This is a genomic window from Rhodococcus sp. 14-2483-1-1, from assembly GCF_002259335.1.
GTDB lineage: Bacteria > Actinomycetota > Actinomycetes > Mycobacteriales > Mycobacteriaceae > Rhodococcoides.
Genome location: NZ_NPFX01000022.1, coordinates 1 through 57,671, shown reverse-complemented (window position 1 = coordinate 57,671; position 57,671 = coordinate 1). Strand labels below are relative to the sequence as shown.

The 57,671-nt window shown below is 63.2% G+C and carries 52 protein-coding genes, 1 tRNA gene, 1 rRNA gene and 1 pseudogene (1 of these 55 running past the window's edge); 21 read left to right on the top strand and 34 right to left on the bottom strand.

Translation table 11 applies throughout. From position 1 onward, the window contains the following. From CH294_RS21345 to CH294_RS27900, 10 genes and pseudogenes are all read left to right on the top strand, one after another. A protein-coding gene (locus CH294_RS21345) for a LacI family DNA-binding transcriptional regulator (RefSeq protein WP_094739030.1) crosses the window boundary here: on the top strand, positions 1-3 show its 3' end. 1,023 nt of this gene lie to the left of the window's left edge; 3 of the gene's 1,026 nt are visible here — the last part of the coding sequence; the start codon falls outside the window, past its left edge; it ends in the stop codon at positions 1-3. Between the two features lie 18 nt (positions 4-21). Further along, the gene (locus tag CH294_RS21340) at positions 22-888 is read left to right on the top strand and encodes a transporter substrate-binding domain-containing protein (protein WP_094739029.1); all 867 of its coding nucleotides are present in this window, start codon (positions 22-24) and stop codon (positions 886-888) included. A 34-nt stretch (positions 889-922) separates the two neighbouring features. After that, a complete protein-coding gene (locus CH294_RS21335) occupies positions 923-1,570 on the top strand; it encodes an amino acid ABC transporter permease (RefSeq protein ID WP_094739028.1) in 648 nt (215 codons plus the stop codon). Further along, the gene (locus CH294_RS21330) at positions 1,570-2,367 is read left to right on the top strand and encodes an amino acid ABC transporter permease (RefSeq protein ID WP_094739027.1); all 798 of its coding nucleotides are present in this window, start codon (positions 1,570-1,572) and stop codon (positions 2,365-2,367) included. Before CH294_RS21335 ends, CH294_RS21330 begins: the two co-directional genes overlap by 1 nt. A 68-nt stretch (positions 2,368-2,435) precedes the next feature. Continuing rightward, positions 2,436-3,158: an amino acid ABC transporter ATP-binding protein gene (locus CH294_RS21325; RefSeq protein ID WP_094739158.1), complete on the top strand. Its 723-nt coding sequence runs from the start codon at positions 2,436-2,438 to the stop codon at positions 3,156-3,158. 38 nt (positions 3,159-3,196) lie between these two features. Further along, on the top strand, positions 3,197-4,414 hold the full coding sequence (gene manD, locus CH294_RS21320; protein WP_094739026.1) for a D-mannonate dehydratase ManD: 1,218 nt from the start codon (positions 3,197-3,199) through the stop codon (positions 4,412-4,414). After that, complete coding sequence (locus CH294_RS21315) at positions 4,411-5,910, top strand: mannitol dehydrogenase family protein (protein ID WP_249305432.1); 1,500 nt, start codon at positions 4,411-4,413, stop codon at positions 5,908-5,910. Before manD ends, CH294_RS21315 begins: the two co-directional genes overlap by 4 nt. Next, a complete protein-coding gene (locus CH294_RS21310; RefSeq protein ID WP_094739025.1) occupies positions 5,907-6,554 on the top strand; it encodes a bifunctional 4-hydroxy-2-oxoglutarate aldolase/2-dehydro-3-deoxy-phosphogluconate aldolase in 648 nt (215 codons plus the stop codon). The genes CH294_RS21315 and CH294_RS21310 overlap by 4 nt, the downstream gene beginning before the upstream one ends. Beyond that, complete coding sequence (locus tag CH294_RS21305; protein ID WP_249305431.1) at positions 6,551-7,519, top strand: sugar kinase; 969 nt, start codon at positions 6,551-6,553, stop codon at positions 7,517-7,519. The genes CH294_RS21310 and CH294_RS21305 overlap by 4 nt, the downstream gene beginning before the upstream one ends. 19 nt (positions 7,520-7,538) lie before the next feature. Continuing rightward, positions 7,539-7,808, top strand: a pseudogene (locus CH294_RS27900) (hypothetical protein); the annotation flags it as partial. Between the two features lie 97 nt (positions 7,809-7,905). On the opposite strand, the gene CH294_RS21295 reads toward CH294_RS27900, so the two are convergent. The 5 genes from CH294_RS21295 to CH294_RS21270 all read right to left on the bottom strand — a co-directional run bounded on the left by CH294_RS21295 (position 7,906) and on the right by CH294_RS21270 (position 14,470). Next, complete coding sequence (locus CH294_RS21295; protein ID WP_032403499.1) at positions 7,906-8,688, bottom strand: class II aldolase/adducin family protein; 783 nt, start codon at positions 8,686-8,688, stop codon at positions 7,906-7,908. A 1,369-nt stretch (positions 8,689-10,057) separates the two neighbouring features. Continuing rightward, positions 10,058-11,272 carry an acetyl-CoA C-acetyltransferase gene (locus CH294_RS21285; protein ID WP_094739023.1) on the bottom strand — a complete coding sequence of 405 codons (1,215 nt, stop codon included), beginning with the start codon at positions 11,270-11,272 and terminating at the stop codon, positions 10,058-10,060. Between the two features lie 48 nt (positions 11,273-11,320). Beyond that, complete coding sequence (gene fabG / locus CH294_RS21280; RefSeq protein WP_094739022.1) at positions 11,321-12,049, bottom strand: 3-oxoacyl-ACP reductase FabG; 729 nt, start codon at positions 12,047-12,049, stop codon at positions 11,321-11,323. A 31-nt stretch (positions 12,050-12,080) separates the two neighbouring features. Next, complete coding sequence (locus CH294_RS21275; RefSeq protein WP_094739021.1) at positions 12,081-13,295, bottom strand: CaiB/BaiF CoA-transferase family protein; 1,215 nt, start codon at positions 13,293-13,295, stop codon at positions 12,081-12,083. After that, complete coding sequence (locus CH294_RS21270) at positions 13,292-14,470, bottom strand: acyl-CoA dehydrogenase family protein (RefSeq protein WP_094739020.1); 1,179 nt, start codon at positions 14,468-14,470, stop codon at positions 13,292-13,294. Before CH294_RS21270 ends, CH294_RS21275 begins: the two co-directional genes overlap by 4 nt. An 87-nt stretch (positions 14,471-14,557) precedes the next feature. Here CH294_RS21270 and CH294_RS21265 point away from each other — a divergent pair, with 87 nt between their 5' ends. After that, positions 14,558-15,454 (top strand): LysR substrate-binding domain-containing protein, encoded by an 897-nt coding sequence (locus CH294_RS21265; RefSeq protein ID WP_037150315.1) that lies wholly within the window; start codon positions 14,558-14,560, stop codon positions 15,452-15,454. A gap of 7 nt (positions 15,455-15,461) precedes the next feature. Here the strand turns inward: CH294_RS21265 and CH294_RS21260 are convergent, their stop codons facing one another. Beyond that, positions 15,462-17,186, bottom strand: coding sequence for a helix-turn-helix domain-containing protein (locus CH294_RS21260; RefSeq protein WP_094704850.1), 1,725 nt, complete (start codon positions 17,184-17,186; stop codon positions 15,462-15,464). Positions 17,187-17,407: 221 nt separating this feature from the next. Here CH294_RS21260 and CH294_RS21255 point away from each other — a divergent pair, with 221 nt between their 5' ends. From CH294_RS21255 to CH294_RS21235, 5 genes are all read left to right on the top strand, one after another. Beyond that, positions 17,408-19,039 (top strand): NAD(P)/FAD-dependent oxidoreductase, encoded by a 1,632-nt coding sequence (locus CH294_RS21255; RefSeq protein WP_037150310.1) that lies wholly within the window; start codon positions 17,408-17,410, stop codon positions 19,037-19,039. A gap of 89 nt (positions 19,040-19,128) precedes the next feature. Next, entirely contained in the window at positions 19,129-20,499 is a 1,371-nt protein-coding gene (locus CH294_RS21250) for an NAD-dependent succinate-semialdehyde dehydrogenase (protein ID WP_094610402.1), read from the top strand. A gap of 37 nt (positions 20,500-20,536) precedes the next feature. After that, a complete protein-coding gene (locus tag CH294_RS21245) occupies positions 20,537-21,586 on the top strand; it encodes a 2,3-butanediol dehydrogenase (RefSeq protein ID WP_094739019.1) in 1,050 nt (349 codons plus the stop codon). Between the two features lie 45 nt (positions 21,587-21,631). Further along, a complete protein-coding gene (locus tag CH294_RS21240; RefSeq protein ID WP_094641632.1) occupies positions 21,632-22,405 on the top strand; it encodes an SDR family oxidoreductase in 774 nt (257 codons plus the stop codon). Between the two features lie 28 nt (positions 22,406-22,433). Then, positions 22,434-23,477 (top strand): LLM class flavin-dependent oxidoreductase, encoded by a 1,044-nt coding sequence (locus CH294_RS21235; protein WP_094642332.1) that lies wholly within the window; start codon positions 22,434-22,436, stop codon positions 23,475-23,477. Here the strand turns inward: CH294_RS21235 and CH294_RS21230 are convergent, their stop codons facing one another. Together CH294_RS21230 and CH294_RS21225 are read right to left on the bottom strand one after the other, a co-directional pair. Further along, a complete protein-coding gene (locus CH294_RS21230) occupies positions 23,478-24,458 on the bottom strand; it encodes an NADPH:quinone reductase (protein ID WP_094739018.1) in 981 nt (326 codons plus the stop codon). It lies immediately after the preceding gene. Then, positions 24,455-25,066, bottom strand: coding sequence for an isochorismatase family cysteine hydrolase (locus tag CH294_RS21225; protein ID WP_094739017.1), 612 nt, complete (start codon positions 25,064-25,066; stop codon positions 24,455-24,457). The genes CH294_RS21230 and CH294_RS21225 overlap by 4 nt, the downstream gene beginning before the upstream one ends. 102 nt (positions 25,067-25,168) lie before the next feature. Between CH294_RS21225 and CH294_RS21220 the strand changes: the two genes are divergently transcribed. Beyond that, positions 25,169-25,696, top strand: coding sequence for a PadR family transcriptional regulator (locus tag CH294_RS21220; protein WP_094704846.1), 528 nt, complete (start codon positions 25,169-25,171; stop codon positions 25,694-25,696). Between the two features lie 9 nt (positions 25,697-25,705). Here the strand turns inward: CH294_RS21220 and CH294_RS21215 are convergent, their stop codons facing one another. The 7 genes from CH294_RS21215 to CH294_RS21185 form a co-directional block, all read right to left on the bottom strand. Continuing rightward, entirely contained in the window at positions 25,706-26,422 is a 717-nt protein-coding gene (locus tag CH294_RS21215; protein WP_094739016.1) for a maleylpyruvate isomerase family mycothiol-dependent enzyme, read from the bottom strand. Positions 26,423-26,434: 12 nt separating this feature from the next. Next, positions 26,435-27,262 carry a fumarylacetoacetate hydrolase family protein gene (locus tag CH294_RS21210; protein ID WP_094739015.1) on the bottom strand — a complete coding sequence of 276 codons (828 nt, stop codon included), beginning with the start codon at positions 27,260-27,262 and terminating at the stop codon, positions 26,435-26,437. Positions 27,263-27,267: 5 nt separating this feature from the next. Next, complete coding sequence (locus CH294_RS21205; protein ID WP_094704844.1) at positions 27,268-28,344, bottom strand: cupin domain-containing protein; 1,077 nt, start codon at positions 28,342-28,344, stop codon at positions 27,268-27,270. Then, positions 28,341-30,026, bottom strand: coding sequence for an AMP-binding protein (locus CH294_RS21200; protein WP_094739014.1), 1,686 nt, complete (start codon positions 30,024-30,026; stop codon positions 28,341-28,343). Before CH294_RS21200 ends, CH294_RS21205 begins: the two co-directional genes overlap by 4 nt. Further along, on the bottom strand, positions 30,026-32,137 hold the full coding sequence (locus tag CH294_RS21195; RefSeq protein ID WP_094739013.1) for an acetate--CoA ligase family protein: 2,112 nt from the start codon (positions 32,135-32,137) through the stop codon (positions 30,026-30,028). The genes CH294_RS21200 and CH294_RS21195 overlap by 1 nt, the downstream gene beginning before the upstream one ends. Further along, positions 32,134-33,831, bottom strand: a complete 1,698-nt coding sequence (locus tag CH294_RS21190) for an FAD-dependent monooxygenase (protein ID WP_094739012.1) — start codon at positions 33,829-33,831, stop codon at positions 32,134-32,136. Before CH294_RS21190 ends, CH294_RS21195 begins: the two co-directional genes overlap by 4 nt. A 105-nt stretch (positions 33,832-33,936) precedes the next feature. Next, the gene (locus CH294_RS21185; RefSeq protein WP_037150285.1) at positions 33,937-34,749 is read right to left on the bottom strand and encodes a PaaX family transcriptional regulator C-terminal domain-containing protein; all 813 of its coding nucleotides are present in this window, start codon (positions 34,747-34,749) and stop codon (positions 33,937-33,939) included. Positions 34,750-35,010: 261 nt separating this feature from the next. Here CH294_RS21185 and CH294_RS21180 point away from each other — a divergent pair, with 261 nt between their 5' ends. The 4 genes from CH294_RS21180 to CH294_RS21165 are packed head-to-tail and all read left to right on the top strand — an operon-like array spanning position 35,011 to position 39,766. Further along, on the top strand, positions 35,011-36,300 hold the full coding sequence (locus tag CH294_RS21180; RefSeq protein ID WP_249305429.1) for an MFS transporter: 1,290 nt from the start codon (positions 35,011-35,013) through the stop codon (positions 36,298-36,300). Continuing rightward, the gene (locus tag CH294_RS21175) at positions 36,297-37,403 is read left to right on the top strand and encodes an NAD(P)-dependent alcohol dehydrogenase (protein ID WP_037150283.1); all 1,107 of its coding nucleotides are present in this window, start codon (positions 36,297-36,299) and stop codon (positions 37,401-37,403) included. The genes CH294_RS21180 and CH294_RS21175 overlap by 4 nt, the downstream gene beginning before the upstream one ends. Before the next feature lie 43 nt (positions 37,404-37,446). Beyond that, positions 37,447-38,892 carry an aldehyde dehydrogenase family protein gene (locus CH294_RS21170; RefSeq protein WP_094739011.1) on the top strand — a complete coding sequence of 482 codons (1,446 nt, stop codon included), beginning with the start codon at positions 37,447-37,449 and terminating at the stop codon, positions 38,890-38,892. Between the two features lie 46 nt (positions 38,893-38,938). Further along, a complete protein-coding gene (locus CH294_RS21165) occupies positions 38,939-39,766 on the top strand; it encodes an alpha/beta hydrolase (protein WP_094739010.1) in 828 nt (275 codons plus the stop codon). Positions 39,767-40,059: 293 nt separating this feature from the next. Here CH294_RS21165 and CH294_RS21160 read toward each other — a convergent pair. The 19 genes from CH294_RS21160 to rrf all read right to left on the bottom strand — a co-directional run. Next, positions 40,060-40,133 (bottom strand) — tRNA-Pro (locus tag CH294_RS21160). A gap of 85 nt (positions 40,134-40,218) precedes the next feature. After that, positions 40,219-41,667: a ribosome biogenesis GTPase Der gene (gene der, locus CH294_RS21155; protein WP_032377998.1), complete on the bottom strand. Its 1,449-nt coding sequence runs from the start codon at positions 41,665-41,667 to the stop codon at positions 40,219-40,221. Next, positions 41,664-42,347, bottom strand: a complete 684-nt coding sequence (gene cmk / locus CH294_RS21150; protein WP_094739009.1) for a (d)CMP kinase — start codon at positions 42,345-42,347, stop codon at positions 41,664-41,666. The genes der and cmk overlap by 4 nt, the downstream gene beginning before the upstream one ends. Next, positions 42,347-43,525, bottom strand: a complete 1,179-nt coding sequence (locus CH294_RS21145) for a pseudouridine synthase (protein WP_094739008.1) — start codon at positions 43,523-43,525, stop codon at positions 42,347-42,349. Before CH294_RS21145 ends, cmk begins: the two co-directional genes overlap by 1 nt. 12 nt (positions 43,526-43,537) lie before the next feature. Next, positions 43,538-44,221 (bottom strand): SMC-Scp complex subunit ScpB, encoded by a 684-nt coding sequence (scpB, locus tag CH294_RS21140; RefSeq protein WP_094739007.1) that lies wholly within the window; start codon positions 44,219-44,221, stop codon positions 43,538-43,540. After that, positions 44,218-45,024, bottom strand: a complete 807-nt coding sequence (locus CH294_RS21135; RefSeq protein WP_230592519.1) for a segregation/condensation protein A — start codon at positions 45,022-45,024, stop codon at positions 44,218-44,220. The genes scpB and CH294_RS21135 overlap by 4 nt, the downstream gene beginning before the upstream one ends. 26 nt (positions 45,025-45,050) lie before the next feature. Then, positions 45,051-46,013 (bottom strand): ParA family protein, encoded by a 963-nt coding sequence (locus CH294_RS21130; RefSeq protein WP_242640164.1) that lies wholly within the window; start codon positions 46,011-46,013, stop codon positions 45,051-45,053. Positions 46,014-46,123: 110 nt separating this feature from the next. Then, complete coding sequence (xerD, locus tag CH294_RS21125; RefSeq protein ID WP_032403531.1) at positions 46,124-47,038, bottom strand: site-specific tyrosine recombinase XerD; 915 nt, start codon at positions 47,036-47,038, stop codon at positions 46,124-46,126. 5 nt (positions 47,039-47,043) lie between these two features. Beyond that, positions 47,044-47,676 (bottom strand): NUDIX hydrolase, encoded by a 633-nt coding sequence (locus tag CH294_RS21120; RefSeq protein WP_094739006.1) that lies wholly within the window; start codon positions 47,674-47,676, stop codon positions 47,044-47,046. Continuing rightward, positions 47,673-49,406, bottom strand: coding sequence for a CTP synthase (locus CH294_RS21115; protein ID WP_094704809.1), 1,734 nt, complete (start codon positions 49,404-49,406; stop codon positions 47,673-47,675). Before CH294_RS21115 ends, CH294_RS21120 begins: the two co-directional genes overlap by 4 nt. 151 nt (positions 49,407-49,557) lie before the next feature. After that, positions 49,558-50,505 (bottom strand): copper transporter, encoded by a 948-nt coding sequence (locus tag CH294_RS21110; protein WP_094739154.1) that lies wholly within the window; start codon positions 50,503-50,505, stop codon positions 49,558-49,560. Then, positions 50,502-51,686, bottom strand: a complete 1,185-nt coding sequence (gene steA, locus CH294_RS21105; RefSeq protein ID WP_032403723.1) for a putative cytokinetic ring protein SteA — start codon at positions 51,684-51,686, stop codon at positions 50,502-50,504. The genes CH294_RS21110 and steA overlap by 4 nt, the downstream gene beginning before the upstream one ends. An 84-nt stretch (positions 51,687-51,770) precedes the next feature. Then, the gene (recN, locus tag CH294_RS21100; protein WP_032378536.1) at positions 51,771-53,540 is read right to left on the bottom strand and encodes a DNA repair protein RecN; all 1,770 of its coding nucleotides are present in this window, start codon (positions 53,538-53,540) and stop codon (positions 51,771-51,773) included. Positions 53,541-53,542: 2 nt separating this feature from the next. Next, positions 53,543-54,508, bottom strand: coding sequence for an NAD kinase (locus tag CH294_RS21095; RefSeq protein ID WP_052058357.1), 966 nt, complete (start codon positions 54,506-54,508; stop codon positions 53,543-53,545). Continuing rightward, a complete protein-coding gene (locus CH294_RS21090; protein ID WP_094739005.1) occupies positions 54,505-55,326 on the bottom strand; it encodes a TlyA family RNA methyltransferase in 822 nt (273 codons plus the stop codon). Before CH294_RS21090 ends, CH294_RS21095 begins: the two co-directional genes overlap by 4 nt. Before the next feature lies 1 nt (position 55,327). After that, the gene (locus CH294_RS21085; protein WP_094739004.1) at positions 55,328-55,570 is read right to left on the bottom strand and encodes a hypothetical protein; all 243 of its coding nucleotides are present in this window, start codon (positions 55,568-55,570) and stop codon (positions 55,328-55,330) included. Positions 55,571-55,632: 62 nt separating this feature from the next. Continuing rightward, positions 55,633-56,622 (bottom strand): HAD-IIA family hydrolase, encoded by a 990-nt coding sequence (locus CH294_RS21080; protein ID WP_094739003.1) that lies wholly within the window; start codon positions 56,620-56,622, stop codon positions 55,633-55,635. Further along, positions 56,619-57,500: a hypothetical protein gene (locus CH294_RS21075; RefSeq protein WP_080737267.1), complete on the bottom strand. Its 882-nt coding sequence runs from the start codon at positions 57,498-57,500 to the stop codon at positions 56,619-56,621. Before CH294_RS21075 ends, CH294_RS21080 begins: the two co-directional genes overlap by 4 nt. Before the next feature lie 74 nt (positions 57,501-57,574). Further along, positions 57,575-57,671, bottom strand: a 5S ribosomal RNA gene (rrf, locus tag CH294_RS21070); the annotation flags it as partial.

Below are 57,671 nucleotides of genomic sequence, written 5' to 3'. Positions count from 1 at the left end.
TGAAGAAAGAGAAGAACAGTCATGTTTCATCGATCGAAGTGTGCCGTTTTCACGGCTGCCATGGTCACGATTCTCGGGATGACCGCCTGCGGCACCGCGACCGTGGACCGTCCCAACGACTTTCCCGAAGGCTCCACCATGGCCGAGTTGGCGTCGGCGCCGAAGATCAAGGTGGGCGCGTCGCCGAACCAGCCTGGTCTGGCCGAGCTGAACCTCGAGCACGAGTGGGAAGGATTCAACATCGATCTGGCTGTGTTGCTCGTCGAATCCTTGGGCGTCTCGAAGGATGACATCGAGTGGGTTCACACGACAGCAGCCAACCGAATCCCCTTCCTGAAGCAAGGGAAGGTCGATCTGTTCGCTACAGCCCTCGCCATCACTCCAGCACGCGAAGAGGCTATTTCGATTTCCGGCCCGTATCTCGATACGGCCCCACAGTTGATGGTCAGAAAAGACGACGCCGAACGGATCGATTCACTCGAGGATGTTCCGGCAGGAACCAAAGTGTGTGTCCTGCAGGGCAGTCAGGGACAACCACGCGTGGCCGAGTTCATCCCGCAGGCGGAAATCTCCGAGTTCAACACTCTGACCAACTGCGTCCGTGCACTCGAACAAGGCACCGTAGATGCCATCGACTCGACCGCACCGCTGCTGGCAGGATTTGTGGTCGCCAAACCGGACGAATTCGCTCTCGCGCCGATGACCTACGGCGACGGTGAACGGTGGGGTATCGGTCTGGCCGACGATCGCGGCGACCTGTGTGAGTACTTCAACGAGCAGCTGGTGCAGGCATTCGACGACGGCACCATCGAGGAGCTCTGGGACCGCCACATGGGTGCCTCCGGCCTGAAGGCCCCGGTCGCCCCCGAATCCATGACCAGTTGCTGATGCCCGGACTGTCTCGGGAAAGGACCTACTCGACATGAACGCAATCATCGACAATATCGACGTCTTCTGGGAAGGGTTCGTCAATACCGTTCTACTGGTGCTGATCGCCGGACTGATGTCGCTGGCAGCCGGTCTGGTGCTCGCGTCGTTCGCTATCTCACCCATACCCCTACTACAGAGAATCACCGCCGTTTACGTCGGAATCATGCGAAACATTCCCGCAGCAGCGCATCTGTTCTTCACCATTTTCATACTCCCGCTGCTCGGCGTACGCCTGTCGTTCTTCGCGCTTGCCACGATCGGCATCACGTTGTACTTCTCGGCCTATTACTGCGACGCAGTCCGTTCCGGTATCAATGCCATCGGCCAGGGACAACTCGAAGCATCACGCGCCATCGGGCTTCGGAAAGCGCAGACGCTTCGGCTGATCGTATTGCCTCAAGGGTTGCGGAACTCCGTTCCGCCACTGATCAATACGACGATCGCACTCGTGAAGGTGACTGCGATTGCCGGCGTCTTCGGCGTCACCGAGCTGTTCGGCGCAATGCTGCAACTCATCAATACCAACGATTCGGCAGTGATCGCGCTGATGCTGTTCACCGCACTGCTGTATTCGGCAATAACAGTTCCGGCCGGACTTCTCGCGGCCGCCGTGGAACGAAAGGTTGCGTTCACTTCCTGATGGCTACAACACTTTTCGAGCAACCAGGACCACGGGAAAGACGCCGTATCCGGGCGTGGACCGCCGGCGGGGCCATCCCCATCGTCGCGGTAGTCGCCCTGGCGGCGATAGTCCTGAACAACGCAGACCTGTTCGACCCCGAGATCTGGTCGGTACTCGGTCGCGCCGACCTCGCCGCAGCGCTGCTCCGCGGTGTACTCGCCACCCTGCAGGTCGCCCTGTTCACAGTGGTGCTGTCATTGGTCTTCGGTCTGCTGCTAGCGCTTGCGCAGATGTCGTCGAATCCGATGGTCAATGTCCCTGCACGCATCTGGGTTCAGACATTGCGCGGACTGCCGGAACTGCTTCTGGTCTTCTTCATCTACCTCGGCGTGCCGGCAACCACCGGTTTCAACATCAGCACCTTCTGGGCGTTGGTCATCGGACTCGTGCTCTGGGAGAGCACGTCCATGGCCGAAGTGTTCCGCGGTGGATTCCACGCCCTCCCTCGCGGCCAGAGCGAAGCTGCGATGGCAGTGGGGCTACGCACCGTCAAGACGCTGCGATTCGTCCTCCTCCCCCAGGTCGTGCGTCAGATTCTGCCCAGTCTCGTCAGCGAGATGGTGCGCGTCACCAAAGCGTCGTCGCTCGGTTTCGTGATCGGCTACACCGATCTGCTGCTCACCGGAGAACTCGCGATCGAATATCTCGGCGGAGAGTATGCAGCACCGGTCTTCGCCGCCGTGGCTGCTCTGTACGTGCTGCTGTGCCTGATTCTGGGTCGACTGTCGAACATATTGAGTGAAAGGCTTCACTGACAATGACTTTCGTAGAACACAAGGGTTCCGATCATGAGCAAGGGGCATCCGTGCGCGACGCCAGAACGATGATTTCGGTCAAAGGAGTTCAGAAGTGGTTCGGCGGCCATCAAGCATTGGCCGATATCGATCTCGACGTCGCGGCCGGTGAGGTCGTCGTCATTCTGGGTCCGTCCGGTTCCGGCAAATCGACTCTGTGTCGCACCATGAATCGATTGGAGCCGATCGATGGTGGCGTCATCGAGATCGACGGTGTGCCGCTACCCGAGGAGAGCGCCGAACTCGCCCGGCTGCGCTCGGAAGTCGGGATGGTTTTTCAACAGTTCAACCTGTTCGCACACATGACGGTACTCGAGAACGTCATGCTCGGTCCGGTCCAAGCGCAAGGCGTCGACGCCGGTGAAGCCCGCACGCGCGCAATGGATCTCCTCACCCGTGTCGGGGTCGAATCTCAAGCCGACAAGCGTCCCGCTCAGCTCTCCGGTGGCCAGCAACAGCGCGTCGCCATAGCGCGCGCTCTCGCGATGAACCCGAAGGTGATGTTGTTCGACGAGCCGACGTCCGCTCTCGATCCCGAGATGATCAAAGAAGTCCTCGACGTCATCGTCGAACTGACCAAGGGGGGTATGACGATGGTGGTGGTCACGCACGAGATGAGATTCGCGCAGACCGCTGCCGATCGGATCATCTTCATGGCCGACGGCAGAATCGTCGAGGAGAGCACGCCCGACGTGTTCTTCACGGACTGCAAGACCGATCGAGCACGAGAGTTTCTCAGCAAAGTGCTCTGACATCTCACCCGTCTCACTGAAATGAGCCTATTCACAATATGACTCGAAAAATAGTCGACGCCCGCGTCATCGTCACCAGTCCTGGACGAAACTACGTCACTCTGAAGTTGACCACCGACGACGGTCTGATCGGATGGGGCGATGCCACGGTCAACGGCCGTGAGCTGGCCGTTGCAAGTTACCTCCGCGATCATCTCGCGCCGTTCTTGATCGGTCGCGACGCCGAGCGCATCGAGGACACGTGGCAGTACCTCTACCGCGGTGCCTACTGGCGTCGAGGACCGGTCACGATGGCAGCCATCGGGGCGGTCGATCTGGCGCTGTGGGACATCAAGGGAAAAGCTGCCGACATGCCGGTCTACCAACTCCTCGGCGGTGCTGCGCGCGACCGTATTTTGACCTACACCCATGCCACCGGCTGGGACCTACCCGAGCTTCTCGAATCGGTGAGCAAACGTCGGGACGACGGTTTCCGTGCTGTGCGTGTGCAATTCGGCGTTCCCGGTCTGGACAAGGTATACGGCGTCACCCGCGGAGCGGCGAGCTACGAACCCGCCGGACGCGGTGTCGGCCCGGTGGAAGAAGAATGGGACACAGCTGCGTATCTCCGCCACGCACCGGACATGTTGGCGGCGGTTCGGGACGCGGTAGGACCCGAGTTGCACCTGTTGCACGACGTCCACCATCGGTTGAATCCCACCGAGGCCGCGCGGCTCGGCAAAGCCGTCGAACCAGTGAACCTGTTCTGGCTCGAAGACGTGATGCCCGCCGAGAATCAACAGTTGCTCCGCACGGTTCGGGCGCACACGACGGTTCCTCTGGCGATCGGCGAGGTGTTCAACACCGTGTGGGACTGCCAGCAGTTGATCACCGAGCGGCTCATCGATTACATCAGGACTGCGATCGTGCACGCAGGCGGCATTTCACACGTCCGCAAGATCTTCGCGCTCGCAGAGATCTTCCAGGTCATGGGTGCGCCCCACGGTCCGTCGGACGTGTCTCCTGTCAACTTGTCTGCGTCGTTGCACCTGGGTCTGGCCACCACCAACTTCGCGATTCAGGAATTCATGGGTTACCCCGAGCAGGTGTCCGAGGTGTTTCGCCCGAGCTACACCTACGAGGACGGCTACTTGCATCCAGGCACTGCACCCGGCCTCGGCGTCGAGGTGGACGAAGCTGCCGCCGAACGCTTTCCGTACGAACGCGCATATCTGCCGGTTGCACGTAATCTCGACGGTTCGGTGAAGGACTGGTGACGATCATTCGCACTCCGTTGCCCCGTCTGTCGGCTGCCACGGCACCACCGTCGTCCGGGGGCAGGAACCGGCCACCGGAGCAGGGCATCGTCCACCTCGGTCTCGGTAACTTCCACCGCGCGCATCAGGCTGTGTACACCGAGGCGGCACTCGCTCATCAGGACGGCGAGTGGGGCATCCTGGGCGTCTCGAGTAGATCCGGAACGGTAGCCGATGCCCTGCGTGCGCAGGATCTGAGGTATTCGGTGGCGGAAATCTCGCCCGCAGGCGCGACCTACAGTGTCCCTTCTGTCCACACCGGCGCACTCGTGGCTGCTCGGGAACCGGATGACGTCGTCGCTGCGATCTCGGACCGAACTACGAAGATCGTGTCCTTGACTGTCACCGAGAACGGGTACACGTACAGCCCAGCCACCAAGGGCCTGCAACTCGACCACCCGGATATCTCTCATGACCTTGCCGGCGGCGCACCGAGATCCACCATCGGCCTGATCGTCCGTGGATTGCAGGGTCGCGTCCAGCACAACACGCCTGTGACGGTCCTGAGCTGCGACAACCTGAACGACAACGGTGAGCACACTCGAAGACTGGTGCTGGAGTTCGCAGCACAGATGTCGGGCTCCGAATCAGGTGAACTCACAGGGTGGATCGAGCAGAACGTGGCGTTTCCTTCGACGATGGTCGACCGAATCGTCCCCGCTACCACCGACGCTCATCGGTCGAACCTGTCGCGCGACATGGGTTTCGAGGACTCGATACCCGTGGCCGCCGAACCGTTCAGCATGTGGATTCTGGAGGACAACTTTGCAGCCGGTCGGCCGGCATGGGAAGCCGGCGGTGCAGTGTTCTCGGACCAGGTCGGTCGGTACGAACAGCTGAAAGTACGCCTGTTGAACGGAACTCATTCGCTCATAGCCTATTTGGGTGCGCTGTCGAGCGCGGCGACGATACCTGAGTCGGTTGCACAGAGCTTCGTCGAACGGGCCGCGCGCACAGTACTTCGGGACGAGTATCTACCGAGCGTGAACGTACCCGATGGTATCGATCCTGACCTGTACGAGGAACAACTGTTCGTCAGATGGAGCAACACAGCGTTGGGGCACCGCACACAGCAAGTGGGTTCCGACGGATCGGTCAAACTGCGAGAACGTATTCCGGAACCAGCGATGAAGTTTCGTGAGGCCGGGCGGACTCCCCACTTGATGGCGTTGACCACAGCGGCGTACTTGAGCTGCCTGGCCCCGATCGACGGTTTCGATCCAGGACCTCATGCGGCCGCCATGCAAGATCCGGCCCGAGGATGGCTTTCCCAGCTTGCATCGCGCAGCACATCGGGAGCCCACATGGCGAGGGGCGCGCTCACCGACCGGCGGTTGCTCGGTGACGACATCGCCGACTGGGACCCCTTCGTCGAACGAACCGGCGAGTTGATCGATGTCATCGTCGGACACGGAATCGAAGCAGCGACGTCCGAAGCAGTGAAAGGTGATCGATGAACAGCAGGAGCGAACCGTCGGCACTACTTCGCGAGACTCGCGTCGTGGCTGTCCTACGTGCGAAAACCGCCACCGAATACGCGCCGGTCGTGGAAGCACTGATTGCCGGTGGGGTGGTGAGCATCGAACTCACCCTGAGCACCCACGGCGTCATCGAAGAGTTGCCGAAGCTACTGCAACGATTCGGTGCCGATGCCGAACTCGGCGTGGGCACCGTGACCACAACCGATCAGGCGAGCGAGGCCATCGACGCAGGTGCCGCGTACCTGGTCACACCGATCACCGAGACGTCGATCATCGACATCGCGGTAGATCGCGGCGTGCCGGTGTTTCCAGGCGGGTTGACTCCGACCGAACTACATCGCGGTTGGACGGCAGGTGCCACCGCAGTGAAGGTCTTCCCGGCATCGAAGGTCGGTGCGAGCTATGTCGCCGACCTGCGTGGCCCCTTTCCCGATATCGAAGTCATTCCCTCGGGAGGAGTGGGCATCGCCGAAGCGGCCGCCTGGATTCGAGCAGGCGCGGTGGCGGTCAGCATGGGCGGGCCACTACTGGGCGACGCTTTCTCAGGTGGAAATCTTCATGAATTGACCAGGCGCGCAACGGAAATACGCCGAGTCGTGGATGAGGCGGCGACCCTGTGAGGTCTCGATTGTCCACTCCCTACGTCGTGACGTTCGGCGAAACGATGGCGCTGTTCCGCAGCGAACATCCAGGACCGTTCGCCCATGCCGGAAACGTGGCAGTGGGAATCGGCGGGGCCGAGTCGAACGTCGCGATCGGACTGCAACGGCTGGGTACTTCGGCAGTCTGGTGCAGCAGGCTCGGCTCCGACGCACCGGGTGAGTTGGTGCGCAGAGAGATCAGAGCCGAGGGTGTCTACGTCGTCGCGCCCGATGACTGCGCTGCTCCCACAGGCGTCATGGTGAAAGAACTCAGAACGCCGACCATGCAGCGGGTGACCTACTATCGCGCACACAGCGCTGCCTCACAGATGACCCCCGACGACGTCGACTCCGACATCGTGTCGGGCGCAGCCCTCTTACACGTCACCGGAATAACTCCTGCGCTGTCGGAGCAAGCCGCTGCGACCTGGCGTCAGGTGATCGCTCGGACTCGCGACAGCGGAGTGCGCGTGTCTTTCGATGTCAACTACCGCAGTGCTCTCTGGTCGAGCGACGCTGCTGCACAGGTATATCGAGAAATACTCCCCTTCGTCGACGTCGTGTTCGCAGGCGAGGACGAAGCGGCTCTCGTTCTCGGGCCCGATCACGCCGACGACCCGGAGTCTCTTGCCCGAGGGCTCGCCGAATTCGGCCCCTCTCAGGTGATCATCAAACGCGGTGCCGACGGTGCCTACGCGATCATCGATGACGAGACCTACCGACAGGATGCGATCTCGATCGACCCCGTCGACACAGTAGGAGCAGGCGATGCATTCGTCGCGGGCTACCTCGCCGAGTTGGTCGACGGCCACGATCCCGCACAGCGGCTACACACCGCCGTGCGCACCGGAGCCTTCGCATGCCTGTCCCGTGGGGACTGGGAGGGGCTACCGCGACGTCGTGAGCTCGAGCTGCTCGAAGGGTGCGAGCCTGTCATCCGATGAGTTACGGACAGTTCCAGCCACGGGCCGATTCATCGCCGTCGGGCTGATGGTCGCAGGCATCGCGCTGCTCGGAGTCGTCACGGCAACCTTGGCGTCGTGGCTCGTCCAGAAGGTCGCCGAACAGGACGACGCGAACCAGGCTGCAACTCGGCAGCAGGTGGCCGAACTGACCTTCCACATCGCCTCACTGCGAACCGAACTTGCGTTGCGACCCGACAGGCGATGTTCGGCGGCGTCGTCGGCACCCGAAGGCACAGTGTCGTCACAAACGTCGTCACAAAACCGCTGATCGAAGAACGTCGAGCTGCAGTCGTCGCAAAGCCTCGAAGCCGCTCCGCTGAGCGGAGTTTCGGCGGCTCAAACAGAGACAAAGTGGCCGATGTCGTTCAGTCCATCAACTCTGGGTACTGCGCGACGATTCGGTCGTACATCGGCTGAAACTGGAACCACCCTGCGTACTCGAGACCCACCTGGTTGTACGTCAGCTTCGCCGTCACGTCATCCAACGGTTTCGGTTCACCCGCCGCCATGGCGATGAGTTGCGCCTGACTGGATCGCTCCATTGTGATGAACCACCACGCCGCGGAGTCCACGGTCCGACCAACCGTGAGCAGACCGTGGTTCGACAGCACAATCGCCTTGCGCTGACCGAGTGCTTCACCAATTTTTCTGCCCTCCTCCAACTCGGCAACGACACCCGTGTAATCGTCGAACACGGCGTGGTCGTCGTAAAACGCGCAGGCGTCCTGAGTCAGAGGTGCAAGCCCCATCCGCAGGCTCGACAGCGCTTTGCCGTACAACGAATGTGCGTGTGCGGCAGCAACCACGTCCGGTCTAGCCGCGTGCACCTGGGAGTGGATGACGAAAGCAGCACGGTTCACCGGACGATTACCTTCGACGATCTGACCCTCGTGATCGACCAGGATCAGATCGCTCGACTTGATCATGCTGAAATGCATACCGAAGGGGTTGACCCAGAAGTGGTCGGTCTTCTCTGGGTCACGAGCGGTGATATGCCCCGCCACCCCTTCGTCGAAGCCGCATTGACTGAAGAGCCGGAAAGCGGCCGCAAGTCGTTGCTTTCGGTGCTGCCGTTCGTCGTCGACCGACTCGAAAACCGGCGGAGCGGGTACGTCGATTCCTGGGCGGGTCTGAGCCAGTTCGGACATCGTGTTCCTTCGAGTCGCAAGTGTCGTTTCCGCGCACGACCTCGGGGCATGGTCGACGGGTAGCGGACGGTCCGCATGACGAGCCTCGCAGCGAAACATCACTGTTCGGTCATGGTTCAGTTCTACACCCGCGAGTCGCACCTTGAATCGCGAAAGCCCGTATGCAATGCGATGTGCCTCGTGCTGTCGCCGGAGTGATGGCATTCGCGACGGCTCGTAGCTTTCAGTCGCTGTGTCGCCGGCGACGTCCGGTCAGCGCTTGGCAATCGACCGATGACATCAGCCAGATACCGTCACGAGGTGTTGCCACTGTTCCGCCTGTGCACCAACAGTTTTGCCGGAACCGACCTAGAGTTTTTCACCACCTCCGGGACGGAGTGGAACCACCGGCACCACAATCAGCAGGCCGCAGGGTCAACGGCCGTCCACCACGCGGAGCTGTCCGAACGGTTCGTTGCACCACCTGCAGCTCGCGTTAACGTAGTCGTGGCCGTCTTCACGTTCGCACTCATCCACTGCGCATCCGCTGCCGCATGAGAGCATCTGTCCACATCGGCACCGCTCGCCGTCACACCCCGGGTGGTGAAGCGCTCCCGGCGGGGTGCCACAGTCGTGACACTTTCTCCTTCCGTTCGGTATTCGACTGGGTCGCCAAGTGCAACCCACCGAATCGAGCATTTCCAGATCGCACGCCATGCAGATCGCCATGCCGTGCAGAGTCGCACAGGGCACCGACAGCAAGGGATTCTCGCGCTCGAAATTCTCGACGTCTCGGCATAGCTCACACCCGCCGAGTTGCAGAGGAATCATCCAGACCGAGCGGTGACAGTCGCGCGTTACGCAGACGAAAAAGGCGGCCCCGGATCTCTCCGAAACCGCCTTTGACCTGCAATTATCGGTCGGGCTGACAGGTATTTAACCTGCGACCCCTTGACCCCCAGCTAGATCGACCGACTTTCGATGGTCCCACCGGGACCCACCGCACATCCCCTGAGCAGCGTTTTCCGTACACGCTCGTACATCCAGGTTCACCCTTGGTTGCACCGAGTAGTGACACGCTCGCGGCACTGTCGACTAGCCGAGAACACCGCGGGGAACTACTGGCAACGGTGGAACCGGCACCTCGGGCAATGACGCACGATTCAGTACCCAGAGCAAGTGAGACGAGTTCACTCAGTGGCAGTTGCTCACTGTTCGCGACCACGCTCACCCGTTCCCCGTTCTGACCGACGCCGATCCGCGCGAAACTCGAAGCTCGGGATGATTATCCGCTGGATTGCGTACATGACTTCGAGTTCGGCGACCTGTCCGGACGCGGCCAGGGCCCGCAGAGGACCGGGTCGGCACTCATATCCGGCGACTCCGGCACCTACCGACTGACGTTCTCGAAGACAGCAGCAAGACCCTGTCCGCCACCTATGCACATCGTTTCCAGTCCATACCGGGAACCACGCCGCCGCATTTCGCGAAGGAGGGTCGCGAGAATCCGGCCTCCTGTGGCACCGACCGGGTGGCCGAGTGAAATGCCCGAGCCGTTCGGGTTCAGCCGATGATCGTCCGGCTCGATTCCCCACGTTCGCAGGACTGCCAAAGTTTGTGCGGCAAAGGCTTCGTTCAACTCGATGACATCCATATCGGCCATGGTCAACCCTGCGCGCCCGAGAGCCTTCTCGGACGCCGGGACCGGTCCGATTCCCATCGTCCGTGGCGCTACACCGGCAACGGACCAACTGACCAACCGCGCGATCGGACGTAGCCCGAGCTCGGCTGCGCGCTCCGGAGTCGTCACGATCGCGAGCGCAGCACCGTCGTTTTGACCGCTGGCATTACCTGCTGTGACGGTCGAGGCCGGATCGATCTTCCCGCGGATCGGACGTAGCTTCGCCAGACTCTCGGCAGTGGTGTCGGCACGCGGATGTTCGTCGGTGTCAGCCACAATCGGATCACCGCGGCGCTGCGGAACCGGCACTCCCACAATCTCTTCGGCGAACACTCCGTTCTTCTGCGCGGCAACTGCGCGCTGATGCGACTGGACGGCGAGCTCGTCCTGGTCCTCACGGCTGATCGAAAACTCTGCTCGCAAATTCTCGGCGGTTTCGATCATTCCGCCGGGAACAGGAAAGTTTGTCCCGCCTGCAGTGACACGGGCTCGGGCCAGTCGATCGCTCAGCGCCACCGATTCGGCCTTGATCCCCCATCGCATTCCGGTTGCGTAGAACTCGGCCTGACTCATACTTTCCGCACCACCGGCGAGCACCAGATCGCTACCGCCCGTTTGTACTTGCATGCACGCCTGCAGGACGGCCTGCAGTCCGGATCCGCACCGACGGTCGACCTGTAGACCTGGAACCTCGATACCGAGGCCTGCATCGAGTGCGGCGACCCGTCCGATTGCAGGTGCTTCGCCGTTCGGCGAGGCCTGTCCCAGGATGACGTCGTCTATGGCACCGCCCTCCAGTCCGGTACGCGCGCACAGTTCTTTGATCACCACGGCGGCGAGCTGCTGCGGTGACACATCGCGGAGCACTCCCCCTAATCCACCGACAGGTGTGCGTAGCGGTTCACAAATGACAGCGTCGGGCATGAAGTTCCTTATCAGGGCGGGATGGGATTACGAGGGGACGATCGATCGCTACATGTAGCGCCCGCCGGTAACCTCGGAGACGGTGCCGGTCATGTAGGACGACAGGTCGGACGCGTAGAACAGAGCTACCGATGCCACTTCCCGCGGATCCCCGGCACGCTGCATCGGTATTTCCGCCATCTTCTGGTCCCACGCCTTCTGCGGCATGGCCTCGGTCATCGCCGTCTTGATCAGTCCCGGCTGAATGACATTGACCCGAACACCCAGGTGTGCAACTTCTTTCGCTGCCGCTTTGGAGAGTCCCACAATTCCGGCCTTGGCCGCCGAGTAGTTGCTCTGCCCTACGAAGCCGACCTTGGCCGAGATCGACGACAGGTTGATGATCGATCCACCGCCGTTCTCACGCATGAAGCCTGCTGCGATTCTCGTGCCGTTCCAGCAACCCTTGAGATGCACATCGATCACCTGATCGAACTGCTCCTCTGTCATTTTCCGCATGGTCGCGTCGCGAGTGATTCCCGCGTTGTTGACCATGATGTCGATAGACCCGAACGATGTGACGGCAGTGTCCACCAGGGCCTGTACGTCGGAGGCGGACGTGACATTGCAGCGAACGCCGACTGCAGGGGTGGGTAGAGCGTCTGCGGCTTCCTTGGCCTTGGACTCGTCGAGATCACCGATGACGATGTTCGCGCCGTTCTCGGCGAACATCGTGGCGACGGCCAAACCGATGCCCTGAGCGCCACCGGTGATGACGGCTGTACGACCTGAAATCATGAAATGTCCTGTTCTGTGGTGGTGCCGACGGTCATCGTGCGAAGTCCGCATCGAAGGCTGCGTTCTGCACGGCAATACCCTGGCGCAGAATGCCGTCCGCTTCGTCGGGGCCGCAACCGGATTCGATCAGCAGTGCGCGGGTGTGTTGACCCAGTGCTGGAACATCGCCCATCGGAGCTTCGTGATCGGCGAATGTAGCCGGAGGCAGCAGCGCCTGCGCTGTGGCGTGTTCGGTACCGACCGTGCGCCAACGGTCACGTTCGACGAGTTGAGGATGGGCAATGACCTGATCCATCTGTTTGACCTGGGCCGCAGGAATACCGGCCGACGCCAGTTTCGCGTCCAGCTCGACTGTCGTGAAGAGCGATGTGCGGGCGGCGACGACAGCGTCGCATTCGGTGCGGTTCTGTACGCGCAGCACGTTCGTCGCGAATCGAACATCGTCCACCAACTCGGGGACGCCCAGTACCTCCGAGACGAGCGTGTACCAGCCACGGTCGTTCTGTACACCGATCAAGATTTGACCGTCGCTCGTCGGATAGGCGTCGTACGGCGCGATGGAACTGTGGCTCACACCCATACGCTGCGGTTGCGTGCCGGTGTACATCTGTGTGTACATCGCGTGGCCCATCCACTCCACGGTCGAATCGAGCATGGACACGTCGATGGTCGCGCCTTCGCCGGTTCGTCCGCGCCGCAGCAACGCCGCGAGAACCGATTGTGCGCAATACATTCCGGTGGCGATGTCAGCGGTGGGTATTCCGGTCTTGGCCGGCTCGTCCGGTGTTCCGGTGATGGAGATCAAGCCCGACTCGGCCTGGATCAGCATGTCGTAGGACTTACGATCCTGCATGGGACCACCCCTGCCGAACCCGGACATGTTGACGACGACCAAGTGCGGATTCGCTGTGCGCAACTCGTCGGCACCGAAGCCGAGACGCTCTGCCGCACCAGGAGCAAGGTTCTGCACGAACACGTCGGCTCGGTCGATGAGTTCTCGAACGATGTGGCGTCCCTGCACCGACTTCAGATCGACCGCAAGCGATTCCTTGCCCCGGTTGAGCCACACGAAATGCGCTCCGGTGCCGTGGACGGCGTGGTCGTAACCCCGCGCCAGGTCTCCGCCGTCGGTGCGTTCGATCTTGATGACACGAGCACCCAGATCGGCGAGATTCCTGGTGGCGAGCGGAGCTGCGACGGCCTGCTCTATCGCGACGACTCTGAAGCCTTCGAGTGGTGCGTTCACGAGTTGCGTTTCTGTTCGGCTCTGATCAGGCCGCCGCCGACGATGAGTCGCTGAATTTCGCTGGTGCCCTCGTACAGTCGGAGCAGTCGTACATCACGGTAGATGCGTTCGACCGGAACCTCACGCATGTATCCGGCACCACCGTGAATCTGGACTGCCAGATCGGCGACCGTGCCGACCATCTCGGTGCAGAACAACTTCACTGCGGACGGCGCGATACGGCGATCGGTCTCCTGCACCCAGGCCCGCGCGGCCTCACGCACCATCGCCCGGCCCGCCATGACACCGACCTGCTGATCGGCGATCATCGCCTGCACCAGCTGAAAATTCCCGATCGGCTCACCGCCCTGAGTGGACGCCGCGGCATACGACACCGACTCGTCCAACGCACGCTGCGCCTGCCCGACTGCGAGCGCGGCAATGTGCACCCGCCCCCGCGCCAGCGACGTCATCGCCGCCTTGTACCCGATGTCCCCGTTGCCGCCGACCAACGCGTCGGCCTCGACGCGTACGTCGGTGAAGTTCACATCGGCAGTGCCGGAGCCCTGCTGCCCCATCTTCGCGTCCTTGACGCCCACCTCGATCCCGGCGGTGTCGGCAGGAACCAGGAATACTGCAATACCGTTGCCGCTCTGCGGTTTCGGGTCCAATTTCGCGAAGACGACGAACATGTTCGCGATCGGTGCATTGGTGATGTACCGCTTGCTGCCGTTGATGACCCACCCGGTGCCGTCGACTGTTGCCGTCGTCCTCAGACCCGCTGGATTGGACCCTGCCCCGTCCTCGGTCAGCGCGAAGGACGCCACGATGTCGCCGGATGCCATGCCCGGCAACCACTTCGACTTCTGCTCCTCGGTACCGAAGCCAACGAGCACCTGCCCGGCGATCCCGTTGTTGGTACCGAACATCGAGCGCAGCGACAGCGAGGTGTAGCCGAGCTCCATCGCGAACTCGACGTCCTGAATCAGGTTCAGGCCCAGCCCACCCCACTCCTGCGGAAGCGCGTAGCCGAACAGTCCCATCTCCGCGGACTGCTTGCGCAGATCGTCGGGAATCGAATCGGTGTTCATGATCTCGAGTTCACGCGGCACCACACGTGAGCGCACGAAGTGGGAGATCTGCTTCAACACGTCCGCGAAGACGTCGTCCGGTACATCGGGATTCAGCGTATCCATGGGACAACTATCGGTTACTGCATTACCATCAGTCCAATACTTAATTGGTACTTCTGTTTTGATAATTTCGGCAATAAAGGAGGGTAGGTGGACGTCGAGCAGCTCCGCGCGTTCCTCGCCGTAGCCGAGGAGCTGCACTTCGGCCGTGCCGCCGCGCGCTTGCATGTCGCGCAGCCGCCCTTGAGTCGCACGATCAAGCAACTCGAGAAGCACCTCGGTGCCACCCTGTTCGACCGAAACACCCGCTCGGTGAAATTGACTGCCAGCGGTCAGGCCCTGATAGACCCCGCCCGCGCAGTGCTCGAAGCGATGCGCACCGCCGAGAACGCCGTCCTATCGGCCGACGGCGGCGAGACCGGACTCGTCCGCATCGCGTTCGCGGGTGTGTCGACGCATCGCATGGTCGCGAGACTCGCTCGACTCGTTCGGTCTCAGCACCCGGGTATCGAACTCGAACTTTCCAGCCAGAACTTCGCCCAGCCGGCCATGAAACGGCTTCTGGGTGGAGACACCGACATTGCACTCGGCAGATGGGACGTCATACCGTCCACCGTCGAGTCCCAGGTCGTGATGCCAGATCATCTCGTCGTCGCAATCGCCGACACACATCCGCTGGCCGACGCACGGCACGTCGGAATCGGGCAGCTGGCACAGGAACACTTCGTATCCCTGCCACTGCACGAAGGATCGGTACTCCCCGATCGACTCCGCCGATTGGCGGACGCGCACGGCTTCGTCCCCGACGTCGTTCAGATCGCTCCCGACACTCAGACTGCCCTCGCCCTGGTATCCGCCGAGGTGGGATGCCACCTGACCCTGGCCTCGGTGGCCAGCAACGTCACCGACCCGCACGTCGTGTTCGTCCCCCTGGACGACACCACAGCAGATGTGGACATGAGAGCCGCGTGGCGCCGAGACAACACCAACCCAGCGCTGCGCGTGGTACTCGACAAGGTCGTCGCTCTCGACGAGAGCGGCTCGTGAGCGGCACCTACAGCGACGCCTCACCGTCGTCCAGACCGAGCTGACGTAAACGGCGGTAGAGGGTAGTTCGACCGATCCCGAGGAGCTCTGCTGCCATCGACTTGTTCCCACCAGCGCGGTCCAATGCCTCGACGATGGCATCACGCTCGGCCGATTCCATCATCGTCATCTTCCGACGTGACGGCGCTCGTTGTAGGTGTTCGGGCAGGTGGTGGCGCTCGATCACCGACGCAGTCACACTCGACGCAAGGGTGGTCACGGTCGCCGTCAACTCTGCGATATTGCCGGGCCATTCCCACTGCATCAACGACTGCAGAGCTGTCGGAGACATCGAATGCCGCCGCGTTGTATCCACCTGATCGAGAATGCTACGGACGAGCCCCGGAATGCGATCCGGCGCGGCGGAGAGAGCTTCCGTTCTGGCGTCGATACCCCAATGATCGACCAGTGCAGCGACTTCCGGTGAGGATGCCTCGGCACAGCTGGTGATCAACAGTTGATTCCGCCGACCGGCTGCAACAGCGGCGCGGTGTTCCCGAACCAGGGTCGCGACCACCACCGCTTCGTGGTCATGCACCGACTCCAGTCTTCGTACCAGGACATCTCGGCCGCCCTCGAGCAGGTCTGCCACCGCAGACCAGGGCGTTGCGGTGTCTGTCGACAGAACGACCACCTCGAGTTCTCCGCCTTCTCCTCGACCGGCGCGTGCATCCAACGCCCGCGACGCACGACCGGATCCACGAGGACCGTCGATCACCGTCACCGCCGCCTGTGCCGCCTCTCGCGAAGCACTGTCTCCGTGTGCACTGGGACCGATGGGAGCGGCCGTCGGCACCTCGTCTCGAGGAACGGGAGCGAAGTGCAGCACGTAGTAGTCGCGGGCTCCTTCGACGACTCGCCGAGCTGTCACCGCCACCGCGCCTGACTCGATATCCCAGCGGGCCGTGCTCGCGACCGCCCAGTTGTGTGCGCTGAGGCGATCCCACAGAAGCACGTGCGAGTCGACGCTCACATAGGGCAGTCCGGGTGTATTCGCCAGCAGCGACTCACGATCCATGATGACCGTGGGACGACGAGAGTTGGCGTAACGCATGAACGACATCGCCAACGCGAGGTCCTGCGGTCGTGCTGCCGCCTTCAATCGTTCTTCGATTTGCTGACCGATTTCCTTGGTGAGGGTGACCATCAAAGAATTCGCGATGGCCAACGGTCCCCCGAGCGAGACCGATCCGATCACCAGGCCCGACGGCGTGTAGACCGGAACGGCGGCACACGCCAGCACGGACAGCGACTCGTTGAAGTGCTGGCTGCCTTCGATGTACACCGCTCGGCCTTCGACCATCGACGTACCGAGACCGTTGGTCCCGATCGAGTCTTCCGAATAGTCGAACCCTTCGGCCGCGTTCACTCGGTCCAGTTTTCGCTGCAATCCTCGATCGCTAGCGCGCCTCGCCACGATGCTGCCTGCGCGGTCGCTGAGAAACAATGTCGTGCCGGTGTCCACCAGCTGGTCCTGCCATCGGTCGAGTACCGGATCTGCTGCGCGGCGCAGAATCGAGTCGGTATCGATCTCGTCGAACTTCTGCGATGGCAGCGTGCTGTCCGCGCTGTTGCCTATCGAGCGACGCCAGCTGCGCAAGATCAGGTCCGGAACAACCCCCTCGTCGGGAGCACCGGACAGCAGGCCTGCGCGCATCAGGTGCCGCTTCGCCTCGCGCACCGCATCACTCATAGGTTCTCGCCCTCTAACCAGTTGTTCGTCCGCCACCTGAACACTCACAGGTCGCAACAATCACTACGCCATTACTGCCATACGCGCATAACTGCAGTTCAGCACCGTCATATCCGAGTGTTCCAGATTGGTACACACCAGACACCTGTGCTCCACCTCACCATTGTGTCCAGAGGAAGTGAACTACACCACACAGGTCGCAAGACCGGAGGAGCAATCACATGGCGTCACACGAACCCGATCAGATCCGTGAGATCGACGCGCTTGTCGTCGGATGCGGCTTCGGCGGGATCTACATGCTTTACAAGCTACGGCGTGAACTCGGACTGACCGCCATCGCTATCGACAAGGCCGCCGGTGTCGGCGGTACCTGGTTCTGGAACAAGTACCCGGGGGCCCTGTCGGACTCGGAGAGCTTCGTCTACCAGTACTCGTTCGACCGCGATCTGTACGACCAAACCACCTGGAACACGAAGTTCGTTCGCCAGCCCCAGATCCTGGAGTACCTCAACGGCGTCGTCGACCGCTACTCGCTGCGCGAAGACATCGCGCTCGAGACCACCATGACCGCGGCCCGATTCGACGAGGTTGCCGGAACCTGGACCGTGTCCACCGACCGTGGAATCACCTACAAGGCCAAGTATCTCGTCAACGGCCTCGGCCTCCTGTCGGCGACGAACGTGCCGAATTTCCCGGGCATCGAGAACTTCGCGGGCCGGTTGGTGCACACCGGCGCATGGCCCGAGGATTTGGATCTGACCGGCAAGCGAGTCGGAGTCATCGGCAACGGGTCCACCGGAGGTCAGGTGATCACCGCGGTCGCGCCGATCGCCGGGCATCTCACGTCGTTCCAGCGCACCCCTCAGTACAGCGTTCCTGCGGGCAACCGCGTGTTGTCCAACGAGGAATTGGCACGGCAGAAAGAGAACTTCGAGGCCAACTGGGACCAGGTCCGCAATTCAAGCGTCGCAATGGGATTCGTCGAAAGTGAGATCGAGACGTTCAGCGTCTCTGCCGAGGAACGCCAGCAGATCTTCCAGCGGACGTGGGACGAGGGCGGCGGGTTCCGCTTCATGTTCGAGACGTTCTGCGACATCGCTACCAATCCCGAAGCGAACGAGGAAGCGGCGAAATTCATCCGTTCCAAGATCGCCGAGATCGTCGAGGATCCGGAGACACGACGCAAGTTGACGCCCACCGATCTCTACGCCCGCCGACCACTGTGTGATTCGGGCCTGTACGAAACGTTCAACCGGGACAACGTCTCTCTGGTTCACGTCGGCGAGAACCCCATCCGCGAACTGACAGCCGAAGGCATCGTTACCGAAGATGGGGAACTGCACAAGATCGACGTACTGATTTGCGCCACCGGCTTCGACGCCGTCGACGGCAACTACGTCAAGGTCGACATCCGCGGACGCAACGACGAAAGCCTCAAGGAACACTGGCAGGACGGGCCGACCAGTTACCTCGGAATGGCCACCACCGGGTTCCCGAACATGTTCATGATCCTCGGACCGAACGGACCCTTCACGAACCTGCCGCCGTCGATCGAGACACAGGTCGAGTGGATCTCGGACACCATCGGGGCCATCGAGAACAACTCCATGGGCTGGATCGAGGCCAAGCCGGACATCGAAACAGAATGGACCGATATTTGCGCCGACATCGCCGACCAGACGTTGTTCCCGAAAGCTGCGTCGTGGATCTTCGGTGCCAACATCCCCGGTAAGAAGCGCACGGTCATGTTCTACCTCGGCGGCATCAAGGAGTATCGCTCGGTGCTCGACAACGAGAAGGCATCCGGCTACCCGAGCTTCCTGACGCAATCGGACGCGCTCGAGCCTGCCTGACCCTTCACTCGAGGACACTGCATCGACCACGCCGGCCGGGTGACCCATACCGGTCGCCCGGCCGGCGTCCTGCAACGAAAGACATGCCGATGAGCAAGTACGCAAGCACCGATCCCACTACAGGCACCATCGTGGCGAAGTTCGAGACCGAGTCCGACGAGCAGGTGATGGCATCGCTCTCCGCCGCCGACGCCGCGTACCGAACATGGCGGACCGCCGAAGTGGCCGAACGCGCTTCGGTTCTCCAGCGGGTCGCCGATCTGCATCGCGAACGCGAAACCGAACTCGCCGAGTTGATGACGCTCGAGATGGGCAAACCGATCGCACAGGCCCGAGGCGAAGTAAAACTCTCCGCGTCGATCTTCGAGTACTACGCGACCAAGGGTATGGACCTGCTCGCGGACGAGGAACTCGACATTGCCGGTTCCGGACGAGCATTGGTGCGTACGGCACCCATCGGAGCACTCGTCGGCGTCATGCCGTGGAATTTTCCCTACTACCAGGTTGCCCGATTCGTAGCGCCGAACCTGTTGCTGGGCAACACGATTCTACTCAAGCATGCCAGCAATTGCCCGCAGCAGGCATTGGCCGTCGAGGCGATGTTGCGTGATGCAGGAAGCCCCGAGGGTGTGTACCGGAACATTTTTGCCTCCAGCGACCAGATAGCCGATCTCATCGCGGACCCCCGAATTCAGGGGGTCTCGCTCACCGGATCGGAACGCGCGGGCAGCATCATCGGACAGCTCGCCGGCAAGTACATGAAAAAGGCAGTACTCGAACTCGGCGGCTCGGACCCGTTCCTCGTGCTCGCCGGCGCCGACCTCGATGATGCTGTCGCCGCGGCTGTCCCCGGTCGATTCGGCAACGCAGGCCAAGCATGCACCTCGTCCAAGCGGATGATTGTCGACGCCTCGGTGTGGGACGAGTTCCTCGACGGGTTCGTTTCGGCGGCGCAGTCGTGGTCGATGGGTGACCCGACGGATCCCGCTACGCGCCTGGGTCCGATGTCGTCCATCGGCGGACGCGACGAAATCGCGGAGCAGGTGGCGGACGCTGTTTCGAAGGGTGCCACGGTGCACCTCGGTGGAACCGTCCCCGACGGCGACGGCGCCTACTACCCCGCGACCGTGCTTTCCGGTGTCACCCCAGATATGAGGGCATACCGGGAAGAACTGTTCGGACCGGTTGCGGTGCTGCACAAGGTCGACTCGACCGACGCCGCCATCGATCTCGCCAACGATTCCCCGTTCGGTCTCGGCAGTGCCGTGTTCACCACGGACGACAGCGAAGCTGCGTACGTCGCCGACCGGCTCGACGTCGGCATGGTCGGCATCAACACCACCATCAAGAGCGCGCCCGACATGCCGTTCGGCGGAGTCAAGACTTCCGGCATCGGCCGAGAGCTCGGTCGATTCGGGCTCGACGAATTCGCGAACAAGAAGCTCGTTCGCACCCTCTGACTCGTCAACTGCATCAACTCATCTCAGGAGAAGAACCATGCGCGCAGCTGTGTACTACGGCAATCACAAGGTAGAGATCGAAGACGTGCCCGAGCCCGACGCCGGTCCGGGGCAGGTCAAGATCCGCGTGTCCCGTAACGGTATCTGCGGCACCGATCTTCACGAGTTCTACGACGGTCCTATCTTCATCCCGCCGTCCGACCCGCATCCATTGACTCACAAAGCCATGCCGGTGGTTCTCGGGCACGAGTTCTCGGGCATTGTGACCGCTGTCGGAGCGGGCGTCGACGACGTCGCCGAGGGTGACGCGGTCACTATCGAACCCATCTACCGCTGCGGCGAATGCCGCCCGTGTCGCAACGGCCAGTACAACCTGTGCAAGTCGATCGGCTTCCACGGATTGATGGCCGACGGCGGGATGGCCGAGTACACGGTGGTTCCCCGCAACCAGGTTCACAAGCTTCCGGATTCGATTCCGGTCGAGATGGGCGCGCTGGTCGAACCCATGTCGGTGGCCTATCACGCAGCCGTACTGGGCGAGGTCGGCGACCAGAGCCGCGCACTGGTCTACGGCGCCGGCCCCATCGGCATCGGCATCTGGTTTGCGTTGCGCGGCATGGGATTGACCGAGATCGACGTCGTCGAACCGTCGGAGACTCGACGCAAGTCCATCGAAGCACTCGGGGCTCGCACCCTCGATCCGATGTCGGTCGACGTTCCCGCCCTCATCGCCGATCGCACCGACGGAGACGGCGTCGACGCCGCGTTCGACGCAGCCGGCGTAGCTCCCGCAGTCGAGTCGGCACTGGAGTGCGTCGGCGAGCGACGCCCCCTGATCAGTGTGGCGATCTACGACAAGCCTCTCTCGACACCCCTGATCAACCTCGTTCTACGCGAGCGGCGCATTCAGGGGACCATCTGCTACACCGGTGATGATTACCGCTCGGTGATCGACCTGATGGCCAAGGGCCACTACGACACCACCGGTTGGGTCGACACGATCGCTCTCGGAGACGTCGTCGACGGCGGGTTCGAGGAATTGCGGGCCGGACGCAAGATGAAGCTCCTCGTCGATCCGACAGCCTGACATCCACCACTTCACGGCTCACACAACCCGATTCAGGAGACGACCATGACCGTCGCACACATCACCGGCTCGGCACGCGGAATTGGCAAAGCCATCGCGCTGCGCCTCGCACAGGACGGACACGACATCGCACTGTCCGACCTGCCCTCGATGTCGGAAGAGCTGGAGAAAACTCGGACCGAGGTCGCCGCACACGGAGTGAAGACCGCCGCGTTGACCGGCGACGTCAGCGATCCAGATTCGGTGCGGGCGCTCATGACCGACACCGCCGAACAGCTGGGATCGCTCGACATCCTGGTCGCCAACGCCGGGATCGCCCAGACGAAGGCACTTCTCGACGTGACACCGGAGGAGTACGACCGCCTCCACGCTGTCAACGGCCGCGGAATCTTCCTCTGCTACACCGAAGCAGCGCGTCAGATGATCAAGCAGGGGCATGGCGGAAAGATCATCGGAGCCTCGTCCATCGCGGGCCACAAGGGATTCGCGTTGCTCGGCATCTACAGCTCGACCAAGTTCGGAGTCCGCGCCCTGACCCAGGCAGCTGCGCAGGAGTGGGCAGAACACGGCATCACCGTCAACGCCTACTGCCCCGGCATCGTCGATACCAACATGTGGGTCGAGGTGGACCGCGACCTCGGTGCCATCAACGGTGTCGGAAAGGGCGAGTCGATGAAGGCAATGGCTGCCGGCATCACCCTCGGACGCGTCTCGACCGGCGACGACGTTGCGGCGTACGTCTCGTACTTGGCCGGACCCGACTCGAACTACATGACAGGACAGTCCGCCCTCATCGACGGCGGCATGCTTTTCGTTTGATGTTCGCCTTACTCAACGTGGAGGAATGATGAACTCGCTCAACCCAACTGCTTCGCACTACCAGGTTCCGACCTTCGGTCTGTGGTACGACTTCCGCAATCCGGCTCAATGGCGGAAACCACTGGGTTCTCTCTATCGAGAATCGGTGGACCAGGTCGTCTGGGCCGAATCACTCGGTTTCGGGTCAGCATGGTTGAGCGAGCATCATTTCGCCGAGGACGATTACGCGTCGTCTCCCCTGGTCGTTGCCGCGGCAATCGGTGCTCGCACGAAGACCATGCGCATCGGTACCAACATCATCGTGGCGGGACTACACGAACCGATGCGTCTGGCCGAGGATGCGGCAGCTCTGTCGTTCCTCACCGACAACCGTTTCGAGCTGGGACTCGGCCTCGGCTATCACGAGAAGGAATTCGCCGCGTTCGGGCGAAAGGTCAAGCAGCGCCCCAGTCTTCTCGAGGACGCCATTGCCGTGATTCGGCACGCCTGGGCCGGCACCGGTGAAGCCTACGAAGGCAAGCGGTTCTCGGTACCTGCGTTGCCGGTGACGCCGCTACCCGAGACGCCCCCGAGGATTCTGATCGGAGCACAGTCTCCGGTGGGAATCGATCGCGCCGCTCGACTGGCAGACGGTGTCATCACTCTGCAGAACGCCCACTTCACGGACTACCAGCAGTCGATCGAGCGGCACGGGAAGAACGTGGACGATGCCCGCATCTACGCCAGCCAATGGACGGTGGTGGCCGACGATCCGGAACGCACGTGGGCCGAGGTCGGCGAACACGCGCTCTACCAGATGAACAAGTACATCGAATGGGGCTCATTCGAGGGCCCCGATCAGCCGTCGTCGTTCGACAGCCCTCAGCACCTACTCGATGCCGGTGCCTACAAACTCATGGACGCCTCGATGGCGATCGACGAACTGGTGACCATGGCCACCGAGTTCCCCCAGATCCGCGACTTTCACTACTGGGCTCAACTCCCGGGCGAGTCCGTCGAATCCGGTTCCGCTCGAATCCAATACATTGCCGACAAAGTCATTCCCGAGGTCACCCGCAAGCTCGGTGGTTGATCACTCCGGAATCTGCAGGACGACTCTCGACCGAGTGCCCGCGTCGACTCGGTCGTGAGCGTCGGCGATTCGGTCGAGAGGCAGCGGGTCGTCGACGGAGATGGACAGCGCTCCCACGGAAGCGGCGTCGGTGAGGTCGAGCGCGGCCGTCATCTTCACTTGCTGCGAGAAGTCGTCGCTACCCAGCAGCCGAATGGTGATGTTGTCGAACAACATCGGCCAGAACGGCAGGCTCGGGCGCGCGTCCCGTGTGCCGTACGCGGCAATAACGGTGTCGTTCTTTGCCACTGTCGCATCGAAGTCGATGTTGTCCGAGAACGACACTTCGACGATGCGGTCGACTCCACCTCCGGCGAATTCGCGTACCTGGGTTACTGCGTCGGGATCGTCCAGCGCGACCGCGAATTTCGTTCCTGACGCCCGGGCCTGTTCGAGGTCCGCACCGGTACGCACCGTTCCGATCACGGTCGCGCCTTTCCACCGCGCGAGCTGAGCAGCCAATGAACCGACACCGCCCAGTACTCCGTGGACCAGAACAGTTTTTCCCTCGACACTGCCGTCGCCGAACACGGCGCGGTGAGCGGTGATACCCGGAATCCCCAGGCAAGCGCCCACTTCGGGCGCTACGGAAGCCGGCAGCGCGACCGCCTGCCACTCGGGCACGACGGTGAATTGCGCAGCTGTTCCGAATGCGCGATACGACTGGGCACCGAACACCCAGACGCGCTCCCCCACCCGCGATTGTTCGACACCCGACCCGACAGCGTCGACGAATCCAGCACCGTCGCTGTGTGGCACGACTCGCGGATAGGACATCGATGACCCGAGCCATCCGCGTCGCTTCTTGGTGTCACCGGGATTCACCGAAGTAAGCTGCACCCGTACCCGGACCTCTCCGGGCCCTGGCTCGGGCGTCGGCAGCGTTCCGACCTCGAGAACCTCGTGCGCCGATCCCTGCGAGTCGTACCACGCGGCGATCATGCTGTTGCGGTCTGCGCGATAATCTCTGCGGTGGTCGCGAACTCGGAAATATTGGTCAGTGCGAAGCTTTCGGCGGCATGCTGCCATTCCTGACTGAGGCTCGAGGTCGCATCGGTGACGAGGATCGGACGGTAGCCGTGGTCGGCCGCATCGCGAACGGTGTGCTCGACGGCCATGTTGGTCCAGACGCCCGCGACCAGAACATCCTTGATTCCGAGGTTACGAAGAAGTGTGTCCAGCATGGTGCCGTTGAAGGCGCTCATGCGGTTACGAATCAGGACCGGCTCGTCTTCACGCGCTTCGAGACCGTCGAGTGCTCGGGCTCCCCACGAACCCAATTTGAGCGAGTCCGGTCCGATCAGCTTGAAGATCGGAGCGTTGCTTCCGCCGAACGGTCGGCCGGGTAGAGACACGATGTGATTGTGAATCACCGGGATGGACTTCTCGCGAGCGAAGGCCAGCAGCTCGCGCACGTGCTCTTCGAGGTTCTGGTGTTGGGCGTGGTCGGCCGCCCCGAACGAGGCATACGCGCCGTCCGCGTGGACGTTGTCGTTCTGCAGATCCACAAGAACCAGCGCGGTGCGTTCGAGATCGAAAGTGGTAGTCATCGAAACCCTTACAGAGGAGGAGAGAAAATCCGTCGGTACCCGACCACAGTACCTCGGTTCGATGTACGCATCGAACCGAGGTAGTTCTGACAGAATGGCCACATGTTGGAACTCACCATCCTCGGGTTTCTGTCCGAAGGCTCCCTGCACGGATACGAACTCAAGCGCCGGGTCGCGCAGCTGACGGGATATGCCAGGCCGGTGAGCGACGGCACCCTGTATCCGGCGATCAAACGCCTGCATCGGGATGGATTGCTGGAAAGACGTGCCGAACCCGGCGCGGGCCCGGCACGGTACGTGCTGACCATCACCGACGACGGGCGAGACGCGTTGGTGGCACGGCTGCGAGATCCTCAGGCCAACGAAGTCTCGGATTTCTCGCGGTTCATCGTGGTGTTGACCTTCTTGTCCCTCGTACCGTCGGTCGAGGAACAGCACGCAGTGCTGCGCCGAAGACTGGACTTCCTGGAGCAGCCGGCCAGTTTCTTCTACGACGAGGATCGAACCGTTCGAGCCGAAGAGATTCCGGACGTCTACCGGCGTGGCCTGTTGCTCGTCGCGCGCGAAACGAGCCGCGCAGAACGAGCCTGGCTCACATCGATACTCGAGGGTTCTGCTGCGCGTCGCTGATCCGTTGCCTCACAGCCACCGAGGCGGTTCGTCGATCGCGCCGTCGACCGTCGAACCGATCGATCCACGCCCTGCCGCCCACCTGGTCACTGCCTCGAGTCCACCGCTGACGGTAGTTGTCGTCGCTTCGTCGGTCACTGCGATCGGCTCACGCCCGTCCACTGCCAGGACCAACCCACTTCCCTCACCCTTCTTGCGCCACATCCCGACAATGTCGGTGAGTAAGCCCTCGTTCACCACCTCGGGAAAGTCCGCGAACCGCCCACCGTTGCCGAGATCCACCGCGTGGATCCACACTTCGCGAGTCCGCATCCAGATCGTTTCCGACGCTGGGACCGTGCGGCCCTGAGCCGTCCTGACCTCGGCCGCCCACGCCGACTCGGACGCAGTTCGCCACTTCTCGTCGAGCCGAGCAACCGTGTGATCGAACAGGTTTCGGATAGCTGCGGCCGACAGCGTGGAACCCTCGTCGATCTCACGGCCGCGCTGCTGCGGTGACTCGTACATCGGCGTCTCCTCACCCGACGACGCCCAGTCCATCAATCTGCACAAGGCCGCAGCGTTGTAGCCGACGTGCGCAACCAGGTAACGCCTGGTCCATCCCGCCAGCAGCGTCTCGCCGTCGAGTTCGGCATCGGTGAGCTCGGAGAGCCGCTGCGCGAAATACGAGGTACCGCGCCGGGCGATCAGAAGCCGCTCGACGAGCGACATGTCGTGAAAGGTCACCTCGAACGCGCCTTACTTGACGATGGTCTTGTTGCGGACCGAGCCGAGACCGTCGATGGTCACCTCGACGGTCTGCCCGTCCTGGATGTAGACGCCAGGCTTACGGGCATGTCCGACGCCTCCCGGGGTACCGGTGATCACGACGTCTCCCGGCTGCAAAGTCACGATGTGCGAGATGTACTCGACCAGCTTTACAGGCGTGAACACGAGGTCGTCGGTGGTGGTCGTCTGCATGACTTTCCCCTCCAACGTCGTCTCGAGCGTGCCGCCGAAGGTGTAGGAATCCGTCGTGGTGAGGAAGGGGCCGAAGCCGCTGGTCCTCTCGAACGTCTTGCCCTGGTCCCACTGCAACGTGCGGTACTGGTAGTCGCGCATCGTGTAGTCGTTCATGATCGAGTAGCCGGCAATGTATCTCTCGGCATCGGCCTCGGCCACCTGGTAGGCCTGCTTGCCGACGACGAAGGCCAACTCGCCCTCCCAATCCAGCTGTGCTGCTGCGTAACTCGGGACCACGACGTCGTCGTACGGGCCCGTCAGCGCTTCACGGAACTTGGCGAACAGCGTCGGGTACTCGGGAAGATCACGGCCCATTTCTTTGATGTGGTTCGCGTAATTCAGCCCGACGCAGATGATCTTGCCCGGTCGCGGAACCACGGGAGCGTAATCCGCATCGGCCAATCGGAGCTGTTCTCCGTGCGCGTTCTCGGCCAGTTCACGCCAGTTCCCTTCGTCCAGGAGGGCGGACAAGTCGACGTAGCCGTCGATGACGGTGGCAGAATCGTCACTGTCGACGCGCACTGCGGTAGTGGTGCCGTTTCGGCGCAGAGTAGCGAGTTTCATCGAGGTCAAGCTCCTTCGGAAAATACGGTGCGGGCAAAGTGCAGCTTCTCGACAATCGGTGCATCCGAGAACGCGAAGAGGTCGAACTGTGTGTCGGCTTCGATGGACCATTCCGTCCATGACGGGACGACGACCATGTCGCCCTTCGACACCGAACGCTGTTCGCCGGCGAGAACGAACCGTCCACTCCCCTCGAACACCTGATACACCGTCGAGCCGACATCACGTCGGGGTCGGGTGTGCGCACCCTGACGAAGTCGGTGGAACTCGGCTCGGATCGTCGGCATGACGTCACCGCCATTGGTGGGATTGGTGTAGCGAACCGCGGCATGCCCCGGTTCGGTGGTCGCCGCGAACCCCTCGTCCTCGAGGTCCAACTGTGCCTTCAACGCCGCATCGGTGTGCTCCCACCGATACGCGGCGATCGGCGAACTGGATTTGCTGTCGAGCCCGACGAGCGGGCGCAGGCCCGGATGAGCCCACAGACGCTCGGACCGAGAGATGTCCGGTGTCGAATCGTCGGTGACGTTCTCGGACCCGAACTCGAAGAAGCCGGTGTCGGTGTAATGAACGAACGGAATGTCGAGTCCGTCGATCCAGGCCATGGGCTGATCGGTCTCGTTGTGGTGCCCATGGAAGTTCCAACCCGGAGTGAGCAGGAAGTCGCCGCGCCGCATGGCGACGGGGTCGCCGTTGACCACCGTCCACACCCCTTCACCCTCGACGACGAAGCGGAACGCGTTCTGCGCGTGGCGATGTTCCGGTGCGACCTCTTTGGGGCCGAGATACTGGATCGCTGCCCACAGCGTGGGAGTGATGTACGGGACCCCCGCCAGGCCGGGGTTGGCCAGCGCGATGGCACGGCGCTCGCCACCTCGACCGACGGCAACGAGATCGCCTGCGCGCTGCGCCAGCGGGTACAGCGTCGACCACTTCCACACGAAGGGAACAGCTTTGGATTTAGGTGACATCGGCATCAGGTCGCCGAGCTGGGTCCACAGCGGCATGAGATTCTCGGACTCGAAGTCGCGGTAGAGCTGCTCGAGTGCTGGGTCCTCGGGGTGCACTTCGGTGTCGGTCATCGGTTGCCTTCCTGATCTGCGTCGAGTCGTGTGCGGATGTCCTCACGCATGGCCTTCTTGTCCAACTTGCCCACTTTCGTGGTGGGTATCGCATCCACGACCACCAACCGCTCGGGGAGTTTGAACCGAGCGACACCCGCGGAATTCATCACCGCGAGAACGTCGTCCAGAGTCACGTGGGCACCCGCGGCAACGGAGACGTACAGGCACAGGCGCTCGCCCAGGACTGGATCCGGCATTGCCACGGCCGCAGCCATCTCGATGCCGTCGACCTGGTAGGCGAAGTTCTCCACTTCCTCGGCCGAGATCTTTTCGCCACCCCGATTGATCATGTCCTTGTCGCGACCTGCCACGACGAGGTTCCCGTCGGGTCGGCGGATCACGATGTCGCCACTGGCGTACCACCCGTCCGCAGTGAAAGCGCGAGAGTTGTGTTCGGGCGCCCGGAAATAGCCGCGTGGGGTGTACGGACCGCGGGTCAGTAGCGCTCCGGGAGTTCCGTCGTCGACCGGCTCCCCGAGCTCGTCGACAACGGCGATCTCGTCGGCCTCGCTGACCGGCCGCCCCTGGGTATTGGTGATGACCTCGAGGTCGTCGTTCAATCGGGTCATGTTGATCAGGCCCTCGGCCATCCCGAAGACCTGCTGAAGACGTGCGCCCAGGACCGGTTCCACTCGCGCCGCCAATTCGTCGGGCATCCGGGAACCACCGACCTGGAGAACCCTCAGGCTGGATCCGGTCAACGTGCCATGCTCACGCTGGTACTCGATCCAGGACTGAGCCACCGCGGGTACCACCGTTGCCACGGTCACCGACTCGCTGTCGATCGCGAGCAATGCCCTGTCCGGTCTCGCCGACGGAAGCATCACCGTGCGTCCACCCGCGAACAAGGTGCCCAGAATTCCTGGACAGGCCAACGGGAAATTGTGACTGCTCGGCAGCGCACCGAGGTACACGGTGTCCGAGGTGATTTCGGAGATCGCGTTACAGCGAATGATGTTGTAGGCGTAGTCGTCGTGCGTACGAACGATCAGCTTGGGAAGCCCGGTCGTCCCACCGGACAGCAGGAAGCACGCAACATCCTCGCCCGCGGGGTCGTAGTCGGCATCGGAAAACGAGGGAATCGTCGTCGAGGCATCCGCCAGGCTGAACTCGGGAGTCGACGTATTTTCCCCGGAACTCAGGTCACCGTGGACCAACACCGCCCGCACGGACGCAACCTCGGCCGCAACCTCTTGCGCGGTGGACCTCAGGTCGGTGTCCTTGTCGGTGTCTGCGACCACGATGGCCACGGCGTCCGACAAAGCCGCCAGGTGCGTCAGCTCGTGTCGTCGGTGAGCAGGCAGCGCCATCACCGGTACGGCACCGATGCGGAAGCACCCCAGGGTGAGAGCAACAAATTCCCACGAATTGGGAAGCTGCAGAACAATTCTGTCGCCAGGTTCGACATCGAGATTCAGAAGCGCTTGCCCCATCGACGCCGACCGGTCCCACAGTTGGCGGTACGTCAACCTGATCGAGCCGTCGACCAGCGCCTCGGCGTCTGGATGCAGTTCGACCTGCTCCACGATGTGCGAGCCCAACGATCGACCGCTCCAATACCCGGCGTCGCGATAACGGCGAGCATCGTCGGCAGGCCACGGCACGACACCGTCGATCGAGACGGGGGTCCGAGTACTCATCACCGATCTCCTTCTGTAGCAGTGTGTTCGGCCCCGACGACGACGGCGGCGAGCGCGATCAGACCGTCCGAGGTCAGTCGCAACGGATTGATTTCGAGATCGCCGATCTCGTCGTGATTCGAGACGTAGGCCGCCAACGCGACAGCTGCGCGGCCGAACTCGTTTCGGTCCAGCCTCGGTCCGCCGCGCCATCCATGCAGGACAGCGGCCGTGTGGAGATCGTCGAGCATCGTCGTCGCAGCGGACAGCGTGAGCTCACCACTGCGGATGGCCACGTCGCCGATCGCCTCAGCTGCGGTTCCACCCAAACCTGCCACGACGATCGGTCCGAACACTGAGTCTCTCCGCACACCGAGGAAGAGATCGACGCCGGAACCGGCCATGGTCTCGAGCAGGTACGCCGGTGCCCCGATCGAATCGAGGGCGTCCAACGCGGTGTCCAGTTCCTCTGTCGTGCGAACGAACAGGTGGACTCCGCCGATTTCGGTCTTGTGCAGAACCGACGCGTCGAGAATCTTGACTGCGACGGGATGCTCGAGTTCCGCGAGCGCTCCGTGCGCATCCTCTCGGGTGTGGGCCACACGCCGATCGGGCGTACGAATACCCAACGCGTCGAGCAAGTCCTTGCCTCTTGCCTCGTCGACAGGAAGCGTGATGGAAGGTCCGGCGGGAGGAACGAACGCCTCGGTATGCACCCGACCGTAACGGAGCTGCGCATCTTCGACGAGGGCGCGCACGCCGTTGGCCAACGACGTAGGGCTCGAGAGGACCGGCAGATCGAGGAGCGCGGCAGAGACGGTTGCTGCGGACACCGCCTCTCGTGGTCCACCGATACCGAGCACGACGGGCAGCCGCTCGTGCACCGAGGACGTCCCGACGGCGTCGGCGAGGTCGATCGCGTCGGGTTCGGCAAGGGCGTACACGGCAAGCGCGTCGACTTCCGGGTCGTCCGCCGTCGCCCGGAGGACGTCCGCGAAGGTGGCCGCGGGCCTGCCGGTGTCGACGGGATTTGCCTGATAGGTCAACGGTGGCAACAGATCGGACAATCGACTCAGTGTGGCGTCGGACAGCGTCGGAACACGTACCCCGCCGGCCAGCAGTGCATCGAGAACCATCAATCCGGGACCGGCCTGTGCGGTGACTAGGCCTATTCCCGGAGATGCGGACGCGGGTAGTCGCGTACGGCCGAGTACGGCGAGCGCATCCACCAGGTGGTGTTCGTCGTCGACGACCACGGCACCCGCTTCGGTGAGCAGTGCGCGCGTAGTCCGCCACGACGTGGCGAGCGCACCTGTGTGGGACTCCGAGAACGCGGAGACATCACTTCGACCCACCACGATGGCCACCACTGGCTTCACTGCAGTCACGTCTGCGACCGCCGACAACAGCGCGCGGCCGTCTTCGACGGACTCGACGTGCAATGCGACTGCTGTGATCGCATCGTCATGCTGGAGGTAGCGCAGCACGTCGACATTCGTGACGTCCACGCTGTTACCGAGACCGACACCGAGGCCCACACCGACGCCGTTCTCGGACAACAGGAACGACAGCGCATGGTTCATGCCCCCGCTCGCTGCGACGACGGCGACCGTACCCGCGGCGATGTGCTCGACAGTCGGGACGAAGCTGACCGTGGAGTGACCGGGACGGAAGAACCCGGATGTATTGGGACCGAGCAATCGGATGCCGGTTTCGGACGTGATGTCCCTCAGCCGGCGTTGCAGCTCGATGCCGTCGTCGCCGGCCTCGGCAAAGCCACCGGAACAGATCAACGCTGCCCGCACCCCGGCGTCGGCCGCTTCCTGCAGCGCTGCGGGGGTCGCGGCGGCTGGAATGCACAGAACCGCCAGATCTATTGCTGTGCCGTGGGATCGAACTGCGCCCGCGATCGACGTGCTGAATCCCTCGGCGGTACCGCGTGGATTGATTCCGTACGTAGCGACAGCGCCGCGGCTTCCTCTGTCGATGGCGGCGAGCATCACCGAGCCGAGCTTTTCAGGTGCACTCGAGGCACCGAACACAGCAATGGACGTCGGACTGAACAGCGCGGAGAGGGAATCTGCAGCATCTTCCGCGCCCGGGACAGCCAGCGGAACGTGAGTCGTTGTCATAGTTCCGACCTCGACGGTGCCGCGGCGCTCTCGGATTCGTCCAGCTTGTCGAAAGCGACCGCATCAGCGCGGCCGGACAGGACCAGTGTTGCTGCACAATCTCTTCGGTCGACAGCGCGGCGGGAGCGAACAGACGATTCCTGCTCGATCACAATCGCTGCGACGTGGTGTCGCAGGCGTACGTACTCCGAGGCCAGTACCCGCGACAGCTCGGTCCCCCCTTTGATGATCACGGCCCCCGGTCCGCCAGCACACAGCTCGTCGAGGCGTGAGAGAGAGTCTTCGTCCAGAGCGGTGCGGTCGGAGTCGGGTGCCGAGAACAGTGGCTCGGCTTCGTGCGCAGCCTGGTTCGCAACGAGAATCGACGTGCCGTCGGTGAGTGTCACGGAGTTTGCCGTGCCAGCGGTGACAGAGAGAAGCCGCGAGTCGAGCGCGACCGCCCCTGCTTTCAGAGGAGTCTCGAGCGGTGCGGCACCATGCTGTTCGTGCCAGGCGAGTTCGGCAACCTCGACGAACTGCGGGTCTCGAACTCGTATCTTCTCGGCGGAGATGGACCGCGTGAAGAAATGGAACCCGAACTGCCACGGTTCCAGTTCGCGGTAGTACTCCCCGAAGTGGTCCCACCACGCAAGGCTGGGAACCGACGAATTCTGGACCTTGGCCACCTGGGGACGCCGGATCTGCTCGAACTCCGACAGAGCCGCATCGAGATCGGGCGCGTGTTCGGCGACGGTCTGCGCGAGAACGGCTGCATCCTCCATGGCCATCTTCGTTCCCGATCCGACCGAGAAGTGGGCCGTGTGCATGGCGTCGCCGAGGAACACCACAGGTGTGCCGCGGTCGGTCCGGCTGTGCCAACGCGCGGTGCGGCGAGTTTTGAAATTGGCCCAACGCGAATTGTTCGCTACCAGCCTCGCACCGTCGATAAGGTCGGCGAACAATTCTTCGAGGTAGCGCTGCGAGACGGTATCCGACTCGCCGGGAGGGGACGACATGTCGAACCCGTCCAGACCGGCTTTGCGCCAGGTGTCTTCGTCCGTCTCGACGATGAAGGTACTCAGATCGGATCCGATCGGGTAAGCGTGTACGGCGAAATTTCCGTGCTCGGACTGCTTGTGCAAGAAGGTGAGTCCGTCGAATTGGAATTTCGTGCCGAACCAGATGAACTTCACCGTTGCTTCTTCGACCGAATGGTCGAGGTCCGAAGCGAACACCTCGCGGGATGCAGAGTTGGTGCCGTCGGCTGCGACGATCAGGTCGTACCCGCCGTCCTCGTCGAGCGATTGCACAGATGCGGTGGTCGAGTAGTGCAGTTTCGCGCCCAATTCGAGAGCACGGTGCCGAAGTGCCCCGAGCAACACCCGACGATGCACGGCGGACATGCCGTTGCCACCGGCCGCAGTGACCTCGCCTTTGGCGTGGACTTCGATGCTGTCCCAATGGCGGCCGTGATCGGCAAGAGTGTCACGCAGAACGGGGTCGACTCGGTCGATGTTGTCGAGCGTGGCATCGGAGAACACGACACCGAAGCCGAATACGTCGCTCTCGTGGTTTCGCTCGAAAACCTCGACCGTTGCGTCGGGTGCACAGTGCGCCAACGCGATTGCGGTGAAGAGACCGCCTGGGCCGCCTCCGATGCACGCAATTCGTAGCGGCGTCGAAGTGGCTGTTCGGTTCTGTTCTGGGATGGACATCGATGTCGGCCCCTAGCGTGGAATGAGGGCCCGGATCTCGGGCGACCAATTTATTGTGTGTCATAAATCTATTCAAAGTCAATCTTTTTGTTACATATAAGCCGTCTAGGGCTTCGCCGTCGGCGCATCTCCCGAGGCCTCGAGCACGAACGCCTCGGCACTCGTACGCAGTTCGTCGTGACACTCGGTGAACACCTCGTGCGCAGCACGGCCACGCCAACCCGGAGGCAACAGAGTGTCCGGCAGGTCGGGATCGCGGAACGGGTAACGACGGTAGTTCTGAATCAGTTTCATTCGTTCGACCAGCGCCTGCCGGCCGCCGAGCCCACGACGGAAGCCCGCCAATCGCGGCTGGAACTCCTCGATGAAGGCCTGGTACTCGCCCCCCAGTTCGGCGAGGTCCCAGCAACGATCGGCTATGGAGCGATCGTTCGTCAGCCCGGATGTCTGACTCCGCAGGAATTGGATCCGTAGCTCGTCTTCCCCGCTGAGCATTTCGCGTAGCTGCTTCTCCCTGTCATGCGGCGAGAACCATGTCGCAGAACCGTATTCGCCGAACCCGTACCAGTTCAGGGCCGTCTCGATGCGCTTGCGCTGCTCTCGCCCCAGCCCTTCCTCATCGACCAAGGCCTGCGTCCACGTGCGGTCCCAGTCGTCGAAGTGCCGCTCGAAGATGCGAGCCCGACCGTCGTCGAGCAGCCGCCAACTCTTTTCGTTGAGCAGGTAGGACACCTCTCGACCACTCTTGGTCGAGTCGAACCACCCCTCTTTGCGCAGCCGCGCCATCACGACGCGCACCGTCGCCGATTCGATACCGAAGACCTCCATCAACTCCGTCAGAGTGCCCAACTTGGCCGCTCCGCCGGTGTAACGGAAGTACTCCCCGTACAGGTCGAACACCAGAGCACGTGGTCGCATCGACCCCTCCTCTCACCTGTGTCGATCACCGATCGACTTACATGTGTCATTCCTCTTGACTTTCACGACCATTCTGTCACATAGTGACTGTACTCACATAGCCGACTCGCACATTTGGGGTCATCCGAATCTGCGCGAGATCGCATCGGCCGGTGTTCGAACACCTATCATCGGAGGAATCAGGTGAATCCCCTGGCCACGAATAGGCCAAGCCCGTCGGGCGCCCGCCGTTCCAGCTCGACCGTCGTAGCTCTCTGCTTCGTGATCATCGTCTTCGACGGCTACGACCTGGTCGTCTACGGAACCACTGTCCCGTCTCTTCTCGCGTATCAGCAATGGGAACTGACACCGGGCCAGGTCGGCACCATCGGTAGCTATGCGCTGATGGGAATGCTCGTCGGCGCCCTGCTGTCCGGCTGGCTGGCACCCCGAGTCGGAGCCCGCGCGATCATTCTGACCTCGTTGATCTCGTTCTCCGTTCTCATGGGTCTGACCGCGCTGGCCCCCAACCCGGAGATCTTCGGTCTTCTCCGCTTCCTCGGCGGGCTGGGACTAGGCGGTGTCGTTCCGACCGTCATCGCGCTGACAATCGAGTACTCGCCCCCTGCTCGTCGCCAGTTCAACAACGCTCTGATGTACAGCGGTTACTCGGTGGGCGGCGTGCTCGCCGCGCTGTCGGCCCTGGCATTGCTTCCCGAAAACAGTTTCCGCGTCATGTACGCGCTCGGTTTGCTTCCGCTCGTCACGATCGTTCCGCTGACGTGGCGCTACCTTCCCGAATCGGCCGCATTCCTTGTAGGCAAGGGCAGGATCGACGAAGCCCATGCTCTCGCCGAGAAATTCGGCATCACTGCCGCCCCGGCCACTACATCCGAGAGCCGCGGCACCATGGCATCGTTGTTCACCGGGGCACGCAGAGTTCCGCTGGCGTTGCTCGTCGTGGCATCTTTCTGCGGTTTATTGCTCGTCTACGGCGTCAATACCTGGCTACCGAATATCATGCGCCAAGCCGGTTACTCGCTCGGCAGTTCACTGACATTTCTTCTCGTACTCAATCTCGGTGCGATAGCCGGCGCTCTGATCGCCTCCCGAATCGCAGACCGATTCGGAAGCAAGCCGGTGACCGTGACCTCCTTCCTGCTCGCCGTCCTCGCCATACTCTCCCTGAGCCTCGGATTGCCGCTCTACGCCGCCATGATCGTGGTCGCCATCGCAGGACTCGGCACTGTAGGGACACAGATACTCGTCAACGGTTACGTTGCAACGTATTTCGGTGACAGAGATCGAACGTCGGCTCTCGGATTGTCCCTGGGCCTCGGACGCGTGGGCGCGATATTCGGGCCGATTCTCGGAGGATGGATCGCATCCTCGGCATTGGGCGTCGACTGGAACTTCTACTCGTTCGCAGCATTCGCCGGAATCGGTTGCCTCGCTGTCCTACTCGTCAGTAATCGTCACTCCGCTACCCGGCAGCCCGCCGACCATTCCACCGCAACCACTGTGTCGCCCGCTGTGCGGGTGGACACCGAATCGAAAGAAGCACACTCGTGAGCACCACCGTTACTGCCGCTGTAGCACGCGCCACCGGCGATCCTCTCACCATCGAGAAGCTCGAGCTCGACGACCTCCGAGCCAACGAGGTACGGGTCCGCATCGTCGCGTCCGGCGTGTGCCACACGGACGCCATCGTCAGGGACGGCATCTACCCGACGCCCCTGCCCGCCGTCCTCGGGCACGAGGGTGCGGGCGTCGTCGAAGCCATCGGCTCCGATATCACCACCGTCGAGATCGGCGATCACGTCGTCCTCTCCGCCGCCTACTGCGGCAAGTGTGTGCAGTGCCGATCGGGACGAGTTGCCTACTGCGAGAATTTGTTCGCCGAAGATTTCGGAGGTGCGCGCCGCGACGGCTCGACCTCACTGTCCGCTGGAGAGGAGGCCATTTCCTCGCACTTCTTCGGGCAGTCCGCATTTTCCACCTACGCCAACGTGGTGGAGACCAGCGTGATCAAGGTGGACAAGAAGGCCCCGCTCGAGATCATCGCGCCGCTCGGCTGCGGCTTGCAGACCGGCGCAGGCGCGATACTCAACGACTTGCGGCCGGCACCCGGCACTTCGATCGCAGTATTCGGCACCGGTGCCGTCGGATCTGCCGCCATCATGGCCGCCCAGATCGCAGGATGCACCACGGTGGTGGCGATCGATCTGCACGACTCGCGACTCGAACTGGCCAAGACCATCGGAGCCACTCACACCATCAACGGCAAGAGCGAGGATGTGCTCGCCGAACTGGACAAGATCACCGGAGGCAAGGGGCTCGACTACGCGTTGGACACCACAGCGGTTCCCTCGGTGCTGCAGCAGGCGGCGGCGTCCCTGGGGATCGGAGGAACTGTGGCGCTGGTCGGCGCTGCAGCACCGGGTACGGACGTCACTTTCGAGATCGGCGCGTCACTGGTCAAGGGATGGACGTTCAAGACCATCATCCAGGGGAGTTCGGTTCCCCAGCAGTTCATTCCGCGGCTGGTTCTTCTCTGGGAGCAGGGACGTTTCCCCTTCGACAAGCTCATCAAGAACTACACGCTCGACGACATCAACACCGCGTTCGCAGATTCCGAGAACGGATCGACCGTCAAACCCGTTGTCGTTTTCTGATTTTCGTCACCCTCACGTCGCACAACAACCAGGAGAAACGCACATGACCACCATGAACGACCTGCTCACTGTCGGCCATCTCATCGACAACGAGTTGACCGACTCCGATCGGTACGACGACGTCGTGGATCCCGGCAGGCTGAGTGACGTAGCCGCCCGTGTCGCCGTCGGCACACCCGACGATGTGGATCGCGCAGTGAAGGCAGCGCACCGCGCGTATCTGTCCTGGCGCAACGTCGACCCGGCGGAACGCGCACGCCTGATGCTCGCTGCTGCAGATGCGTTGGCGGGCAGCGGTTCCGATCTCGCAGCGCAGCTCGTGCGTGAGCACGGAGGAATGCTGTGGGAAGCGCAGACCGACTTCGGCCTCGGCACCGGCGTTATGCAACATACTGCCAGCCTCGTCGACGGATTCTTCGATCCCGTCCAGTTCGACGACGACGAAAGCTTCATCAGTGTCGAGCGGGTGCCCCGCGGCGTCGTCGGTGCCGTCGTTCCGTGGAACATGCCCGTGGTGCTGACCATGATGAAGCTGGCTCCCGCGCTGGCCACAGGGAACACGATCGTCATCAAGCCGTCGCCTTTCGCGCCGGCCGCACTGACCGTGGCATTGCATCGCATGGCCCAAACCCTCCCTGCCGGCGTCATCAACGTCGTTCACGGCAATGCCGATGTGGGACAGGCCCTCACCTCGCATCCGCTCGTTCGCAAGATCGGCTTCACCGGGGGTACGGCTACTGCAGGCCGGGTGATGGCGGCAGCTGCGGGGACCATCAAGAACCTGACCCTCGAACTCGGCGGCAACGACCCGGCCATCGTGCTCGACGATGTCGACATCGACGCCGCCCTGGACCGGATGCTCAAGGGTGTGTTCACTCGATCAGGCCAGATCTGCTTCGCCGTCAAGCGAATCTACATTCCACGCGCCTTGTACGGCACATTTGCCGACGCCTTCTGCGAGCGTGTGGACCAGTACTCCGTCGGCCACGGCCTCGACGAAGGTGCCAGCTTCGGGCCGATGAACAACAAGACTCAGTACGACTCGGTGAACGCACTCATCGAAGAGACGAAGAATTCGTCCGCGAAGATCGTGCAGCTCGGACGTAAGCTCGATTCTGCATCCGACGGTTACTACATTCTTCCTCACGTGGTCCGCGACGTGGAACACTCCGCTCCGATCAGCAGCTGCGAGCAGTTCGGACCGGTCATTCCGTTGATCGCGTACGACGACGAGAACCAGGTCGTCGAGTGGGCAAACGATTCCGAGTACGGGCTCGGCTCCTCGGTATGGACCACCGATCCCGATCGTGGTCTGGCCATTGCGCGTCGAATCGAAGCGGGCAGCACGTTCATCAATACTCACGCCTTCGAGTCACTCGATCTGCGGATGCCGTTCGGCGGAGTGAAGCAGAGCGGCATCGGTCGTGAGTTCGGTGAAGCGGGAATGCGCGAGTACGTCGACGAGCACTCGATTCGCCTGCTCAAGTGACGGGCGCTATGCATCATTTTCCAGCCTCGATGAGAGGAGTGTTTCTATGACACAGCCTGATTCGCCACTAGAGGAAATCACCACCGAGATGGTCACGTCGGCCGACGGAACATCGCTCGGGGTGCGTTGCCTCGGTTCCGGCTCGCCTGTCGTGATTGTGCACGGCAGCATCTCCACGGCGGAGTCGTGGTTGCAGGTAGCGTCACAACTCGCCGTCAACCACCGGGTCTTCGTTCTCGATCGCCGGGGTCGAGGCCTGAGCGGCGATGCACCGGAGTACACACTCGGGACCGAGGCCGCCGACATCGCGGCAGTCCTCGCCCTGGCAGTCGAGTCGACCGGGGGCATACCGACCCTGGTCGGTCACTCCTATGGCGCGATATGCACCCTCGAAGCCGTTCGACAAGGTTCGCAGGTGGCGTCCCTGGTGTTGTACGAGCCGCCACTACCGGTGGACGGGCCGGTCGCGGGGCAGTATCTCGCCCCGTATGCGGCAGCGATCGCAGCGTCCGACAACGACGCGGCGATGCGAATCGCCATGGAGCATTTCATTCGAGCTCCTGCAGCCGAGACGGAAGCCATTGCGGCGACACCGTTGTGGGGATCGTTTCTCTCGCTCGCACCCACCTGGACTCGAGAGTTGGAACAGATCGACGCATGCGTGTCGGTGATGTCGGAATACGGCGAATCGACAACCAGGACTTTGCTTCTCGTGGGCGAACACAGTCCGAAGCATCTCGTCGGTGCCTCTGCCTACTTGGCCTCCAAGCTCCCGGACGTCACGAAACAGGTACTGGCGAGTCAGAGCCACTTCGCCAACCTGGTGGACCCTGGTTCGGTGGCGGCGGCGATCGACGCCTTCTCGGATCGCTAGCAACACGCAAGTCCGTCACATCGTAATTCCCCAGGACTCGGCGAAATCCGGTGCTGGGGAATTCATGTGTGACTGTCGACTCGGGGGTATCCGGAGAGCCACTGTTCGGCGTCCCGGAATCATGCATGCTCGTCGAAGACTGTCCGGGAAAAGCGCCCTGGACGCGGGCCTGCGAGGCGAACGCCCATGGACGTCGAAAAATCTCCGAGGAAGTAGCAGTGGCGAGGCACCATGTTTTCGGCAAAAAAAGGCGGTTCCAGATTTCTCCGGAACCGCCTCTGAACTGCAATCTGTCGGGCTGACAGGAATTGAACCTGCGACCCCTTGACCCCCAGTCAAGTGCGCTACCAAACTGCGCCACAGCCCGCCGCGCCTCGAAAGGCGCTTGCTGAGATTACCCCAGCCCTACCCCTGAGAGGAAATCGCCTGCTCAGGGGCAAGACCGGGAAACGTCAGCGGTTGTTGCCCTTGCCCGGCCGTTCCCGCTTCTCGCGGATACGCACCGAGACGCGCACGGGGCTGCCGTCGAAGTTGAACTCTTCACGCAAGCGCCGCTCGATGAAGCGCCGGTAACCAGCCTCCAGGAACCCCGTGGTGAACAGCACGAACGTCGGCGGCCTCGTGCTGGCCTGCGTCGCGAACATGATGCGCGGCAGACGTCCGCCACGCATCGGCGGCGGAGTGGCCGCCACGACCTCCTTGAGCCACGTGTTGAGGCGTCCGGTGGGCACCCGCTTGTCCCACGACTCCAGAGCCGTCTCCAGAGCGGGAACCAGCTTCTGGACGGCGCGGCCCGTCTGCGCCGAGATGTTCACTCGCTGCGCCCACGGCACCCGAGCGAGATCGCGATCGATCTCCTTCTCGAGCTGTTGACGACGATCGTCGTCCACCAGATCCCACTTGTTGAACGCCAAGACCAGTGCGCGGCCGGCGTCGGAGACCATGCTGAGCACCCGCAGATCCTGCTCCGAGATCACCTGTGAGGCATCGAGAAGCAGAATCGCGACCTCGGCGGCCTCGATAGCGGACTTGGTGCGCAGCGACGCATAGAACTCGGCACCACTGGCATGGCTGACACGCTTGCGCAAACCTGCGGTATCGACGAATCGCCATGTCTTACCGCCCAATTCGACCAACGAGTCGACCGGGTCGACGGTGGTGCCGGCAACATCGTGCACCACCGAGCGCTCGTCACCCGACAGCTTGTTGATCAGCGAGGACTTGCCGACGTTCGGCTTGCCGACCAAAGCCACACGCCTGGGTCCCCCACCGGGGATACCTTCACGCGGCGTCTCGGGCAGTGCCTCGAGCACACGGTCGAGCAAATCGCCGGTGCCGCGGCCGTGGGTGGCAGAAACCGACAGCGGCTCCCCCAGACCGAGCGACCACAGTGCGGCAACTTCTGATTCGGTGCGACCATCGTCGACCTTGTTGGCCACCAACAGAACCGGAGTCTTCGACCGGCGCAGTACTCGTGCCACTGCCTCGTCCGTCGTCGTCGAACCGACACGAGCGTCGACGACCAACAGGATCGCGTCGGCGGTGTTCATCGCCAATTCGGCCTGGCGCGCAACAGATTGCTGCAGACCCTTGGCGTCGGGCTCCCAACCGCCGGTGTCCTGCACCAGGAAGCGTCGACCACTCCAGTTCGCCTCGTACGACACGCGGTCGCGGGTGACGCCGGGGACGTCCTCGACCACGGCCTCACGTCGTCCGATGATGCGGTTGACGAGCGTCGACTTGCCGACGTTCGGACGCCCCACCACGGCGAGAGTCGGTACGGCCACGGCATCTTCGCCGTCTTCGCCTTCGTTGAGGTCGACGTACTCCCACTCGCCCTCGTCGCTCCATGTTCCGTCGCCCGCGGTTTCCGCTGCGCCGGAGAAGAATTCTTCGCTCACTGCACTGCTCCAGTTCTGTCGTTGACCACGAGCAGCAAGTGCTCCATCACACCGTCGAGATCCAGCTCGCTGGTATCGACGATCACCGAATCCTCGGCGGGACGAAGCGGTGACACTGCTCTTGTCGAATCTGCATGGTCACGGCGTTGCACGTCCGCGAGCACGGATTCGTAGTCGTCTGCACGACCCTGTTCTATGTTCTGTTTGTTGCGACGCTCCGCCCGCGCTTCCGGGGACGCCGTGAGGAACACCTTCACGTCGGCGTCGGGAAGTACGACGGTGCCGATGTCCCGGCCCTCCACCACGATTCGCGTCGACGAGCTCGCGAGGTCGCGCTGCAGCTGCACCAACAGCTCTCGCACCGCAGGCACAGCAGAGACCGCCGAGACGGCCTTGGTGACGGCATCGCCACGAATTTCGCCGCTGACGTCCTCACCGTCGAGCAACACGGTCTCGGACAGCGGGTCCTTCCCGATCTCGAGGGGCAGTGCTGCAACAGCTTTCGCAACCGCATCCGAATCGGTGGGTTCGACACCCGACCGCAGCACCCACACCGTTGCGACGCGGTACATCGCACCGGTGTCGAGGTAGCTTGCTTCGAGAGCCGACGCGAGCCGGCGCGATACCGACGACTTACCGGTGCCCGAGGGCCCGTCCATCGCCACGACGAGCGCACTCATCACAGGCCTACGGATTCGTAGAGCTTGCCGATCTCGCCGCGGCCGAGAACACGTAGTGTTCCTGGACGCTGATCGCCGAGCACGATGTTGCCGACATCGGTTCGCACGAGGCGTCCGACCGGGAAGCCGACCTTGTCGAACAACCGACGCACGATGTGCTTGCGGCCCTCGTGCAGGGTCACCTTGACGAGTGATTTGCCGTCCGAGATGTCGAGCAGCTGGAAGCCGTCGACCTTGACAGGGCCGTCGTCGAGAGTGACGCCCTCACGCAGCTGCTTGCCGAGTGTGCGGGGGATGGTGCCGAACAGCGTCGCCAAATAGGTCTTGGAGACCTCGAACGACGGGTGCATCAGGCGGTGAGCAAGGTCACCGTCGTTGGTGAAGAGCAACAGCCCTTCGGTGTCGGCATCGAGGCGGCCGACGTGGAACAGTCGCTGCCCCGCCTGGACGCGCTCGGAGACGATGTCGCCGACGCACGGGCGCCCGAGGTCGTCGGACATGGTGCACTGCCATCCACGCGGCTTGTTCATCGCGAGATGAACAAGCTCTTCCTTCACGACGACGCGGGTGCCGTCGACGCGGACCACGGCGATGTTCGGGTCGATACGGATGCCCTGTTCGGTGACGATGCGTCCGTCGACCTCGACGCGGCCGTCGGCGATCAGTTCCTCGGCAGCGCGACGCGATGCGACACCGGCCTGCGCGAGCACCTTCTGCAGACGAACACCTTCACCGGCAGGCACGTGCTTGCGGGGCGAGGAATCTGTGTGCTGGTGCTTTGCCGGCTTGGCGTTGCTGATCGTGGTCGTCGGAACCTGCTTCTTCTGCGGCTTCGGCGGCTTGGGACGCGACGGCTTCTTGCGGGGCACCGCGTCGTTGCTGCGGTCGTTGATGCCCGTGTCGGCAGGCTTGTAATCGAATTCGTCCTGCTCGACGCCTCTGCGGGGATCCGGTCGGCCTCCGGTTCGGGGTGCTCCGGTTCGGGGAGCGCCTGCGCGGGGTCCTCCGGTTCGAGGTGCACCGGCGCGAGGGGCGCCGTCACGGGGCGCAGCGTCGCGGGTGCGATCTCCGCGGCGTGCGTCACGCGGAGTGTCCGACCTACCTTCGGTCGGCTTCCTGCGTGGGTCTTGTCTCTTGTTACGGTCCGGTGTGCCATCACGGCGAGCGGGCTTGTTCACTTGTCTTACCTATCAGTCGTCCGAGTCGATCTCGGCTGCCGGATCGGGTTTCGATCCGCGGTTCTTGGTGGAGCGGGTCATTCTCGGGTCGGTGTCCATGCTGTCACTGATCTCGTCGATCAGGTCCACACTCGGCAACAGCGGTGCCAGTTCGGGTAGATCACCGAGCGACGCGAGCCCGAGCCGTTCGAGGAACAGCTCGGTGGTGCAGTACATCGTTCCGTTCGTCTCCGGGTCCGTTCCTGCTTCGGAGATCAGTCCACGGGCGAGCAACGTACGCATCACTCCATCGACATTGACTCCACGTACGGCGCTGACTCGTGCGCGGGTCAACGGTTGACGATAGGCGATCACGGCCAGGGTTTCCAATGCTGCGCGTGTGAGCTTGGACCGAGCGCCATCCAGAAGTAGCCGTTCGACATAGGGCGCGTACGCGGTTCGGGTGTAGAAACGCCACCCGTCACCGGCGTAGCGAAGATCGATTCCGCTGCTTCGCTCGGTCAGTGCTGCGGCCATCTCGTTCAACGAGGCGCGCACCCGAGCGACCGATGCACCCACGGCGGAGGCGAGCTGCTCGTCCGACGCGGGGGTGTCCACGATCAGCAACACAGCTTCGAGCGCCGACGCGAGGGTGGCGTCGTCCAACTCCTCGGAATCGTCGACGTCCTCGAGCTCGAGTTCGGGGTCGGCACTCATGCGTAGTCCTCTTCCGTGACCACGATGGGTCCTTCGTCCTTGCCGGTCCAGCTCACTCGGAGATCGCCCAGCGGCTCCGGTTGTTCGAACGCGATCACCTGTTGGCGGAACAGCTCCAGCAACGCCAGGAATCGCGCAATTATTTCGACCTGCACCTCGCAGTCCTGCACCAGCTCCGAGAACGACGCCCATTCGTTCAGGCCGCGGCCCTGTAAATTCTCCAACAGCCACTCGGCCTGCTCGGGAATCGAGACGGCGTGCTGATGGATGTGATCGAGCCCAACCTGCGGAATCGGCTTGGGCCGAAAGGCGGCAGCGGCGATGTCTGCGAACCTGGCAGGGTCGACGCCGAGCAATACCTCCGGGATCAGATCGGCGTACCTGTCCTCCACCGACACCGATCGCGGATACCGCCGCAGCGCAGCAGCTTCCAGCTCACCGAACAGCAGGGCCACCTGCTTGTAGGCGCGGTACTGCAGCAATCGCGCGAACAGGAGATCTCGCACTTCGAGCAGCGCCAGATCCTCGGCATCCTCGACGTCACCCGAGGGCAGCAGACGAGCTGCCTTGAGATCGAGCAGCGTGGCAGCGACGACCAAGAACTCCGTCGTCTGATCCAGTCCCACATCGGCACCGAGAGACTTGGTGAACGAGATGAAATCGTCGGTGACGGTGTGCAGCGCCACTTCGGTGACATCCATGCGGTGCTGACTGATCAAGGACAGCAGCAGGTCGAACGGACCCTCGAAGTTGAGCAACCGAACCCGAAATTTCGACGGATCCGCGTCGGCGGGAACCTCGATCGGGGCCTCGTCGGCAGCGTCGACGGTCACGGACCCGACCGGTAGATCACCTCGCGCGCCAGAGCGCGGTACGCCTGCGCGCCGCCGGATTTCGGAGCCCATGTGGTGATGGGTTCACCGGCCACACTGGTTTCCGGGAACCGGACCGTACGAGTGATCACCGTGTCGTAGACGACGTCCCCGAACACCTCGACCACCCGTGTCATCACCTCGCGAGAGTGCAGCGTTCGGGCGTCGAACATCGTCACCACGATGCCGGCCAACTTCAGCCGAGGGTTCAGCCGATCGCGCACCTTCTCGACGGTGTCGTTGAGCAGTGCCAGGCCGCGGAGGCTGAAGTACTCGCACTCCATCGGAATCAGTACTTCGTCGGCGCATGTGAGCGCATTGACAGTCAGCAGACCGAGCGACGGCTGGCAGTCGATGAGCACGTAGTCGTAGCGATCCAGAATCGGATGCAGCACCCGCCCGAGCGTCTGCTCGCGGCCCACCTCGGTCACCAGCTGAATTTCGGCGGCCGAGAGGTCGATGTTGCTGGGCATCAGATCGAGGTTCTCGACGCGAGTCCGCATGATGATGTCGTCGGCAGAGACCTTCGCCTCGACGAGAAGGTTGTAGACAGTGAGATCGAGTTCGTGATGCGCGACGCCCAAGCCCGCGGACAGTGCGCCCTGCGGGTCGAGGTCCACCAGCAGCACGCGACGACCGTAGCCGGCCAGCGAGGCACCGAGATTGATGGTCGACGTCGTCTTGCCGACGCCACCCTTCTGATTGCACATCGCGATGATCTTGGCCGGGCCATGACTGGCCAGCGGTTGGGGATCCGGAACCGACCGCGTCTTTCGACCGGTGGGCCCGAGTTCGTTGGGAGCGGGAATGATGTCGCGCGACTCGCGACTGGACTCCGGTTGACGCGTATGGAACAGCGCGCCTTCGAGATGCGCACGATCCGAGGCTGACTCCGCCGCTGGCGGCTGCGGTGTCGACACGTTCCAGCGCTCCCCTGTCCCGTTCGTCTTCGAGTAGTTCACGCAAACGCTACCGCTTGAGGCACCGACGCTGTCACCGGACACGCTGACAGGCGGAGGCCGACCTCGTGCTACCGGGCCCGCGGATGCGCTCCCGCCCACACTTCGCGCAGTGTGGTGACGGTGACGAGAGTGTAGATCTGCGTCGTCGTCACCGACGCATGCCCCAGCAGTTCCTGCACCACGCGTACATCGGCACCGCCGTCGAGCAGATGCGTGGCGAAGGAGTGCCGAAGAACGTGTGGTGAGACGCCGGAGGTGATCCCGGCCCGCTCGGCCGAGTCCTGCAGTACCTGCCACGCGCTCTGCCGAGACAACCTGCCGCCGCGCACGTTGAGAAACAGGGCCGGGTTGGACCGAGCAACCAGGCCGGGTCGCCCACGCACCAGGTACGCGTCGATCGCCTCGATCGCCGGCCTGCCGACCGGGACGATGCGGTGCTTGCCGCCTTTGCCGCGCAGCATTACCGACCGCGACTCGGTGTCGATATCGTCCACATCCAGCCCCACGGCCTCGGAGATTCGGGCCCCGGTGGAATAAAGCAACTCCAACAGTGCACGATCACGCAGTCCGCGCGGTGCATCAGGCCCTGCGATCGACGCCGATTCGAGTAGTGCCACCACTTGGTCGATGGGTAGCGACTTGGGCAATCGTTTGGCAGGCTGCGGCGGCTTGACCTCGCTCGCGACGTTGCGCTCGACCATCCCCTCGGCCAGAGCGAACCGGTGCAATCCGCGCACGGCAATCAGTGTGCGTGCAGCCGAACTCGCTGCGAGAGCGGTGAACTCATCGTCGCCGCGCCGGAGGTACAGCACGAACTCGGTGATGTCGTTCTCGGTGACCTTGGCCAGATCGGCGATTCCGTAGCCGCTGAGAAACCGCTCGTACCGCAGCAGATCCCGACGGTAGGACGACACCGTGTTCTGTGCCGAACCGCGCTCGACCACCAAATGGTCGAGGTACGTCTGAATCTGCTGGCCGATCACGGTGGCTACTTTCGTGAACTCTTCCGCTTCTCGAAGGCCGTGGGCAGATCGGGCCACGGGGCGTCGGCCGGGCGCAGTTCGGTGCCTGCGGCGCGGGCGGCAGCGAATGCAAGCACGCCCGCGACGGCGGACGCATTCACGATCTCTCCTGCCAGTGCGCGACGGACGGCCTCGTCCATCGGCACGAAGGAGAGTTCGATGTCTGCTTCCTCGTCGTGCGCTTCGGGCCGATCCACCTCTGTCAGGTCCTGTGCGAGAAAGATCCGCACGGCCTCGTCGGTGAACCCGGGCGAGGCCAGCACGTCGACCAACACCGACCAGGAACCGGCAGCAAGGCCGGTCTCCTCGGCGAGCTCACGCTGAGCCGCCAGTACCGGCTGCTCCCCCGGCGCGTCGAGCAGGCCGGCCGGCAATTCCCACAGCCGTCGCCCGATGGGATGCCGGTACTGCTCGATCATCGCCACCCGATCCTGATCGTCGACGGCCAGAATCCCCACCGCGCCGTGATGCTCGACCACCTCACGCTCGGCCTTGCGCCCGTTGGGCATCGCGACCTGATCGAGCCGAAGCGCCAGAATGGCACCGGAGTACGCCGCCGTCGAGTCGAGGGTGGTGAACTCGTGTCGGGGCTCGCTCATCCGACGGTCTCGGCGGCGGCGTCCGACTCCTCCGCCGCCACGGTGTCACCGTGAACGTCGACCGGCAGGCGCTCCGCAGCCTTGTACTTCAGAGCCGCATTGATCAACGATGCGAACAACGGGTGCGGACGTGTCGGCCGGCTCTTGAGCTCCGGATGCGCCTGGGTGGCGACGAAGAACGGGTGCACCGAGGCAGGCAGCTCGACGAACTCGACCAGATGGCCATCCGGAGAAGTACCGCTGAACACCAAGCCGCTCTTGGCAATTCGATCTCGGTAGTCGTTGTTGACCTCGTAGCGGTGACGGTGGCGTTCCGAGACGTTCTCGGTACCGTACGACGCCGCGACGACCGAACCCTTCTGCAGTGTCGCCGGGTAGGCACCCAGGCGCATCGTGCCGCCGAGATCGGCGTCACCGGCGACTGCGTCCTCCTGATCGGCCATCGTGGAGATCACCGGATCCTTGGTGTCCGGGTCGAACTCGGCGGAATTGGCGTCGGTCAGACCGACCGAACGAGCCGCCTCGATGACCACACACTGCAATCCGAGGCACAGCCCCAGCAGCGGAATCTTGCGCGTGCGGGCGAACTCGATCGCCCCGAGCTTGCCCTCGATACCGCGGATACCGAAACCGCCGGGAATGAGCACGGCATCGACGTCGCCCAACGCGGCCTGCGCCCCCGCGGGCGTCGAGCACTCGTCGGACGGAACCCACTTGATCTCGACCTTGGCGCGATGTGCGAATCCGCCGGCACGCAGCGCCTCGGTGACCGAGAGGTAGGCGTCGGGCAGGTCCACGTACTTGCCGACGAGACCGACGCGGACGGTTTCGCGTGGCTGGTGGACGCGCTCGAGCAATCCGCCCCAGATGGTCCAGTCGACATCGCGGAACGGCAGACCGAGCTGACGGACGACGTAGGCGTCGAGGCCTTCCTTGTGCAACACCTTCGGAATGTCGTAGATCGACGGCGCGTCGGGCGTGGAGATGCAGCCGTCGACATCCACGTCGCACATGAGCGCGATCTTGTTCTTCAGTCCCGGCGGCACGTCACGATCGCACCGCAGGATCAATGCGTCGGGCTGGATGCCGATGCTGCGCAGGGCAGCCACGGAGTGCTGGGTGGGCTTGGTCTTGAGTTCACCGGACGGCGCCAGGAACGGAACCAGCGACACGTGCAGGAAGAAGACGTTGTTGCGGCCGACGTCGTGGCGAACCTGGCGCGCTGCTTCGAGAAACGGCTGCGACTCGATATCGCCGACGGTGCCACCGATTTCGGTGATCACGACGTCAGGCTGATGGCCCTGCAGATCCGGCCCGTTCATGGCCAGAATTCGACGCTTGATCTCGTCGGTGATGTGCGGGATGACCTGAACGGTGTCGCCCAGGTACTCGCCGCGACGCTCCTTGGCGATGACCGTCGAATAGACCTGGCCGGTGGTGACATTGGCGAATCCCGACAGATCCCGGTCGAGGAAGCGCTCGTAGTGTCCGACGTCGAGGTCGGTCTCGGAGCCGTCCTCGGTGACGAAGACCTCACCGTGCTGGAACGGGTTCATCGTGCCGGGATCGACGTTGAGGTAGGGGTCGAGCTTCTGCATGGTCACGCGGAGTCCGCGTGCGGTCAGTAGCTGGCCGAGGCTCGACGCCGTCAGACCTTTTCCGAGCGAAGACGCGACGCCCCCGCTGACGAAGATGTGCTTGGTGTCGGAACGCGACTGAAGGCGTGACAATGAGGCTCCCGTGACGAATCTGCAGGGCTTGCTCCTACCAGGGGGCTGATAAGAGAGGTACAGCATGAAAATTGGGCCTGCTACCCACGGGACTTCACGGTAACACCAGTACGTACCTCACCGCCAACGACACGCTCGTTCCGGGCACCGATCAGCTCGCGGGCGCTCCGACGGTGACGGCATTCGCGTTCGCTCCGGTGCCGTACCGACCCGACGCACCGTCCAGCTGCTCCGCCAAGGCGAGAACGGTCGTGATCCGTCCAGCTTCACGGTCGACGTTGTCCACCGTGCTCAGTGAGGACGACAGAGCCGAATCGGCGCGTACGACGGCAATGGATTCGTTGCCCTCGGCGGCGGCGGACCGGCCGGCCAGCACAGCACCTGCACCGCGCGAATCGAGAGCACCTGCAAAGCGAGCGACGATGGCCCCTCGATTGCCGTCCTCGACGTTCGAGGAACCGGAACCGGTGACCACGACCGCCAGCTGGGCGGGTGCGACGGCACCGTTGTCGTAGGCGATGAACCCGCCGCTGCGCAGCGTTTCCAGAGCGAGCGAAAGCTCCTCCGGGGTGGACTGGGGTTGCGCCGTCTGCGCGTTGAGCAGCAGCACCGAACCCAGCAGATCACCGGCCAGGCTTCCCTGATCCACCGCGCCGGTGCGCAGCTGCACGCCGGCGGGAATGACGTTGGTCAATCGGGTGCGCAGGTCGTCGCCGTTCGCCGCGGAGACGAACGCGTCGGTCAGCGACACTCGGCCGGTGACGGTCGCACCCGACGCTCCGATCGAGCGGGTGACTCCGTCGACGTCACCGGGATCTGCGTCAGGGGTGGTGATGACCACCACGGAACGATCCACCAAGGTGTCTCGCAGAACCCTGCCCGATACTGCGGCGTCGAACCCGTCGGCAGAGTTCAGCTGCTCACCGAGCTGGTTGTTGGTCGATTGCAGATCGTCCACCTGGTTTTCGAGACCGGTCTTGTCGTCTCGAAGGCCCGAGACCAGTCCACTCGACAGCAGACCCGAACCGAGGACGATGCCGATGGCCAACGCGACGAACACTGCCGCCAGTGAAATGGCATGTTGGCGAAGCGAAATCACGGAAGCAACCCCTGGAACCACAGAGCGAACCGGTTCCACAGGTCGATCGCCCAGTCCAACGATTCACCACCGATGTTGGACACTGCCAACGCCACGATGACGGCAACGAGGGCCGCGAGAATCAGCAGGGCAATCGCGCCACCGGAAACCCGGCTTCGGTACAGAGTGGCCACAGCTTTGGCGTCGACCAGCTTGGCCCCGACCTTCAGACGCGTCATGAACGCGGCCGGGTTCGTGTTTCGACGACCACGATCGAAGAACTCGTCGAGGCTGGCCGGGCTACCGACCGACACGATCAGCGAGGCCCCGTGATGATCGGCCAGCAGCAGAGCGAGATCGGCAGCGGCACCGCTCGCCGGGAACGTCATGGCACCGATTCCGAGGTCCTGAATGCGTTCCAGTCCTTGCGCGTGACCGTCCGAATCGGCTGGAAGCACCACCTCTGCACCACATTTGAGCGTCTGAGCGGTGACGTCCTCGGGGTCGCCGACGATGAGATCGGGCCGGTGACCCGCCTTCATCGCGGTGTCGGCACCCGCACCGACGCCGATGATGACGGGCGAGTACTCCTTGATGAACGGCTTGAGGTTCTTCAGGTCCTCGGCATGGCCGGGTCCGTCGGCGACGATCACGACGTGACGGCCCTTGAGATCGATGTCGATATCCGGCACGCCGACACCGTCGATCAACAGCGGGCTTTCGGTGCGGATGAACTCGATCGTGTTGCCCGAGAACGCTTCCAGGTGATCGACCAGTCCGGTCTTGGCCTCGATCATCTTGTCGGAGATCTCGGCTTCGCTCTGCTCGTCACCCTTGGCGAGACGCCGATCGCCGGTGTAGACACCGCCGTCGTTGAGGCGGATCTTGGTGCCGTCCTTGATCTTCTTGAAGACCTCGGTGCCGGCCGAGTCGATCAAGGTGATGCCGTTGGCCACGATGACCTCGGGACCGAGGTTGGGGTAACGCCCGGAGATCGATGGCGACGCGTTGACGACCGCGAGCACCCCCGCCTCGACCAGCGCATCTGCGGTCAGACGATCCAGGTCCAGCTCGTCCAGGACGACGATGTCGCCGGGCCCGACCCGTTTGAGCAGCTTGGCCGTGTTGCGATCGACTCGCGCGATCCCGGTGATTCCAGGCAGCGAATCCTGACTACGTGACAGCAGAGCCGGCATCTTCATGAGGACCATGATGACCCGATCGACACGCCCGGCGATGGAGGCGCGCCGAAACAACTACCACACTGATCACATCAGCACCAAAGGTTACAGGGCGGCTCTATCGGCGTTTGCAGTGGCCAGCAGCTCCTCGGCGTGCGCGCGACCGGTCTCCGTATCGTCCAGACCCGCGAGCATCCTGGCGAGCTCTACGACCCGCTCCGACGACGACAGCGTCCGAACGCCGCTGTTCGCCGCACCCTTCTTCGCATCGGTCTTGTCGACCACCAGATGTGTATCGGCGAACGCTGCGACCTGAGGCAAGTGAGTGACCACGATGACCTGATGGGTGCGAGCCAACCGGCCGAGCCGACGCCCTACCTCGACGGCAGCGCGACCACCCACTCCGGCGTCGACCTCGTCGAACACCATCGTCGCGCCCTTGTCCGAGCCCGCCAGCACCACCTCGAGCGCCAGCATCACCCGTGAGAGCTCACCGCCCGACGCACTCTTGCTGATCGGCAGAGCCTGGGCACCGTCGTGTGCGGACAGGCGAAACTCGACCTCGTCGACGCCGTTGCTGCCGGCATGCAGTTCGGCACCGTCGACGACGATCGGGGCGGTGTCCGACGGTCCGGCAGGCAAAGCTCGAACATCGATCTGCAGCTTGGCTTTTCCCATCGCCAACCCGGCCAGCTCGACGCTCACCGCCTTCGAGAGTTTGACCGAAGCCTTCGCGCGGGCCGCACTGAGCTTCTGAGCCGCCGCAGCGACGTCGACCGCAGCCGCGTCGACCGTGGCACTCAATTCGGCCAAGGCGTCGGCCGAGGTGTCGATGCGCGAGAGGCGCTCGCGGGCATCCTCCGCCCAGGCGATGACCCCGTCGACGTCGGCGGCGTACTTCCGCGTCAACGACTTCAGCTCGGCCTGGCGGTTCAGGATCGCGTCGAGCGCACCCGGATCGGACGGCAGATCCGTCAGGTACGAGGTGAGATCGGCACCGATGTCGCCCACGATGGCCATCGCGTCGTTCAGTCGCGGCAGCAGCTCCGTCAGAGCAGCGTCGTCGGCATGCTCCAAGCGAGAACGAGCCTCGCCCAACAGATACAGCGCGGATGTCGTGTCCGACGCCTCCTCGGTGCTCCCGACGAGTGCCGCCGAGGCACCCTCTGCGGTCTCACGCAACGAATCCAGATCACCCAGCCGACGCACGTCCTCGGCCACGGAACGATCCTCCCCCGGCTCCGGTGCGAGAGAGTCGATCTCCTGCAGGCCGAACTGCAGACGATCTGCCTCTTGCGCCAGCTCGCGACTGCGTTCGGTGCGGTCGATCAACTCGTTGCGAGCGTCGAGCCACGTCTTGCGAGCAGTGCGGTACTTCGAGACCAGGGACGCCACCGCGTCGCCGGCAAATCTGTCCAGGGCAGCGAGTTGCTGATCGGGCCGCAGCAGACGCAGCTGGTCGTTCTGACCGTGCACCGTCAGCAACGAGTCGGTGAAGTTCGACAGAACCGATGCGGGCACACTGCGCCCACCGAGGTGCGCACGAGAGCGGCCGTCGGAGTTGACGGTCCGCACAGCGATGATCGAATTGTCTTCGTCGCGTTGACCTCCCGACGACTCGAGTACCTTGTCGACGTCGTCGATCACCTGTTCCGACGCGGTATCGGTACTGAATCGCCCCTCGACCACAGCGCGCTGTGCGCCCAGCCGAACCCGACCTGCATCGGCGCGGGCGCCCGACAACAGGTGCAGGCTCGTGACCACCATGGTCTTGCCGGCACCGGTTTCGCCGGTGAGGACGGTCAGCCCCTCGTGAAACTGTGCGCTGGCACCGGAAATGACTCCGAGGCTGTCGATCCGAATCTCTTCGAGCATCCCTACCTCGCTCTCCCCCGCCACCCGGTGACGGGCAGTTCGAATTTCTTGACCATGCGGTCGGCGAACGGTGCCGAATCGAGTCGGACCCATTTGATCGGTGACGCGCCCCGCACCACCTCGACGCGAGCACCGGCCGGAAGGCTCAGCGTGCGCCTGCCGTCGCAGAATACGAATCCCGCGTGCCCGCCCGCATCGATCTCGACCGCGACGATCGACTCGGGACTGGTGACCAGCGGTCGCGCGAACAACGCATGTGCATTGCTCGGAATGACCAGTATCGCTTCGAGTTCCGGCCAGACCACAGGTCCACCGGCCGAGAAGGCGTATGCCGTCGAGCCCGTCGGTGTGGAGACCAGGACTCCGTCGCAGCCGAACGCGGAAACCGGTCGACCGTCGACTTCGAGCACCACCTCGAGCACTCCGAGCCTCGACCCGTTCTCGATGCTCGCTTCGTTCAGTGCCCATCCGCGGTCGACCACCTGATCTCCGACGCGAATTGCGATGTCCAAGGTCATGCGTTGCTCGATGCGGTAATTGCCGGCGATGACGCGGGCCAGGGCATCTTCGAGATGGTCGGCCTCTGCTTCGGCGAGAAAGCCGACGTGGCCGAGGTTGATTCCGAGAACTGGAATGGAGGCTGCTTGCGCGAGTTCGGCTGCGCGGAGAAAGGTTCCGTCGCCGCCCAGAACCAGGACCATCTCGCAGCCGACCGCCGCGTCGGGGCCGAATTCCACGACGTTGAGCCGCATGTCCGCGACGAACACGTGGTCGTGCTCCTGCTTGTCGGACGCCTCGATCTTCGAGGGCTCCACTTCGTCGACCAGTACGCGTAGGCAGATGCCCGCCTCGTCGAACACTTTGCCCACTCGACGTGCGGTCTCGGCGATGTCCGGTCGGCCCGGATGGGCGACGAGAAGAATCTCTCGAGACGACTCCAGTTCCGGTGCTGCCTGGGACGGAGTCACTGTGGTCCTTCCTCGATCGCGAGCCGGACGAGTTCCGGGATGTCGGTACGCGGCAGATCCTCGCCTGCACCTGCCCTCAGCCACAAAAAGTACTCGACGTTGCCCGACGGGCCCGGCAGTGGGCTTGCCGCCACCGCGCGAACAGTCAGACCCAGGCCGACCGCAGCGTTCGCCACGTCCTCTACGGCCTCGGCTCGCAGCGCCGGATCTCGCACGACGCCACCGGCACCCACGCGATCCTTGCCGACCTCGAATTGCGGTTTGACCATCAGCACCATGTCGGTGCCCGGCTTCGAACACTCGACGAATGCCGGAAGGACGAGCTTCAACGAGATGAACGACAGGTCGGCGACGATCACGTCGACGGGTCCACCGATCGTCTCGGCATCGATCGACCGGACATTGGTGCGGTCGATGACGTGGACACGATCATCGGACTGCAGTCGCCACACCAGCTGGCCGTATCCGACGTCCACAGCGACCACCTCACGTACTCCTCGACTGAGAAGGACGTCGGTGAATCCACCGGTGGACGCACCGGCATCGAGGCATCGAGCATGCTCGACGGTCAAGCCCAGCGGCTCGAATGCGTCGAGCGCCCCGAGCAGTTTGTGGGCACCTCGCGAGGCCCAACTGACCTCGTTGTCCTCTTCGGCAACCAACAATGGCGTGCCCGGCTCCACCGCGGTGGCCGGCTTGGAGGCCACAGTCCCGGCGATCTTCACCCGACCGGACTCGATCAGCTCCGAAGCATGTTCGCGAGATCTTGCCAATCCACGGCGAACCAGTTCCGTATCGACCCGTGCGCGACGAGCCACGTCAGGTCTTGTCGACGGTAGTCAGGGCGCGCACGAGCACCTCGTGAGCGCGGTCCAGCAGACTCGCATCGCGCGAGAGGGCGTCCGAATCCACGGTCTCGGGTTCTTCGCGGTCCGACGACACAATGGTGAGCTGGCTCAGGAGCGAGGCGACCTCGGCTCGAACGGTGTCGGGATCGGCCGACGACCCATCGCCGGCGTTGCTCGGCCGGTGCTGTCCTGGTAACGGAATCGACGTGCTCATCGCCCTTCACGCTATCGGATAGGTACGACGAACGCCTGATCGCCGCCGCTATCCGGACGCTGTCAACACCCGAGCAGCGAACGCAGATCGCCGAGACCAGTGCCCTCGAAGCGCACCTCAGTGAACTCGGAGTCCGACCACGCAACGTGCAGCACGGCCAGAGCACCCTCGAACACATCCGGTGCCGTGTCCCGGTCGAATCGCACCGACAGCACTCCGCCGTCGATGCCGACCGCCCAACCGTCCTTGCTGCCGACGCGAGACGCGGACTCGTCCTGGTTGAGCACCCCGAGGTCGGGGCCGATGTGGGTGGGTCGCAGATGTTGGGGAGCACGAAGCAGCTCAGCGGCGGTACTCACACCGGTCAACACCAGTAGCGACGGCAGCTCGATTTCATTGGCTCCCGCGATGTCCGTGTCCAGCCGGTCTCCGACGACCAACGCCGAATGCGCTCCGCTGCGCTCGATGGCGTCGTGCATGATCGGCGCGGCCGGCTTGCCCGCCACGATCGGCTCGACGTCGGTGGCGTTGCGAACCGCTGCGACCATCGAGCCGTTTCCCAGAACGAGTCCTCGTTCGGCCGGCAAGGTGGCATCGATGTTCGTTGCTACCCAGAGAGCACCCGCACGAACAGCGAGGACCGCCTCGGCGAGCATCTTCCAGCCTGTATCGACCGAGTGACCCTGCACGACTGCGACCGGGTCGTCGTCGGCAGATCTGACCGGCTCCAGGCCGACCTTGGATATTTCGTTCGCCAACGCGTCGGTACCGACTACGAGGACACGCGCACCGGCGTTCAGTTTGCCCGCGAGAACACGCGCAGCTGCCTCGGAACTGGTGACAACGAACTCCGCAGAAGTGTCGAACCCGAGACCACGAAGATGCTCGGCAACGTCCTGCGGCGCACGACTGGCATTGTTGGTCACGAAGTACTGCTTCTCGGAACCACCCGAAAGCGCCTCTACTGCACCGGAAATGGGGTCCTTACCGGCGTAGACGGTGCCGTCCAGATCGAGCAGCAGGACATCGTGGGCGTCGCGCAGCAACGTCACCGACTGCCTCCGGACAGCTCCTCGACTCGCTCCTCCGCGTCTGTCTCACCATCGACATCGGCCGCAGCAGCGTTGAGGAACCACTTCACACCCTCGTCGACGCGACCTGCCGCCACCAGTGCGTCGGCGTAGACGTAGAACAGGCGAGCTGCAGCGGTTCCCGAGCGCGAGGCGTCGAGATCCGGGGTCTGCAGGGTCACGACGGCCTGGTCGAACTGGTTGAGGTCCATACGAGCACCGGCCACGACAATTCGGAGTTCCGACGCTTCCTCGCCGGTCAACTCGCGAGCCTCGTCGCTACGGCCGAGTTCGATGGCGCGCTCGGGACGTCCGAGTCCGCGTTCGCAGTCGGCCATCACGGCAATGAGACCTGGCCCGCCGGCCATGCGCCGGGCGGCGCGAAGCTCGGACAGGGCTTCGGCCCATTCACCGGCGTGGTAGGCCGCGATACCCGCGGTTTCACGCACAACGGCGATACGACCTGCTCGCTGACGAGCAGCGCGCGCGTGCAGCAGCGCCAACTGCGGGTCGTCGTCGAGCAGCCTGCTGGTCATCACGAGGTGACGGGCCACAGCAGTGGCATTGTTCTTGTCCAAGCTCAGCAGATCTCGGCGCACTGCCGGCTCGAGCTGGCCGGCTTCGACCTCGTCGGGCAGATCCGGTTCGTCGGGACGCGGGGGTCGACGGTCGGATGATGCGCTGTTACCGCGGCGATCGCCGGAGAACCCACCCTCACCACCACGTCTGCGAGGAGGACCGTCCGAACGACGCGGGTCGGCGCGACGGTCCTGAGCGCGAGGGTTGCGATCTCGGGACTCGCTCGGGCGGTTGCCGCCGTCCCCTCTAGAGGGGCGACGATCGTTGTTGTCTTCCGACACGGGCGTCCTTTCGGATTTTGGATACAAAACGCAAAAAGGGGACCCACCAAGTGGGTCCCCTTCTTACAACGGGTGTTCGGCGGTGTCCTACTCTCCCACACCCTGTCGAGTGCAGTACCATCGGCGCTGGAGGGCTTAGCTTCCGGGTTCGGAATGGGACCGGGCGTTTCC

Coding starts and splice junctions, on each gene's coding strand:
- scpB (WP_094739007.1), bottom strand. CDS start 44,221: ATGAGTGCCGACCCCGAACTCGAGCTCGAGGACGTCGACGATTCCGAG.
- CH294_RS21240 (WP_094641632.1), top strand. CDS start 21,632: ATGACCGTCGCACACATCACCGGCTCGGCACGCGGAATTGGCAAAGCC.
- CH294_RS21270 (WP_094739020.1), bottom strand. CDS start 14,470: ATGGATACGCTGAATCCCGATGTACCGGACGACGTCTTCGCGGACGTG.
- CH294_RS21250 (WP_094610402.1), top strand. CDS start 19,129: ATGAGCAAGTACGCAAGCACCGATCCCACTACAGGCACCATCGTGGCG.
- CH294_RS21190 (WP_094739012.1), bottom strand. CDS start 33,831: ATGTCCATCCCAGAACAGAACCGAACAGCCACTTCGACGCCGCTACGA.
- CH294_RS21205 (WP_094704844.1), bottom strand. CDS start 28,344: ATGACCGACACCGAAGTGCACCCCGAGGACCCAGCACTCGAGCAGCTC.
- CH294_RS21325 (WP_094739158.1), top strand. CDS start 2,436: ATGATTTCGGTCAAAGGAGTTCAGAAGTGGTTCGGCGGCCATCAAGCA.
- CH294_RS21225 (WP_094739017.1), bottom strand. CDS start 25,066: ATGACTACCACTTTCGATCTCGAACGCACCGCGCTGGTTCTTGTGGAT.
- CH294_RS21295 (WP_032403499.1), bottom strand. CDS start 8,688: ATGTCCGAACTGGCTCAGACCCGCCCAGGAATCGACGTACCCGCTCCG.
- CH294_RS21185 (WP_037150285.1), bottom strand. CDS start 34,749: ATGCGACCACGTGCTCTGGTGTTCGACCTGTACGGGGAGTACTTCCGT.
- CH294_RS21120 (WP_094739006.1), bottom strand. CDS start 47,676: ATGAGCGAGCCCCGACACGAGTTCACCACCCTCGACTCGACGGCGGCG.
- CH294_RS21310 (WP_094739025.1), top strand. CDS start 5,907: ATGAACAGCAGGAGCGAACCGTCGGCACTACTTCGCGAGACTCGCGTC.
- CH294_RS21195 (WP_094739013.1), bottom strand. CDS start 32,137: ATGACAACGACTCACGTTCCGCTGGCTGTCCCGGGCGCGGAAGATGCT.
- manD (WP_094739026.1), top strand. CDS start 3,197: ATGACTCGAAAAATAGTCGACGCCCGCGTCATCGTCACCAGTCCTGGA.
- CH294_RS21165 (WP_094739010.1), top strand. CDS start 38,939: ATGACACAGCCTGATTCGCCACTAGAGGAAATCACCACCGAGATGGTC.
- CH294_RS21230 (WP_094739018.1), bottom strand. CDS start 24,458: ATGATCGCCGCGTGGTACGACTCGCAGGGATCGGCGCACGAGGTTCTC.
- CH294_RS21285 (WP_094739023.1), bottom strand. CDS start 11,272: ATGCCCGACGCTGTCATTTGTGAACCGCTACGCACACCTGTCGGTGGA.
- CH294_RS21260 (WP_094704850.1), bottom strand. CDS start 17,186: ATGAGTGATGCGGTGCGCGAGGCGAAGCGGCACCTGATGCGCGCAGGC.
- CH294_RS21330 (WP_094739027.1), top strand. CDS start 1,570: ATGGCTACAACACTTTTCGAGCAACCAGGACCACGGGAAAGACGCCGT.
- CH294_RS21255 (WP_037150310.1), top strand. CDS start 17,408: ATGGCGTCACACGAACCCGATCAGATCCGTGAGATCGACGCGCTTGTC.
- recN (WP_032378536.1), bottom strand. CDS start 53,540: ATGCTCGAAGAGATTCGGATCGACAGCCTCGGAGTCATTTCCGGTGCC.
- cmk (WP_094739009.1), bottom strand. CDS start 42,347: ATGAGTGCGCTCGTCGTGGCGATGGACGGGCCCTCGGGCACCGGTAAG.
- CH294_RS21200 (WP_094739014.1), bottom strand. CDS start 30,026: ATGAGTACTCGGACCCCCGTCTCGATCGACGGTGTCGTGCCGTGGCCT.
- CH294_RS21220 (WP_094704846.1), top strand. CDS start 25,169: ATGTTGGAACTCACCATCCTCGGGTTTCTGTCCGAAGGCTCCCTGCAC.
- CH294_RS21235 (WP_094642332.1), top strand. CDS start 22,434: ATGAACTCGCTCAACCCAACTGCTTCGCACTACCAGGTTCCGACCTTC.
- steA (WP_032403723.1), bottom strand. CDS start 51,686: ATGAAGATGCCGGCTCTGCTGTCACGTAGTCAGGATTCGCTGCCTGGA.
- CH294_RS21340 (WP_094739029.1), top strand. CDS start 22: ATGTTTCATCGATCGAAGTGTGCCGTTTTCACGGCTGCCATGGTCACG.
- CH294_RS21335 (WP_094739028.1), top strand. CDS start 923: ATGAACGCAATCATCGACAATATCGACGTCTTCTGGGAAGGGTTCGTC.
- CH294_RS21085 (WP_094739004.1), bottom strand. CDS start 55,570: ATGAGCACGTCGATTCCGTTACCAGGACAGCACCGGCCGAGCAACGCC.
- CH294_RS21210 (WP_094739015.1), bottom strand. CDS start 27,262: ATGAAACTCGCTACTCTGCGCCGAAACGGCACCACTACCGCAGTGCGC.
- fabG (WP_094739022.1), bottom strand. CDS start 12,049: ATGATTTCAGGTCGTACAGCCGTCATCACCGGTGGCGCTCAGGGCATC.
- CH294_RS21170 (WP_094739011.1), top strand. CDS start 37,447: ATGACCACCATGAACGACCTGCTCACTGTCGGCCATCTCATCGACAAC.
- CH294_RS21245 (WP_094739019.1), top strand. CDS start 20,537: ATGCGCGCAGCTGTGTACTACGGCAATCACAAGGTAGAGATCGAAGAC.